At 41.5% G+C, this 55,939-nt stretch carries 70 protein-coding genes, 3 tRNA genes, 2 pseudogenes and 1 riboswitch (1 of these 76 cut by a window edge); of the genes and pseudogenes, 35 read left to right on the forward strand and 40 right to left on the reverse strand.

The window, feature by feature from the left end; all coding sequences use genetic code 11:
* The 18 genes and pseudogenes from lysC to PR833_RS11820 form a co-directional block, all read right to left on the reverse strand.
* Positions 1-183, reverse strand: a 183-nt coding sequence (gene lysC, locus PR833_RS20440) for an Rz1-like lysis system protein LysC (protein ID WP_442959665.1), incomplete at its 3' end; no start/stop codon positions are given.
* Complete coding sequence (locus PR833_RS11745) at positions 98-475, reverse strand: hypothetical protein (RefSeq protein ID WP_272526154.1); 378 nt, start codon at positions 473-475, stop codon at positions 98-100. The genes lysC and PR833_RS11745, both read right to left, overlap by 86 nt.
* 1 nt (position 476) lies before the next feature.
* Positions 477-809 (reverse strand): M15 family metallopeptidase, encoded by a 333-nt coding sequence (locus tag PR833_RS11750; RefSeq protein ID WP_129765351.1) that lies wholly within the window; start codon positions 807-809, stop codon positions 477-479.
* Positions 796-1,089: a phage holin family protein gene (locus PR833_RS11755; RefSeq protein WP_004918415.1), complete on the reverse strand. Its 294-nt coding sequence runs from the start codon at positions 1,087-1,089 to the stop codon at positions 796-798. The genes PR833_RS11750 and PR833_RS11755 overlap by 14 nt, the downstream gene beginning before the upstream one ends.
* Complete coding sequence (locus tag PR833_RS11760) at positions 1,086-1,475, reverse strand: putative holin (protein ID WP_014656499.1); 390 nt, start codon at positions 1,473-1,475, stop codon at positions 1,086-1,088. Before PR833_RS11760 ends, PR833_RS11755 begins: the two co-directional genes overlap by 4 nt.
* A gap of 674 nt (positions 1,476-2,149) precedes the next feature.
* Positions 2,150-2,788, reverse strand: coding sequence for a DUF1133 family protein (locus tag PR833_RS11765; RefSeq protein ID WP_154640066.1), 639 nt, complete (start codon positions 2,786-2,788; stop codon positions 2,150-2,152).
* On the reverse strand, positions 2,785-3,012 hold the full coding sequence (locus tag PR833_RS11770) for a protein ninH (protein WP_272526155.1): 228 nt from the start codon (positions 3,010-3,012) through the stop codon (positions 2,785-2,787). Before PR833_RS11770 ends, PR833_RS11765 begins: the two co-directional genes overlap by 4 nt.
* Positions 3,002-3,604: a recombination protein NinG gene (locus PR833_RS11775; protein WP_004916469.1), complete on the reverse strand. Its 603-nt coding sequence runs from the start codon at positions 3,602-3,604 to the stop codon at positions 3,002-3,004. The genes PR833_RS11770 and PR833_RS11775 overlap by 11 nt, the downstream gene beginning before the upstream one ends.
* Positions 3,605-3,672: 68 nt before the next feature.
* Entirely contained in the window at positions 3,673-3,885 is a 213-nt protein-coding gene (locus tag PR833_RS11780; protein WP_272526156.1) for a DUF7740 domain-containing protein, read from the reverse strand.
* Between the two features lie 214 nt (positions 3,886-4,099).
* Positions 4,100-4,546 carry a recombination protein NinB gene (locus tag PR833_RS11785; protein WP_104873294.1) on the reverse strand — a complete coding sequence of 149 codons (447 nt, stop codon included), beginning with the start codon at positions 4,544-4,546 and terminating at the stop codon, positions 4,100-4,102.
* Position 4,547: 1 nt separating this feature from the next.
* Positions 4,548-4,832, reverse strand: coding sequence for a hypothetical protein (locus tag PR833_RS11790; RefSeq protein ID WP_004916479.1), 285 nt, complete (start codon positions 4,830-4,832; stop codon positions 4,548-4,550).
* The gene (locus tag PR833_RS11795; RefSeq protein WP_154635346.1) at positions 4,829-5,005 is read right to left on the reverse strand and encodes a hypothetical protein; all 177 of its coding nucleotides are present in this window, start codon (positions 5,003-5,005) and stop codon (positions 4,829-4,831) included. The genes PR833_RS11790 and PR833_RS11795 overlap by 4 nt, the downstream gene beginning before the upstream one ends.
* 168 nt (positions 5,006-5,173) lie before the next feature.
* On the reverse strand, positions 5,174-5,320 hold the full coding sequence (locus PR833_RS20445) for a hypothetical protein (RefSeq protein WP_418312482.1): 147 nt from the start codon (positions 5,318-5,320) through the stop codon (positions 5,174-5,176).
* Positions 5,321-5,363: 43 nt separating this feature from the next.
* Positions 5,364-5,630 carry a hypothetical protein gene (locus PR833_RS11800; protein WP_272526157.1) on the reverse strand — a complete coding sequence of 89 codons (267 nt, stop codon included), beginning with the start codon at positions 5,628-5,630 and terminating at the stop codon, positions 5,364-5,366.
* The gene (locus PR833_RS11805; protein ID WP_272526177.1) at positions 5,627-6,994 is read right to left on the reverse strand and encodes a replicative DNA helicase; all 1,368 of its coding nucleotides are present in this window, start codon (positions 6,992-6,994) and stop codon (positions 5,627-5,629) included. The genes PR833_RS11800 and PR833_RS11805 overlap by 4 nt, the downstream gene beginning before the upstream one ends.
* A gap of 701 nt (positions 6,995-7,695) precedes the next feature.
* Positions 7,696-8,169: pseudogene (locus PR833_RS11810) on the reverse strand (replication protein); the annotation flags it as partial.
* A 266-nt stretch (positions 8,170-8,435) separates the two neighbouring features.
* Positions 8,436-8,783, reverse strand: a complete 348-nt coding sequence (locus tag PR833_RS11815) for a hypothetical protein (protein WP_272526158.1) — start codon at positions 8,781-8,783, stop codon at positions 8,436-8,438.
* A gap of 104 nt (positions 8,784-8,887) precedes the next feature.
* Positions 8,888-9,097 (reverse strand): helix-turn-helix transcriptional regulator, encoded by a 210-nt coding sequence (locus PR833_RS11820; protein ID WP_036943298.1) that lies wholly within the window; start codon positions 9,095-9,097, stop codon positions 8,888-8,890.
* Positions 9,098-9,204: 107 nt separating this feature from the next.
* On the opposite strand from PR833_RS11820, the gene PR833_RS11825 reads away from it, so the two are divergent.
* The gene (locus tag PR833_RS11825) at positions 9,205-9,852 is read left to right on the forward strand and encodes a LexA family protein (RefSeq protein ID WP_036943295.1); all 648 of its coding nucleotides are present in this window, start codon (positions 9,205-9,207) and stop codon (positions 9,850-9,852) included.
* Between the two features lie 18 nt (positions 9,853-9,870).
* On the opposite strand, the gene PR833_RS11830 is transcribed toward PR833_RS11825, so the two are convergent.
* Positions 9,871-10,065 (reverse strand): hypothetical protein, encoded by a 195-nt coding sequence (locus PR833_RS11830; RefSeq protein ID WP_191864193.1) that lies wholly within the window; start codon positions 10,063-10,065, stop codon positions 9,871-9,873.
* On the opposite strand from PR833_RS11830, the gene PR833_RS11835 reads away from it, so the two are divergent.
* The 4 genes from PR833_RS11835 (at position 10,064) to PR833_RS11850 (ending at position 12,656) form a co-directional block, all read left to right on the forward strand.
* Entirely contained in the window at positions 10,064-10,351 is a 288-nt protein-coding gene (locus PR833_RS11835) for a DUF3024 domain-containing protein (protein WP_223854688.1), read from the forward strand. The genes PR833_RS11830 and PR833_RS11835 overlap by 2 nt on opposite strands.
* Positions 10,352-10,400: 49 nt before the next feature.
* Positions 10,401-11,144, forward strand: coding sequence for a HipA family kinase (locus PR833_RS11840; protein WP_121874691.1), 744 nt, complete (start codon positions 10,401-10,403; stop codon positions 11,142-11,144).
* Entirely contained in the window at positions 11,141-11,962 is an 822-nt protein-coding gene (locus PR833_RS11845; protein ID WP_121874692.1) for a DUF3037 domain-containing protein, read from the forward strand. The genes PR833_RS11840 and PR833_RS11845 overlap by 4 nt, the downstream gene beginning before the upstream one ends.
* Positions 11,963-12,341: 379 nt before the next feature.
* Positions 12,342-12,656, forward strand: coding sequence for a transcriptional antitermination N peptide (locus PR833_RS11850; protein ID WP_225829589.1), 315 nt, complete (start codon positions 12,342-12,344; stop codon positions 12,654-12,656).
* A 287-nt stretch (positions 12,657-12,943) separates the two neighbouring features.
* On the opposite strand, the gene PR833_RS11855 is transcribed toward PR833_RS11850, so the two are convergent.
* Together PR833_RS11855 and PR833_RS11860 are read right to left on the reverse strand one after the other, a co-directional pair.
* Positions 12,944-13,069, reverse strand: coding sequence for a hypothetical protein (locus tag PR833_RS11855; RefSeq protein ID WP_272526159.1), 126 nt, complete (start codon positions 13,067-13,069; stop codon positions 12,944-12,946).
* Positions 13,062-13,577: a hypothetical protein gene (locus tag PR833_RS11860; protein ID WP_272526160.1), complete on the reverse strand. Its 516-nt coding sequence runs from the start codon at positions 13,575-13,577 to the stop codon at positions 13,062-13,064. Before PR833_RS11860 ends, PR833_RS11855 begins: the two co-directional genes overlap by 8 nt.
* A 168-nt stretch (positions 13,578-13,745) precedes the next feature.
* Here PR833_RS11860 and PR833_RS11865 point away from each other — a divergent pair, with 168 nt between their 5' ends.
* The 22 genes from PR833_RS11865 (at position 13,746) to xni (ending at position 24,145) form a co-directional block, all read left to right on the forward strand.
* Entirely contained in the window at positions 13,746-13,934 is a 189-nt protein-coding gene (locus PR833_RS11865) for a hypothetical protein (RefSeq protein WP_272526161.1), read from the forward strand.
* 17 nt (positions 13,935-13,951) lie between these two features.
* The gene (locus PR833_RS11870) at positions 13,952-14,149 is read left to right on the forward strand and encodes a hypothetical protein (protein WP_272526162.1); all 198 of its coding nucleotides are present in this window, start codon (positions 13,952-13,954) and stop codon (positions 14,147-14,149) included.
* On the forward strand, positions 14,146-14,358 hold the full coding sequence (locus tag PR833_RS11875) for a hypothetical protein (RefSeq protein WP_163762135.1): 213 nt from the start codon (positions 14,146-14,148) through the stop codon (positions 14,356-14,358). The genes PR833_RS11870 and PR833_RS11875 overlap by 4 nt, the downstream gene beginning before the upstream one ends.
* Position 14,359: 1 nt before the next feature.
* The gene (locus tag PR833_RS11880) at positions 14,360-14,653 is read left to right on the forward strand and encodes a hypothetical protein (protein ID WP_226693981.1); all 294 of its coding nucleotides are present in this window, start codon (positions 14,360-14,362) and stop codon (positions 14,651-14,653) included.
* Between the two features lie 98 nt (positions 14,654-14,751).
* Positions 14,752-15,141 carry a hypothetical protein gene (locus PR833_RS11885; RefSeq protein ID WP_272526163.1) on the forward strand — a complete coding sequence of 130 codons (390 nt, stop codon included), beginning with the start codon at positions 14,752-14,754 and terminating at the stop codon, positions 15,139-15,141.
* A gap of 252 nt (positions 15,142-15,393) precedes the next feature.
* Entirely contained in the window at positions 15,394-15,666 is a 273-nt protein-coding gene (locus PR833_RS11890) for a hypothetical protein (protein WP_150376433.1), read from the forward strand.
* A gap of 33 nt (positions 15,667-15,699) precedes the next feature.
* Complete coding sequence (locus tag PR833_RS11895) at positions 15,700-16,116, forward strand: hypothetical protein (protein WP_272526164.1); 417 nt, start codon at positions 15,700-15,702, stop codon at positions 16,114-16,116.
* A gap of 14 nt (positions 16,117-16,130) precedes the next feature.
* A complete protein-coding gene (locus PR833_RS11900) occupies positions 16,131-17,003 on the forward strand; it encodes an ATP-binding protein (protein ID WP_272526165.1) in 873 nt (290 codons plus the stop codon).
* Positions 17,004-17,570: a single-stranded DNA-binding protein gene (ssb, locus tag PR833_RS11905; RefSeq protein WP_272526166.1), complete on the forward strand. Its 567-nt coding sequence runs from the start codon at positions 17,004-17,006 to the stop codon at positions 17,568-17,570.
* A 19-nt stretch (positions 17,571-17,589) separates the two neighbouring features.
* Entirely contained in the window at positions 17,590-18,444 is an 855-nt protein-coding gene (locus tag PR833_RS11910; protein WP_272526167.1) for a hypothetical protein, read from the forward strand.
* Positions 18,445-18,459: 15 nt separating this feature from the next.
* Positions 18,460-18,636 (forward strand): hypothetical protein, encoded by a 177-nt coding sequence (locus PR833_RS11915; protein WP_193450951.1) that lies wholly within the window; start codon positions 18,460-18,462, stop codon positions 18,634-18,636.
* Between the two features lie 39 nt (positions 18,637-18,675).
* Positions 18,676-18,834: a hook protein gene (locus tag PR833_RS11920; protein ID WP_163768728.1), complete on the forward strand. Its 159-nt coding sequence runs from the start codon at positions 18,676-18,678 to the stop codon at positions 18,832-18,834.
* A gap of 167 nt (positions 18,835-19,001) precedes the next feature.
* Positions 19,002-19,199: a DUF7279 family protein gene (locus PR833_RS11925; protein WP_206093013.1), complete on the forward strand. Its 198-nt coding sequence runs from the start codon at positions 19,002-19,004 to the stop codon at positions 19,197-19,199.
* Positions 19,199-19,444: a hypothetical protein gene (locus tag PR833_RS11930; protein WP_206093014.1), complete on the forward strand. Its 246-nt coding sequence runs from the start codon at positions 19,199-19,201 to the stop codon at positions 19,442-19,444. Before PR833_RS11925 ends, PR833_RS11930 begins: the two co-directional genes overlap by 1 nt.
* Entirely contained in the window at positions 19,419-19,685 is a 267-nt protein-coding gene (locus tag PR833_RS11935; RefSeq protein ID WP_206093015.1) for a hypothetical protein, read from the forward strand. The genes PR833_RS11930 and PR833_RS11935 overlap by 26 nt, the downstream gene beginning before the upstream one ends.
* Before the next feature lie 151 nt (positions 19,686-19,836).
* Positions 19,837-20,046, forward strand: coding sequence for a hypothetical protein (locus PR833_RS11940; RefSeq protein WP_061064272.1), 210 nt, complete (start codon positions 19,837-19,839; stop codon positions 20,044-20,046).
* Positions 20,043-20,402 carry a phage protein NinX family protein gene (locus PR833_RS11945; RefSeq protein ID WP_272526168.1) on the forward strand — a complete coding sequence of 120 codons (360 nt, stop codon included), beginning with the start codon at positions 20,043-20,045 and terminating at the stop codon, positions 20,400-20,402. Before PR833_RS11940 ends, PR833_RS11945 begins: the two co-directional genes overlap by 4 nt.
* Positions 20,403-20,443: 41 nt before the next feature.
* Entirely contained in the window at positions 20,444-20,644 is a 201-nt protein-coding gene (locus tag PR833_RS11950; protein ID WP_272526169.1) for a hypothetical protein, read from the forward strand.
* Positions 20,645-20,902 (forward strand): excisionase, encoded by a 258-nt coding sequence (locus PR833_RS11955; RefSeq protein WP_071599637.1) that lies wholly within the window; start codon positions 20,645-20,647, stop codon positions 20,900-20,902.
* Positions 20,859-21,923: a site-specific integrase gene (locus tag PR833_RS11960; protein WP_272526170.1), complete on the forward strand. Its 1,065-nt coding sequence runs from the start codon at positions 20,859-20,861 to the stop codon at positions 21,921-21,923. The genes PR833_RS11955 and PR833_RS11960 overlap by 44 nt, the downstream gene beginning before the upstream one ends.
* A 65-nt stretch (positions 21,924-21,988) precedes the next feature.
* Complete coding sequence (gene ppnN, locus PR833_RS11965) at positions 21,989-23,356, forward strand: nucleotide 5'-monophosphate nucleosidase PpnN (protein ID WP_014657675.1); 1,368 nt, start codon at positions 21,989-21,991, stop codon at positions 23,354-23,356.
* Between the two features lie 30 nt (positions 23,357-23,386).
* The gene (gene xni / locus PR833_RS11970) at positions 23,387-24,145 is read left to right on the forward strand and encodes a flap endonuclease Xni (protein ID WP_036943252.1); all 759 of its coding nucleotides are present in this window, start codon (positions 23,387-23,389) and stop codon (positions 24,143-24,145) included.
* A gap of 88 nt (positions 24,146-24,233) precedes the next feature.
* Here xni and rlmM read toward each other — a convergent pair whose 3' ends face one another.
* The 3 genes from rlmM to PR833_RS11985 form a co-directional block, all read right to left on the reverse strand.
* Positions 24,234-25,331, reverse strand: coding sequence for a 23S rRNA (cytidine(2498)-2'-O)-methyltransferase RlmM (gene rlmM / locus PR833_RS11975; RefSeq protein ID WP_004916579.1), 1,098 nt, complete (start codon positions 25,329-25,331; stop codon positions 24,234-24,236).
* On the reverse strand, positions 25,324-25,719 hold the full coding sequence (locus PR833_RS11980) for a DUF423 domain-containing protein (RefSeq protein WP_014657673.1): 396 nt from the start codon (positions 25,717-25,719) through the stop codon (positions 25,324-25,326). Before PR833_RS11980 ends, rlmM begins: the two co-directional genes overlap by 8 nt.
* A gap of 145 nt (positions 25,720-25,864) precedes the next feature.
* Positions 25,865-26,806, reverse strand: coding sequence for a transcriptional regulator GcvA (locus PR833_RS11985; RefSeq protein ID WP_004916582.1), 942 nt, complete (start codon positions 26,804-26,806; stop codon positions 25,865-25,867).
* A gap of 612 nt (positions 26,807-27,418) precedes the next feature.
* Between PR833_RS11985 and csdA the strand changes: the two genes are divergently transcribed.
* On the forward strand, positions 27,419-28,627 hold the full coding sequence (gene csdA, locus PR833_RS11990; RefSeq protein WP_014657672.1) for a cysteine desulfurase CsdA: 1,209 nt from the start codon (positions 27,419-27,421) through the stop codon (positions 28,625-28,627).
* A gap of 9 nt (positions 28,628-28,636) precedes the next feature.
* Positions 28,637-29,098 carry a cysteine desulfurase sulfur acceptor subunit CsdE gene (gene csdE / locus PR833_RS11995; protein ID WP_004924917.1) on the forward strand — a complete coding sequence of 154 codons (462 nt, stop codon included), beginning with the start codon at positions 28,637-28,639 and terminating at the stop codon, positions 29,096-29,098.
* Positions 29,099-29,123: 25 nt separating this feature from the next.
* Here csdE and tcdA read toward each other — a convergent pair whose 3' ends face one another.
* Both tcdA and mltA read right to left on the reverse strand, forming a co-directional pair.
* On the reverse strand, positions 29,124-29,942 hold the full coding sequence (gene tcdA, locus PR833_RS12000) for a tRNA cyclic N6-threonylcarbamoyladenosine(37) synthase TcdA (RefSeq protein WP_014657670.1): 819 nt from the start codon (positions 29,940-29,942) through the stop codon (positions 29,124-29,126).
* 21 nt (positions 29,943-29,963) lie between these two features.
* Positions 29,964-31,055, reverse strand: coding sequence for a murein transglycosylase A (gene mltA / locus PR833_RS12005; protein ID WP_004924922.1), 1,092 nt, complete (start codon positions 31,053-31,055; stop codon positions 29,964-29,966).
* Positions 31,056-31,393: 338 nt separating this feature from the next.
* Here mltA and PR833_RS12010 point away from each other — a divergent pair.
* The 3 genes from PR833_RS12010 (at position 31,394) to PR833_RS12020 (ending at position 31,684) form a co-directional block, all read left to right on the forward strand.
* Positions 31,394-31,470: transfer RNA gene (locus PR833_RS12010), tRNA-Met, on the forward strand.
* Between the two features lie 31 nt (positions 31,471-31,501).
* Positions 31,502-31,578 (forward strand) — tRNA-Met (locus tag PR833_RS12015).
* A gap of 29 nt (positions 31,579-31,607) precedes the next feature.
* A tRNA-Met gene (locus PR833_RS12020) sits at positions 31,608-31,684 on the forward strand.
* A 96-nt stretch (positions 31,685-31,780) separates the two neighbouring features.
* On the opposite strand, the gene amiC is transcribed toward PR833_RS12020, so the two are convergent.
* Positions 31,781-33,031, reverse strand: coding sequence for an N-acetylmuramoyl-L-alanine amidase AmiC (gene amiC / locus PR833_RS12025; RefSeq protein ID WP_014657669.1), 1,251 nt, complete (start codon positions 33,029-33,031; stop codon positions 31,781-31,783).
* A 246-nt stretch (positions 33,032-33,277) separates the two neighbouring features.
* Here amiC and argA point away from each other — a divergent pair, with 246 nt between their 5' ends.
* Positions 33,278-34,621 (forward strand): amino-acid N-acetyltransferase, encoded by a 1,344-nt coding sequence (gene argA / locus PR833_RS12030; RefSeq protein ID WP_014657668.1) that lies wholly within the window; start codon positions 33,278-33,280, stop codon positions 34,619-34,621.
* Positions 34,622-34,674: 53 nt separating this feature from the next.
* Here the strand turns inward: argA and PR833_RS12035 are convergent, their stop codons facing one another.
* The 13 genes and pseudogenes from PR833_RS12035 to rppH all read right to left on the reverse strand — a co-directional run bounded on the left by PR833_RS12035 (position 34,675) and on the right by rppH (position 53,994).
* Entirely contained in the window at positions 34,675-35,244 is a 570-nt protein-coding gene (locus PR833_RS12035; protein ID WP_053110613.1) for a hypothetical protein, read from the reverse strand.
* Between the two features lie 50 nt (positions 35,245-35,294).
* Positions 35,295-37,151, reverse strand: a complete 1,857-nt coding sequence (recD, locus tag PR833_RS12040; protein WP_180977811.1) for an exodeoxyribonuclease V subunit alpha — start codon at positions 37,149-37,151, stop codon at positions 35,295-35,297.
* Positions 37,151-40,759, reverse strand: coding sequence for an exodeoxyribonuclease V subunit beta (recB, locus tag PR833_RS12045; protein WP_272526171.1), 3,609 nt, complete (start codon positions 40,757-40,759; stop codon positions 37,151-37,153). The genes recD and recB overlap by 1 nt, the downstream gene beginning before the upstream one ends.
* A 5-nt stretch (positions 40,760-40,764) precedes the next feature.
* Positions 40,765-43,662 (reverse strand): pitrilysin, encoded by a 2,898-nt coding sequence (gene ptrA / locus PR833_RS12050; protein WP_272526172.1) that lies wholly within the window; start codon positions 43,660-43,662, stop codon positions 40,765-40,767.
* A gap of 18 nt (positions 43,663-43,680) precedes the next feature.
* On the reverse strand, positions 43,681-47,055 hold the full coding sequence (gene recC / locus PR833_RS12055; RefSeq protein ID WP_272526173.1) for an exodeoxyribonuclease V subunit gamma: 3,375 nt from the start codon (positions 47,053-47,055) through the stop codon (positions 43,681-43,683).
* On the reverse strand, positions 47,033-47,410 hold the full coding sequence (locus tag PR833_RS12060) for a prepilin-type N-terminal cleavage/methylation domain-containing protein (RefSeq protein WP_072502836.1): 378 nt from the start codon (positions 47,408-47,410) through the stop codon (positions 47,033-47,035). The genes recC and PR833_RS12060 overlap by 23 nt, the downstream gene beginning before the upstream one ends.
* The gene (locus PR833_RS12065) at positions 47,407-47,850 is read right to left on the reverse strand and encodes a YgdB family protein (RefSeq protein WP_060561235.1); all 444 of its coding nucleotides are present in this window, start codon (positions 47,848-47,850) and stop codon (positions 47,407-47,409) included. Before PR833_RS12065 ends, PR833_RS12060 begins: the two co-directional genes overlap by 4 nt.
* Entirely contained in the window at positions 47,847-48,434 is a 588-nt protein-coding gene (locus tag PR833_RS12070) for a prepilin peptidase-dependent protein (RefSeq protein ID WP_004924958.1), read from the reverse strand. Before PR833_RS12070 ends, PR833_RS12065 begins: the two co-directional genes overlap by 4 nt.
* A gap of 9 nt (positions 48,435-48,443) precedes the next feature.
* Entirely contained in the window at positions 48,444-48,929 is a 486-nt protein-coding gene (locus PR833_RS12075) for a prepilin-type N-terminal cleavage/methylation domain-containing protein (protein ID WP_121874941.1), read from the reverse strand.
* A gap of 268 nt (positions 48,930-49,197) precedes the next feature.
* Positions 49,198-50,049: a thymidylate synthase gene (locus PR833_RS12080; RefSeq protein WP_004924967.1), complete on the reverse strand. Its 852-nt coding sequence runs from the start codon at positions 50,047-50,049 to the stop codon at positions 49,198-49,200.
* A 183-nt stretch (positions 50,050-50,232) separates the two neighbouring features.
* The gene (lgt, locus tag PR833_RS12085) at positions 50,233-51,135 is read right to left on the reverse strand and encodes a prolipoprotein diacylglyceryl transferase (RefSeq protein ID WP_004924969.1); all 903 of its coding nucleotides are present in this window, start codon (positions 51,133-51,135) and stop codon (positions 50,233-50,235) included.
* 75 nt (positions 51,136-51,210) lie between these two features.
* Positions 51,211-53,456 (reverse strand): annotated as a pseudogene (gene ptsP, locus PR833_RS12090) (phosphoenolpyruvate--protein phosphotransferase).
* 4 nt (positions 53,457-53,460) lie between these two features.
* Positions 53,461-53,994, reverse strand: a complete 534-nt coding sequence (rppH, locus tag PR833_RS12095; RefSeq protein ID WP_004924973.1) for an RNA pyrophosphohydrolase — start codon at positions 53,992-53,994, stop codon at positions 53,461-53,463.
* Between the two features lie 113 nt (positions 53,995-54,107).
* Positions 54,108-54,206, forward strand: a riboswitch (TPP riboswitch).
* 59 nt (positions 54,207-54,265) lie between these two features.
* On the opposite strand from rppH, the gene thiB reads away from it, so the two are divergent.
* On the forward strand, positions 54,266-55,270 hold the full coding sequence (thiB, locus tag PR833_RS12100; RefSeq protein WP_088498656.1) for a thiamine ABC transporter substrate binding subunit: 1,005 nt from the start codon (positions 54,266-54,268) through the stop codon (positions 55,268-55,270).
* Positions 55,246-55,939, forward strand: the beginning of a protein-coding gene (gene thiP, locus PR833_RS12105) for a thiamine/thiamine pyrophosphate ABC transporter permease ThiP (protein WP_004924976.1). 920 nt of this gene lie beyond the right edge of the window; 694 of the gene's 1,614 nt are visible here — the first part of the coding sequence; it begins with the start codon at positions 55,246-55,248; the stop codon falls past the right edge of the window. Before thiB ends, thiP begins: the two co-directional genes overlap by 25 nt.

Genomic DNA, 55,939 nt, shown 5'->3' on the forward strand with positions numbered 1-55,939 from the left:
GTCTGAGTTACATTGCTCAATAACCGATAACAGGGAGATGTTTAACATTAACGATTCACCCCATGTCATTTGTTCTGGTATGTATGGTAATAGACAATCAGCGGTTAGGTGTGCTGGTATCGCTATGTGCTCCACTGGCACGTATTCTTTCTGAATAGTCGTGCATCCTGATAAGAGCGTCACTAGGAATAGCAGTATTGGCGCAATCATTATTGACAAGAACAGTTTTGATAACCGTTTTAACTTTTTCAGAATCCACGGCTGACCTATTCCGCTCTTCGCTATTAAGTGATGAGACATTATTGATAATCCTGAATGTGCGGTTGGCGTTTTCTGTAATGGCTTGCTGGCGAGATAACTGATTGGTTGCTGTGTTGTAATCTTTGCTCAGCTTGTCGTAATCATCTATTACCCACCATAGCCAGAATGCAGATATTGCCAGTAGTCCAGCTAATACCTTAGTTAGCGTGTTCATATCACTTAACGCCATTGTGCTCTAACGAGTAGTGATTACCGTCATTGAATCGACCGCCCCACGTACCGCCGATAGACTCCCAGTATTCACCTAGCAACTTATGGTCTGTTGTCTGGGTTAAATATTTACCATCTTTGAATAGATTGAAGTCCACCGCTAACCGCTGAGTGTGTAGGCTGTTTTTAATGCCTGAACCCGATTTGGCATTCAATGCCGCTTGCTCTGGTGTTCGGTATGCTTCTGAAAACGTCAGCTCATATCCGTTGTCGTAGGCAAAGATAATTAAGTCCGCAATCATGCGGGTGAATTTTCGTTGTTTCTCACCGAGTGTCATTTTTACTAACCCCTCTAAATATTTGCATCACATTCCCACGACTAAGAATTATTAGCGCGCATAGCGTGATATTGATTCCGACTTCAAATGGATCTGCATGCGCGTAGTCATTCGTTAATATGCGTAGTGGGATAGAACCAAGCATAACAATGAGAACCCATGCTATAAGTGACGGAAAGAATTTGTATTTAGCGCCGTTACGCTCATAGTTAACAAGGCGAATAACAGCGAATAAGCATGAGAAAAAATTGACGTAAATCCAAAACATTGAGATGGTCATCTTCCACCTCCTCTGAATTTATCTATCAGGTTGTTAATAACGTTGTTGATACTGTCTGTGAGAGCACCGGGTTTAGATATTGTTACCAATACACCAACCAAACCAGCCGATGAGAACATAGCACCAACAGAGCGATCAACCTCTCTATCTCCGATAATGCCACTCAGTAGTGACGACATGAAATCAGCGCCTAATATCCCAATCGCAAATGCAACTGTGAAATACGCCCATCGTTTTAACAGACGGATATCATGAGCAGACAATACAAATATCACCGCCCCTGCGAACGCACCGATTACAACGCCTGCGTCCATACCTGAATAGAGACCTACAATAGAGACACCCGCTAACGAGGCGGTTGCTGTGCCTGTTAACGGCTCTTGCATATATGTAGTCCTGATTAGTTAATAGAAAGCCGCGCACAGCTCTTTAGTGAGGGTAAAGATTAGAAGCTGAGTCTGTGGCGGCTGTATACGAAAAAGGCCGCACTAGGCGACCTGTTAAATGTGAACTTGTAAGCAATCCTTACAGCTTTAATTGGCGACACCGGAATTCCGGCATCGGAACAATATTAAACGTTATAAATAGACTGTCAGATAAAGTTTGTTTCTTTTTTTAAATTGGTTGGTTAAAATAAAAGACAACCAAGAGTTTTTTTTGGTTTTGCTATAAACATGATTTGCAATCTTTTGCCACCATCCTAAAAAGTTGGTGGCTTTTTTATGCTCACTCGAATTCATCAAGCATATAAACCCTTGCAATGCAAAAAGCCCCACCGAAGTGAGGCTCTATTAATTAAGCATAATCCCTTGCCGGGGATAACGCTCAGATCGGAGATGTCAGGACCCCACGACCGTACTTACTTAACACACAAGTACAATAATGAAAATATGCATTATTTTCAATGTTTATAAACTAAAACCCCACCGAAGTGAGGCTCTAGAATCGGAACTTTTCAGCCCGTAATCAGCAGGTAATCTCTTACCCTCTTTAATCTATATGTCTGCTCTTTGCTTTTACGAGCGAGCATACACTAAATATACATATTCATAACTTATTTTCAAGTGATTTTTGAAATATTTTTATATTCAACTCCAAGTTGTGAGCGCTCTCTCGCTATTTCATCTTGTAGCACCATGTATAACTTCGCATTAAATAATGTAATGCACCATCGAACACGATCAATACATTGTTTAGTGGTAAGCCAAGGCGCTACTTGTTTTTGGATGTAATTTGCGAGTGTTTGCATCGTATTTCTGCCAAGATAGTAATCGGTAGCGACAACATAAACAGGATTGGACTTGTCGAACGCTTTCAATATTGCCTTCTCTACAAAATCAGCTTCATCTACATCGTTGGCGCGCTGAAACATGTTGCTGAGTGATTGTTTAGGAAATAATATTGCTCTGGCTTTTTCTTCAAGTTCCTGTCCTGTATAGCCTTCCTTCTTTAGTTGTTCAAACACCTTAGTGAAGCGTTCTATATTTTCTCCTGACCATCCAGTAACAAATCGCCAGATGCTTCCAGATCCCCAAGACAACCCAAGATAACTATCATCTTTCATTTCCCCAGCCCACATAGATATAATTGCCCTTACCCATCTATCTTGTGACGGGGTTAACCTCCTTGCTTTACCTAAATAAGATTTTCTAGGCAAATTAGCTACGTATCTATAAGCATCAGATTTAAGCCCCTTCATATCACCCCCGCCAATACTTTACTCTTTCCTTTTATCGCTCCGCCGATTCCACCGCGATGTATAACCATAAGCTGCCCATTTACAATGATGTGCTTTTCTGCCTTTACGTCGAATGCGTACTTCCTTACTGTATTTCGCGATGCGCTTATCCAGCCAGCTACCTTGGTTTGATTTCCTCTGGCTTTGATGAGTAATTCTGGAATGGTTGTTATCTCAGCCTGCATCTTTCAGCTCCTTTAACTTCTTCCGATAGTGATCACGTATCCGCTCATAATCCTCGCGCTTCCACTTTGGCAACTCATGAGAACCCATCAGACGATCGAAACGTTCCTGACCGATTTTTTCTATTAGTCGAGGCGTGTAATTTTCGATATTTCCCGATAGATGGTTATTGCATGGGGCGCATTGTTTATGGCAGTTATCTTCATCGAACCTAAGTTCTGGATTAGCGCCGGTTGTTCGATAGTGTCCTGCGTGATACTGACCTGCGTGAAAACGCCCACACGAGATGCAAGGCTCATCCTTGTCTCTTTCTCTGATAAATGCGTTGAATGCGGTCTGTGCTTGTTTGGTGAAATATGAGAGGGGTTTTACTGCTAACTTGCGGGCTTTGAGTTTATCGCGGGCTTTTACTTCTTTTTGTTTCTGCTCTTTCTTGAGTTTAGCTTCTAGTTTTTCTCTCTCCTTACTTCGTCGCTTGATTGCTAATTCAGCTCCATGTTCCGGACAACACCACCAAATATTATCGTACGACGGGTGAAATATTACTTTGCATATTTTACATTTTCGCCGCACCGATTTTCTCGGTTTTTGCATCTACACCTCCACAAGACCTATAACCAAAGTAACAATCGAAAAGAATAGAATGACGTGTCGGGTTCTAATCATCGCTTCAACTCCCACTCCGCAAGTGTAATAACAAGCATCGGATTACTGCTGCTTTCAATTGTTAGCATTGACTTATACGCTAAGTGCTCCTTGAATTTGCACTTTAATAGCCCTGCACACTTCCTGACGGCTTCATTAGACTTATGGATAGCCCAACATAGCTTTAACGTTGTTAATGCGTTCATAAACGCTTCTGCTTCGTTTTTCATCTCCACATCCTATTAATCATTGTTCGCGGTGTTGGCTTGAGCCATTTTTGGGTTGGTAGATTGACTGATACGTCGAAATATTTCGGGTTAATATTGAGCATTTTGACTGGGGAATAGCCTTGCCTTCGATAATGCTCACAAAGCCTTTCTGCTTCTTCGTAAGTGAGAAGTCTGTGTATGTGGGGTTCTGTCATCTCTCTTGCTGCTCCTTGAGTTATTCCCTGTGACCGTAGTAGTTATATTCATAACGAGTTGTACGCAGCTTCACGCCGTTTTCTACCGCCCAAGCTGTCGAGTATTCAATTAAGCTACTCATGCGCTTCTTGCCCATTTGAGACGTACTCTCTCGTATGTTTAATAGCTCACCTTCAATTCCCCTAATTAACGGTGACTCTTTCGCTCCTGTAGTAACCATCCAGTGGCCAGACACAAAGACATTCTTCCACTGCCATAATTTCAGTGGCTCATTGTTGAGTGTCATTTGCTTTGACACATCACCACATAGCGCATGGAACATGTCGTTCTGCGGTAGTGTTCGGCTGGATTCTGAGATTTTTACTTCTAGGGGGAATTCTTCGTTGAGGGGTAGAGCATTTATTGTGGCTATTAGGTTTTCACGTATTCGTTTATTTCTTAGAAGAAACTTTGTGGCTTTCTCCAAGTTAGCCTCCTAGTTTTCCTTTGCTGTAAAGTGGCAACCAAACATACCGATAAACAAACGGGATAAAAGCTGTAAAGAACTCATTAAATTGATGCTCTCTAAATCCTGTCGCTTCGTCGACCATTGCAATTAGTGGTGAGGTTGGCTTTCTTGGCAAATCAACGCCATAGATACGGCTAAAATTACTAACTAACTCGCTTTCATCTAAACAGCGTTCTACCACTTCGATAAACATTGGCTCAGTGGCTAGCGTTTTTAAAATTTCATCTGGTAGCTTATCGCTCACTGTTGGCTCTCCTGTTCCCCAATTAGCGTTAACTTAACAATCTCAATAACCCCTATTGCTTCAGCTAAGCTTATTTCACCGTCATATTCGTGGATTAATTCCAGCATGCGTTTAGATAACTCACCATTAGCTTGGAATTTTTTATCGATGGGTAATTTGGTGATGTTCATCATTCACCCTCTGGCATTGGTGGGATTAACTCCGTTAACGTTGTTCCTTTCATCACTCAACACCTCGCTTAATTGACTGATTTAGCTCTTTAATTCGATTAGCGCACTCTTCCATTTTGTCGAGTAATTCAAATACAAGTTTGAAGTCGATATTGTTCATCCTAAAAATCCTCATTCTGAAAAATAAACTTTGCATTCACACTTAGGGCAACACTTGTCTTTGGTGTGAGTAAGTCGCTTATTTTTGATTAATTTTGCATCTAGTAAATTGTAGATGTGTAGACATCGGTAACACATAACTCGCTTGTCTATGTTCATCTAGAAGTCCTTATGATTTGGTGTGTTCCTCCGCAGGACCACGCTAATTAATATTTATGTTTGATTGCTTGCTAGCAACTCGAATGAAATGGCGCAATAGCTCAATGTTCATCCAGCTTTTTTCTGTTAAATGGAAAATCCATGTCACTAGTTTTTCAGCGGTATCGCAGGAGGAAATTAGGATCTCGTATTCGTCTAGGTCTGTATCACCATGCTTAAAAACAAAGTGTGTTTTATCAACTTTTAAAGTGGCATTTAAGGCATTTAGTTTATCTATATAATTATCAGAATTTAGCTTTTCTAAACTCATACATCTGCTCCTTGAAATCGTCTTTGTTGAGGTTTCGAACTTTGCAGGCAAGCATTAGCAGCTTCCATCTGGTCAACATCCATAAAGTGACCATTTTTGAATCGCTGATATACCGTTCCTGTTTTTCCAAACCTATTTTTAGTAACTATTATTTCTGCGTAAGGTGCTGCGGAGGAATTTTCATTATACACAGCATCACGATAGAGCATGATGATGGAGTCAGCATCCTGCTCAATGCTTCCCGAGTCGCGCAAGTCACCATTAACGGGCCGTTTGTTTGGTCGCTTCTCAACATCTCGTGAAAGCTGGCTAAGTGAGATAACTGGGGTTAGTAATTCTTTAGCCATCCCCTTGAGATTTGATGAGATATAACCAATTGCAAGGTCGTTACGCTCTGCTTTTGGTTTTTCTATCAAGCCCAAGTAATCGACTAGAATTAATGCCAATGATGGATATTGCTGCTTGTGGCGTTTTGCTATGGCCCTGATTTGGTCCACATCGAGTTTACTTGCATCGACAATCCACACATCCAAATCTTGGACACGACCGATACCATCGGAAACTCTTGCCCATCCTTCATCATCCATTTTTGCAGGGTTTCTCAGTGATGAAACTGATAGGCCCGATGCCCCAGCAATTTGACGCTCCATGATTTGACGTGAACTCATTTCCATTGAGAAAATCAGAACGCCTTTCTTGTGCCCTGTTTTTTTATCGACTTGTGAAGCTACGCCCTCGGTTACTCGCAATGCAAACTCGGTTTTCCCCATTGCGGGACGGGCCGCGACGATAACGAGATCCACAGCGTTGATACCGCCAGTAATTTCATCAAGTTCAGGAATGCCAGTTTTCAACGTGTCTGACTCATCGCCATTAGTTAGCCGTTGTTCTAACACTTCCGTAAAATCTGCTATCAGGTCCTTGGTGTGAACTGGTTTAATTTCATCGTTAGCGGCCCGTAGTTCGCTGGCTTTTTTAACAAACTGATCCATTGCCCGGGAGGCGGCGTCAATCGTGCCAGACTCGATAACGTGCCGATATTGATCCATCAGTTTAATCATTTCGCGTCTATTGTGATTATCAGTCACCATCTTAGCATAGCCTTTCAAGTTTGCTGCGCTTGGGCAGTCTTTAGCGGCTTGCATGATATCTGCGAAATGCTTGTCACCCATTGCCTCGGCAACCATCATTAAATCAATCATGCCGCGAGTTTTGGCTTGTTTCTGAATGACTTTGTAAGTTTCTCTGTAAAAGTGAGATCCGAATGCTTCGGGTTTTAAAGTGGCGAGCACATCTGATGCATTAAGTGTTAATCCTTCTTTCAGCAAGCCACCAATCACACTTGCTTCGATTTGCTGATTAATCATTGATAAACTCCTGTTAAACTTGGCTTTCCTTCCTTGACTGCTGTCAGTGTTTTTTCTTTCAGCAGGTGATCAATATCGGCTACCCATCCCGAGTCATTGTCGCCAAAGTAAAACGGCTTGGCCATTCTCACAAAGGCGCGAACATAGGCCCGCCAGCCATCTACGTTAGGTGTGGCGAGCTTTTCAATCAGTTTTTTGAAATTACGCTTACGCTCCGAGTTAACAACTCTTGCGTGTGGCAAGCGGTCGCCCACTTCCTCGTTGTACGCATCAAGGTATTCTTGGTAGTACCCAGCAGGTTTTTTATCAATCTCCCCCTCGTTCGCGTTAACAACCGAAATGCCGCCAACCTCGTAAACCTCGTTGATGGAGGTTTCCCTGAGCATCACAATGCCAGCAGGGAGCTGCTGAAGTTTGAAAATAGATTTTTCTCTAGGGGATTTCTGGTCTAGCTCAATACCACAACTCGCGCCATGAGCATTGGTGACATACAGGTCAACCTTGCCCTTACGTCCATCACCGCGATCGGCAACCGTGTATTCCCGCTGACACAGGCACCCTGATTTTAAAATCTCTGCTTCCACAGCGTTGTGAAGCTCTTTGGCTGTCGAGCAATTGAATTTACCCTGCAGGAGTTTAATGAGCTCATCACGAAAAATTAAATTATCCGCCTCGCCCCCCTGAAGGGTATGGGTAGTATTGTCTTTCTTTTCTTTTGTAATAGTTTCTTTTGTGTGTCCCTGTTTTGGTGACAGCGCTGTCACGCTTTTGGTGACACTTTTTGTCACTGTTTTGGTGACAATGACACCGTTTTGGTGACAATCAGGAATATCCCACTCAGTTAGGTTTTTATTAGGCCCTATCGCCATACCAACTTTCACTATAACTTTCATAGCGATAAGCTCATTTTTTGCCTTGTTAACTTTCTGCCTTGGTAGTCTAGTTAACTCTGCCAACTGACTGTCTGATATGCGGTCTGTTTTCTTATTAAACCCATAAGTTTTCCTGCAAATAGCATGAGCAACTTTTGCCTGATTCTTTGTTAGGTTTGCGCCAATTAATTCTTCGTAAAGTTCGTTAGCTAATTTTGTATAGCCATTATCAAGATCTGCCACGTTAGGCCTCTCTTGCCGTCGTTGATTACCAAAATCTGCATATGCAACGTTACTCATGCGGTTCCCCTCCCAATAGTTCTTTCCTGTGAGCATTCCTTAGTTTTGCATCTTCAAAAGCTTCTCTAAGTCGCTTTATCCCTAGTGGGGTAACTTTCCTGAGCTCCCTATCTCGCATGATGTTTTTATGCACAGCATGATAATTAAAGTCATGATTTCGTTTATTTTTCATGGTATAATTCTCTTATTCCAAAGCTGTATCAGACAAGAGAAACCTAAATTCCCCTTGTCACCATTACTGGTTGTTGATACAGTTGTTTTGATAGTTAAATATCTAAGTTTATTTGAGCCTCATCATTCGCCGTGGTTGGGGCTTTTCTTTTAACCTTTCCCTTCCCTTCAAGAGCCTGAATAACCCTTTCTGCATAATCACCTTCAATCACAACCTTTGTTGGTTTATCACTGATATTTACAGAGTCAGGGGGTAATCCGAACTTACTCACCAACTGGCAAGCTAAATCGAATATTCTGGCTTTATCTCGACTGGATTTTGATGGGTGTATTCCTAGCGCCTTAGCGAGTCCGTTATTACCGACTGAATACATTTGTTGAATGTAAAACGTCATCAATTCGTTTGATGAGCACTCTACTTTGATATTTTTTGCATTTTCCATTTGTTAAATTCCTTTTGACGTAGTTAGTCCGTTGATCACGATCCTGTGAGTGTGTATTGATGTGCGCTTTTTCAGCGCTGAGATGTTAAAGAGCGATTTGGTGCTTATGCTGCTTTTGGTGGGAAAATGTCATCTAGTGAGCATTTCGCACCAAGTTTCTGTAATGCCTCAACGATTACTCGACAATCATTAAGGCTAGGCGTTCTAATACCTAGCTCGTAGTTTGCAATACGAGATTGACCCCATCCGATTGATGAGGCCAAAACAGCCTGAGAAATTCCTAATTTTTTTCGCTGTTCTGCGATGTTATTCATTGTGTGTATCCTCCATGTCTACAACCCCTATTACACACAATATGTGATTAACTGTCAATCACGAATCGTTTAAATACTTACATCACGTTTTGTGTTAAAAGATAAGCATGAAAAAAATAAATGAAATTATCGGCGAAAGACTGAAGTCTATTCGTGAATCTAGAGGATTAAGCCAAGCGCAACTTGCAAAGCTGTGCGGATATTCCGCGGCTTCTAGAATTGGAAATTATGAACTTGGGGAAAGAAAGATAAGTGCTGATGATGCTTTAGTTATCAGCGAGGCTTTAGGTGTTTCACCTGCGGAATTGATGTTTGGTGATAGAAGCGATCAGGTTGTTAGTAACTATGAGTACCCTCTATTCACGAAGGTACAGGCTGGCGCATTTACAGGTAATAGCAACACTTACACCGAAAAAGATGCGATTGCATGGATACCAACAGCTAGAAAAGCAAGTGATGACGCATTCTGGCTTGAAGTTGAGGGGCATTCAATGACCGCACCTCAAGGTGGGCGTCCTAGTTTCCCAGAAGGGATGCTAATACTTGTAGACCCAGAAGAACCTGTAGATATAGGTGATTTCTGCATAGCTAGGCTGCATGGTGATGAATTTACGTTTAAACGATTAATTCGTGAGTCTGGTCAGTGTTATCTTGAGCCATTAAATCCACGATTCGAGATGATACCGATTAATGGCAACTGCACAATCATAGGCAAGGTAATCAAGTCACAATGGCCTGACGACACGTTCATATGAAAAAATTATGGGGTTGTATCAAGCAGCACAAGGTAGAAATAACCGCAGCACTATCCGTGATTGCAATGCTGGTATGGTTTGATTTTGATGATGATGCCATATTCCAACTCTACGAGATGATTTTTGGACGGCCTGACGACACGTTTTAGGAGAATGCATGGCATTTAACGACATTGAGATAGCTAACATTAAGCGGTGTATGGAGTTTTTCATGGAAAAGCGCCGACCTGCTGAACACCTAAGGGATGAGCTGGATTTAAGCTATAGCATTGAAGATGACTCCGTTGTCATATTTGAAGTAAGACGCCTTACTTGGAGTGACGGGCAAGCCCAAGAGCCGATAGCAAAAATTACACATGACAAATCTAACAGCTCTTGGTCTCTGTTTTGGATGGATAAAGACAGCAACTGGCACAACTACGATGAGATAATGCTAGGCAGTTTTTCTGACGCCATTAGGCTCGTTGAAGATGATGCCCGTGGCTGCTTCTTTGGATGACGACACGTTTTAGGGTGTGGTTGACAATATACCAGAGATATTCTTTATTATGAGCAATGACCGTCAATTAGAAGTTACTGAGGTTATCAGAATAATGGAAGCTGGTTCAACAGAACCAGTATTATGTAAGTGTGATGACAATGCCCTTTATGTCATTAAAACCACAGCCTCAGTACCAAGGAAGCAGTTAATACACGAACTGGTAGCCTCAAGCTTAGCTAGGTGTATTGGCTTACCAATACCAGAGTTTGCCGTTGTGTACATTTCTGAGGAACTGATTGATTATCTCCCTCCGGATATCAAAGGTAAGCTTAGTTCTGGATATGCATTTGCATCTTTATTTATACCTGATTCAACACCTATATCATTCACTGATGCACATAAAGCCATAGATTTGTTTAAACAGAAAATGATATATTTATTCGATCGAGTTACTAACAACTCAGATCGGTCTCTATCTGAAATAGATGGAAATGTAAATATTATTTATGATGTTAAAAAACAAAACTACTATTTAATAGACCACAACCTAGCATTTGATGCATCATGTACTCTTGAGCAGTTCGAATACCACGTATATTCACCTAGGCATAGAACGTGGTCATACGATATGATTGATGTTATTTGGATTGAGGATATCATCAAAACTCTCAATGATAATTGCAATGAATTTTTGTTGTCACTACCCAGTGAATGGATAGATGAATTACCAGATAAAGATCATGTTATACAAAACATTATAGACATATTAGCTAGAGGAAAAAACACTCTTTTTAGGAGTTCAATAACATGAATATCCCCCTGCTTTACAGCATAATAAGATATACACCTTACGCAGAAACTGAAGAGTTCGCGAATGTAGGGGTGGTTATTTGTTCACCAAAAACAGGTGAGTTAGCTTTTAGCATTACCAGACATAATGACGCCCGAATCAGACACTTTTTTAAAGATGATTCTATCTTTAATGTTGTTAAGCCTGTAATTGAAGATGAGCTTATGACCGCATCAAAAATAGTTGCTAGCTTAAGCACGCCCGAAAAAATACGCGATTTCTTCTTTAATATTACAGAGCCTAGAGAGTCTGTTTTTCGCTATAGCCCTAGTCGAGTTCTGATGGCAAAAAGTATAAATACAGAATTAGAAAGACTGTTCGCTCAGTTCGTCAAGCAGTCAGGGCATACAAAAGAAAAGCGCGAGGAAGTTTTAGCTAGTGAATTAAGATGCAGATTTCAGCGCCATGAGGAGCTTAAAAATTCCTTTAAAAAGCTTGAACTTGGTGGAGAACTAACCAGGTTCAACATGCCATTAGTTGCCTCTGCTGATGGTGATATTTTATGCGCAATCAAGCCGTTATTGTTTGCTCAAAATGATCCCAGCAAAATGCTTGAGCACTGTGACAAATGGGTAGCCAGAATTAGAAGAGCTGCCAGTGAAAATATATTAAAATTTAGTAATGTATTACTTACTATTGAACATAGTAAAAAATTAAAAACTCATGAGGCTAAAGCCATAGATGAAATCAAGTTTACACTTGATAAGCACAAAATAACTCACTTTGACTTTCGCGATAAAGATTCAATAGTTGATTTTGCAAAATTGAAACTAGGATAAAATAATCTGTATATATTCACTCCAGCCCTCCCCGCGAGGGCTTTTTTGTGTCCGCAATTCCCCGATAGTGTGATCTCTGACACAAATCGTGTCTATAAATAAAAAATTTTCCATTTCAAATCATCACGTTAATTCAATTACAAGCAAATAAACACATTTTGTGGTTGACATCAAAATCACAATTTGTGAATATACTATCCATCAAAGGCAAGGAGCCATAGATAAACAGGATGTTCGCTCTTTAACAGATAGCGCTGAAAAAGCGCAAACCAAAGACAGTATGTTTTGGGATTGGCTAGCTCTGTCGCTATGAGGATAGCGAGAATTGTGGATAGTTGCATCACAGCCAATCACCAAAGCAAACTGTAAGGGGAGAACTATGTGTAACTTTCACGGCTACAACAACGCCAGATTACGCAGAATGGAACGCAGAAAGGCATTGCATGAATCTTACGAGCTAACTAAAAGCTTAAAAGCTGCAATCCATGGCGAACAAGTAGAAGAAACAAAACGCCCTACCTTATCACTAACACGCAAACCAATTAGCCGAGTTGAAAAAGCAATTTCAATTCGCAGCACTAAAGTTTATGACTCAGTAGATAATACCTGCTTACCAAATACTAGCATTTACTCAGTTAAATATAGAAAATCTGGTACGCTGTTGGAATCTGGAGAAGTAACTGCGAGAGCTTAATATAGTGGAAACTCCAATGAGAATTGAATGCCCTGTATGCAAAAGGCTTTTCAACCCAATGAATCCTAAATATCACATTGATAAGTACCACGCGAATGCAAGTGATAATGAGTTGGTTAAAATTAGAGACGCCAAGCGTAAGGTTCTAGGTAGCGAAAAGCCAGTAAAGAACAAGCATTACCTGCTAAAAAGCATAAATAAACACAACGGTTCGCCACCAATGCAAGGCGGATTACCCTCACTAGGGAAGAAAAGATAAACCTCGCAACTGCGGGGTTTTTTATTCCCTAAATTAACACACCTGATAACTGTTGCTTACCTAATGTAGCAATATTTTCAGGCGTTAAAACAAAACAGCCGAGCAGTGAGTTCGGGGTGACGGCGAGATAGAGCCCAAGGATGGGCTTAGTCATGAAATCCAAGTTTTGTTTTGGTAGCTTCAAGGAATAACTTGGTAGCAATGCTCGCATTAGCAAATGCATAATCAACCATTCTGCTAACAACAGCTTCAGCGCCCTTTTCCCTTACCATATCGAGAAGCGTTTTTTTATCTTCATCAGGTAGGTTAACGGCTCTGATCATTGCTTCTAAATTGTTAATGGTGCTTTCGTGAATTTTTATGTTAACAACGTTTAATTTGTTACCAAGAGTATCGGCATTAGCGCAGTCAACACCATCAGCGGTTAACCCCATTTTGTGAATATTAAAAGAATAGGGTTCATCATCGACAACGCCGATTCTCACAGCACCGTCTTGTACTAACCCTCTTTTTTGCAAATAGTCCAACTCTCTTGCTAGTTGGTCTTCTCCGAATTCTTCCAGTAACTCGTTAAATTTATCCTGAGTTATTGGTTTCATTAAGAATTCTCTGTTATTTAATGCTTGAATAATCATTTCTTGCCTCTCAGATAGAACGTGCATGTTGTTTTCCTTTTTCATTGGTGGGGTGAACACATTGTAACCAATTTCTTTGGTGGGGACTAGAGAAACCACTGACGCCCTAAGTGGATAAATAAACGGGCACAGTTAACTAATTACAGTCCATTCTGTGGGCTGTGGTGAGTTGATTAATAGATAGGAGATAGAGATATGTTCGATTACATAAATGAGACTTACGGCTTAAACATCAAAAAAGGCGACCGTGTTCGGTATACATACGGTGATGGCTCAAAAGAAGGAACAATAGTTGGAGTTCATGCGGCTAGCCTAAAAATAAAAATGGATGGCGATGATTATTCAGATATTTATCACCCTACTTGGGAGCTTGAGTATCTCTAGTTAATAACGGAGGGAGTATGACAGATAAAACAGTAGTTAAAGAATTGATGTTGGCTGATATCTCTTTTAGAGATTATTTAGCGGCTGAAGCTATGCAGGGGATTTTAGCCAATCCTGCTCAGCTTGATAACGTCAATGATGAAGCGGCTAAATGGGTAGCAAGGGATGCATATCGCATGGCAGATGCAATGTTAAAGGCTAGGAGTAATAAATGATTTCTATATCTGACTTAATTAATGAAATCGGAAGTGAAAATATATCGTTACAGCTTTTATCAAAGTCTATAGTTTCTATAAAAGAAAGCACTGATAACACGACAGTCTCTTTTGTTACTGATGCTGATTTAGATGAAGAAGCTTTGGTTTTGTGGGTAGATAAAGATGTTTTTAATGAAGCATATGCAATATTAAAGGCTAGGGGGTGATATGGAATTTAAAGGAACGCCTGCGCCGTGGTTAACGGATAGAAATAATTGCCATAGCGGACATATTGCTACGGTTCATGGTTGTGAAAATAACGACTGGGTTGAAATCTGGTCTACTGATTGGCCTGAAAGTGAATCTGTACAAGAAGCAAACGCCCATCTAATTGCAGCAGCACCAGAGTTATTAAGTGAGCTCATTCGACTACGAAACATAGTTGCAAGCTACAAACAGGACAGTGGCGACAATTTAGATATCACTGACGCTGTTATCGCAAAAGCCCTCGGTCAGCAGTAACCCACCGCAACACATTTCATATCGCTATTAATAGTGAGGAATACGCACATAAGGAATTAATTATGAGTAACTTCGGATATTGCGAAGGAGACACCTGTTTGCGTAATGGGTGCCAAGGAACCATAGAACGACATCCAGTGAATAATTGTTCTTGCCATTTAAGCGCTCCTTGCAGTGCATGTACAGCACCTAGCGGATATTGCGATGAGTGCGGATGGGAAGAATCAGAAGATGAAATCATTAATGACTATGTTGTCAGTACAGACAAAGCTACTGGAGCTTATCGCTCATGGGAGCCTAGAAAATTAGACCCGACAAAATTGGATTACTACAGCAAGCCACACTCAGGCTGCTCAATGATTAAAGAAGGTGTTTATCCAGAAGGAATGGATAAAGAAGAAGTTAGGAAAGAAGTCATTGGCACGTTTGGCGGTAGGTTCGAGCACTTTGGTAATGGAAAATTTAAATTTATAGCCTACACGGATTAAGTAATACCTACTGCACCAACACCAGAACCTAAATAACTATGTGAGGCATCACATGGGCGATAACTATTACTACGCAGCATTAATCATTATGACTGCAATCCTATTACCTCTACTGACGAGATAAATCATGCAAATCGATAAACATTTTCTACGTCTGGCTCAGGCACAGGCGCGAATTGCTATAAGCCAACGTTGTGATGATGTTTGGTGGTTAGCAATGGAATTTCTCAAAGCAAGCTATGGGAGGTCTAAGTGAATAAATGCATACAGCTTTTATTGTCAACTTTTGGATGCGACCACTCCTCATCAGGAACAATTATTACTTGTGTCAACGGAAATGACATCAAGCGCATAGACGGTGATTACGGAACAATTATAAGCAAACTACAGTTCACGGAAAAAGAACGCTACGAAAACATTAAGGAAAATGGGCAGCTTGCTGGGTTTATTGATGAAGCAATCGCGGCTGGTGATGGGCAATGGATTGTCGATTACATCAGGAGCAAAGGTAAGGTGGCAGCATGAGAATTTCAGAGTATGAACTCAAGCAAAGGCAGGATGCCGAGAAGCGACGCAGGGAATGCGAGGAAGAAGCTGAATACTATCGCATGGAAAGCTTGGGTGTTCAGCAGCAATCAACACCTACACGATGGATGCGGGGTGATTATGGGTGAGTATCTAGTTAGGTGCTTTCCATCACATAAAAGCTTTGATGCTGCGCTTCAATTTGCAATAAAAGATATGGGATTATCTAGGCAAGGAATGCCACAAGGTATTAACAGCTCAGGAGAGCAACGTGAAGCAAAAAAAGTTTGGCTGTCAAATTTAACTATGGCCAAGTACTACCCTCCTCTGCCACCTCACATAGAACAGCAACGGATCACTGAAAAACAACTTCAATACGCAAAATATTTAGCTAAAGGAATTAGCTCAGGTGGGTATGGGTATGGTGAAGGTAGAAATATGGGAGACTAATTTCGGAGGTAATTATGAAATTTGTAAAAGCATTGCGAAAAAAGGCAAAGCTAAGGCTTGCATTAACGGGTCCTAGTGGTTCAGGGAAAACCTATGGAGCACTGGAAATAGCCAAAGGACTTGGCGGAAAAACAGCAGTAATAGACACGGAGAAAGGAAGTGCCTCACTCTACTCTGACCGATTTGATTTCGACGTACTTGAGTTAGATCCACCATTCAAGCCAGAACGATTTATTGAAGCTATCGGAGCTGCGCAGGAAGCTGGTTACGACAATTTAATAATCGACAGCATTACTCACGAATGGAGCGGTTCAGGAGGCTGTCTTGAATTGCTGGACGAGCTAGCAAAAGCGAAGTATCGAGGTAATACGTGGTCAGCATGGAGTGAAATCACACCACGTCACAATGCATTTCTCGACGCAATTCTACGATCTGACCTGCACATTATCGCAACAATGAGAAGTAAAACGGAAACTGCTCAAGTTGATAAAGGTAACGGTAAGAAAGGCGTAGACAAGCTAGGTATGAAATCAGAGCAACGAGACGGTGTTGAGTATGAATTTACTACTGTTCTAGACTTGAATCATGAAACGCACACAGCAATGGCAAGCAAGGATAGAACAGGATTATTCAGCAACGCCGAAGTCACCCAGTTAAATGAATCAACGGGCAAAAAGCTAATGGATTGGCTTAATGATGGGCGCACCAAAGCTGAGGTGGATTTATCACACTTCACTGATATTGCAATGGAAGCACAAGACATGGATGTACTTAAAAATGCGTTTGGTGAGGCATATAAAGCGCTCAGGGATACACCGGAACAAGCGGAAGCTCAGAAGATATATGAGCTAAGAAAAGAAGAGCTAACTAAACAAGAGGCGACGTAAATGGCTGAAAGAGGCGTCAATAAATCCATCATTCTAGGAAGTTTAGGCGATGATCCGATCGTGAGGTATTCACCAAACGGAACCGCATTTGCTAATTTTTCGGTTGCTACAAGCGAAACGTGGAAAGATAAAAACACAGGCGAGAAACGAGAGCGCACTGATTGGCACAACATTGTCATACAAGGAAAGCTGGCAGAGGTGGCAGGCCAATACCTGAAAAAAGGCAGCCAGGTATACATTGAAGGAAAAATGCGCACTCGTAAGTATCAAGGTAATGACGGGCAAGATAAATACATTACGGAAGTTATCGTTGGCATTGATGGGAAAATGCAAATGTTAGGTGGTCGTGGTGGCGAATCATCAGGCCAAAGCCAAGGTGGTCAAAGCGGTTGGGGTCAACCTCAACAGCCGCAAGCTGCACAACAATTCAGTGGTGGCGGTGCTGCACCTGCACGCTCACAAGCGCCAGCACCACAAAATAATGAGCCGCCCATTGATTTTGATGATGACATCCCCTTTGCCCCTATCGGACTCCCCTACCCACGCCACGCTATTTATGTGATTTAACCAACGCTAAGGTGACAAAATGGTTTTGTTTGATAAGAGGCCATCCTTTGAAAAGGCATGGTTCGCTACCTCATTCCGTGTCGTAATGGCTGGAATGGGCGATGATACAGCAATGCTTATTGCTGAGATGTACAAACGCGGCTATGAGCCTGACGAGATTGTATTTTGTGATACTGGCTCGGAGTTCGAGCACACCTATCACTTCATTGGCTGGCTAAGAAGTTGGTGTAATGAGAAAAAGTGGTCAAAAGTAGTCGTTCTGCGTAAGTGGGATAAAGATGGAAACCCGCTAAGCGTCATAGAGGCTGCTGAGAAAAAAAACACGCTACCTCCCGCCGCATTTGGCAGCAAATCATGCTCACTGCGATTTAAAGTTGAGACCGCTGACAAGTATTTCAACAATCATCCTGAGTGTTTAAAAGCATGGGGAGCTGATAAAAAAGGCGCTCCTCTGGATTCTCACACCGGAAGCATTCTGCGTATCATTGGCATTAACGCCGATGAGCCACAACGTGCCGAACGATGGAAGCCTGAACATAAATGGGTGCAGGTGTTCCCGCTGGTTGACTGGAATATCGGAGAGAAAGAATCATCAGCGGTTGAGGAAGTCGGCCTGTATTACCCCGGTAAATCTTCATGCATTTGCTGTCCTCACCTCACTGGCTCTGAACTAGTTATGTTACGTGATAGATATCCAGAAGATTTCGGACGCATCATCGCGATGGAAAATAATTATATCCAGCACGAACTCCGACCCGATTCAACGACAAAGGGAATGTGCAGAAGAAAAACAATAAATCAGAAAATAGATGAATACGAGCGTGACCAACTGGACATTGCCGAGGGCTGGTGTCAGCTCTGTTTATTACAGTAACCAAAGGATATAACCATGAATCTAACAATACGAGATTCAAATACAAACGAAGAAGTTATTTTAACAGTAGCTATTTCAGAAGAAGACTTTGACAAACTATCCAAGCAAGAGCAGGACGATTTAATAGAAAGCGTTACCTTTGATTATTACGAAAATAAAGCAGCCGAAGAAATAGAGCGTCAATTTAAATAACTCATGGAATATTTGCAAGGATGCAAACAGGAGATAGATATGACTATTGAACAGTTACAAGAAGAAAATGCGAAGTTGAAACAGGCGATTATCAGCATTTACAAAAACACGGAAGAAATCACACTCAATGGCGAAGATGGCTATTACGCAGTAAAGCAAAGTGTTATTGATGATGTTATTGACTTAACGGAAGATTAATTTAACTCGCAGGGATGCAATGAATAAAAAAATGCCGACACAGGGAGGTCGGCGAAAGTTGCACAGCTTGTAACTGCTCTTTCGGATTAAGTGTAGAAGGTAAATAGGTATTTGCCATGAAACGTTTTAATCCTAGCGATTAAATAGATGCAATAAGAGGGATGAATATGATTGAGAAGCCGATTTATTATATGTCAGCAGAAAGACCAACTATTAAAGAAAGTCACTTCTCACTTTGCATTGTTAAAGTTTCTTCTGATGGTTGTGAGCTTTTATCTGAAAAGAAGTTTGCAGTAAAGCCCACAAAACGACAAATACGAAAAGTAACTAAATTTGTAATGAATCACATTAAAAAGGTGGAGTAATGGATAAATCAAGGCAGCAGTTTGAAGAGTGGCGCAGTAAGAATAAATCATCAACGATAAATCTATTTGATGTATGGCAAGCATCACGAGAGAGTTTGGAGGTTGAATTGCCAGCTAAAGAACCTAACCCATCACAAAATAATAGTTATGCTTTTGGGTATAACAGAGCTATCACAGAAGCAACTGAATTGTTAAATAGACAGAGAGTGAGAATAAAAAATGAGAATACTTTCTTTAAACGATGAAGAATATTCTTTATTGCAGAATATATTAAACAACTTTGTATTACACGGAGTAGAAAGCATTCCAAATGACGATAGTTGCAATGTACTTAAAATGAATGACAGGATTAATAATCTAAAAGATGTAGAGCCTGTTGGTTATATAATGGAAAGCAGTTTTGATAATATCAGAGAATATGGATATACACATCTTAATGAAGAAAGAACTGAAAAAATAAATATCCCACTATATCGATTGGATTAAATAATAATGAAGCTATTTGTACTGTTATTAATTTGGCAGGGATATGTTACGCCTGTAACCGATACATTGTACACACAGCAAGAATGCGAGAGCCGTGCTATGCAGATAATGCAGGTGCGGGATGTTGAGGTAGTTTGTGGGGAGGTGATTCGTGGAAAGTGAACTAATTCAAGTTCCAAGGGATTTGCTAGAGGAGTTAGCATCCGAATATCAATCTAAAATATTAGAATACATGCAGGGGTATAAAGGCTATTACGACACAGTGGGCACACGTTGGAATAGAGATTACAACGATTACGTTGATAACTTTAATGCCGCCGCTGATTTATTAGGTTGGGATAAGATGGAGAAAATAGAATGAATAAATATACCGAACTATCTGACTTCGAGATTAATAAAAAAGTTGCTAGTCATGTTTTGAATGGATACTACATTGCTTCAGAAGAAAAGCAAGAAGTGTATTTAGCAACAATGGATGGCGGAGATTTTCTTCCCATAGCCTACTTTGACCCTTGCAACAGTCCAGCCAACGCAATGACAATTATTAAAGATAATTTCATATCTATAACTCATGATGGAATAGCATGGGATGTTAGTTGTGCTAAATATCCAGAGTTAAGCGTGTGGAATGGGTTGGAAAACTACAACGATAATTTTTATCGCAAGGCTATGGAATTATTTCTATTAATCAAGGATGCGGAGAATGAAAAAGTATGACCTACAATTTAATAATATATCGAAAATAGCATAGGTGAATTATGGATATTATCGACTCAGCAAACGAACTCAATGAATTACACATTCAAGCGGCATTATCAAATCGCCAGCCGATAGTTAAATCAATAAACGGAATGTGCATCTGGTGCGAAGAAATGCCAGCAAAACCAAATAGCGCATATTGCAGTAAAGATTGCGGGGATGATTATGAGAAATATAAAAGGAAGAACGGAGGCGCATAAATGCAAACAGTCAGAGAATTCGCAAAAAAGCACAGAAGAAGTGATGAAACGATAAGGCGGTGGATAAGCGCTGGGAAAATATATCCAGCACCAACATTTGATGGGTATCAATATTTAATACACCCATCCGCACAAAAAATAACAAACTACGAAAATCTTAACCCAAGCATTCTATTAAATAAAAACTGCAAACTGTTAAAAAGGATTGAGACAGATGGCAAGAAACAGAAGTCCCAAAAACGCTCACCTACCACCTAACCTATATTGTAGAAAAGGATATTACAGCTACCGAAACCCTGAAACCGGCATTGAATACGGTATAGGAAGAAATAAAGCCGAGGCGGTAAATGAAGCCATCTCGGCTAACTTGTTTATTTATGGAAAAAAAGAATCATTAATAAACAGAATGGCAAGTAATGATGCAATAAAATTTCATGATTGGATAGACAGATTTGGTGAGATTATACTCCTCCGTGATTTAAAGAAAAAGACCCTAGATGACTACCAAGGACGGTTAAAAAGGATAAAAAATAGCTTCAATAATGTTCCTTTAAATGAAATAAAAACTAAAGATATTGCTGATTATATAAATAATATTGTTTCGGATGGGAATATAACTACCGCAAGATTGATGCGGAGTATTCTAAAAGATATGTTTAACGAAGCGATGTCGGATGGTGTTGTTGATTTTAACCCCGTAATAGCAACCAGAGTTCCAAGGAATAAAATAGCCAGAACTAGGATGTCAGAAAGCGATTATATTCAGATATACAACACCGCTGTAGAACACTGTCAGCCTTGGGTTAGCATGAGTATGGATTTGGCTATATTAACAGGACAGCGCTCTGGTGATATTAGAAAATTAAAATGGAATGACATTTATGATGGTTACTTATGGATAGAGCAAGAGAAAACAGGAACTAAAATAGCAATACCGCTTACCATTTCAAATAATATAGCTAATAAAACTTTGCAATCAGTGCTAGATAGATGCAAGCATGAATTGAACGGAAAGGAATTCGTGCTGGTTTCACAGAAGGGTGATATGCTAGCAGATAAAACCATTGGTAAGGCTTTTTCACTAGCCAGAAGCAAAAGTGGTTTGTCATGGGAGGGTTCTCCGCCGACGTTCCACGAAATCCGAAGCCTAGCATCCAGAGTGTATGGGAATGAAAAATCAAATGAGTTCGCTAACCAGCTTTTAGGACACAAATCAATGGATATGACCAGAATGTATCAGGATGATAGGGGTCTTAGTTGGAAAAAAATCGAAATTTGATATTGGATTTATTTCGAATTATTTCGGAGAGCAATCCGTAATAAAATGATTTAAAAGGGAAAAAAATGATTACTCATATCAGTCCATTAGGATCCATGGATCTCTTATCTCAACTTGAAGTTGATATGTTAAAGCGTACCGCAAGCAGTCATTTGTATCGCTTGTTCAGAAACTGCTCATTAGCGGTTTTAAATTCAGGGAGCTTAACAGACAACAGTAAAGATTTATTGGATAAGCATACTGACTTCGATATCAACGTATTACGACGTGAGCGCGGTGTCAAACTTGAGCTAATTAACCCACCTCAAGATGCTTTTGTCGATGGTAAAATCATCCGTTCTATACAAGCAAACCTGTTTGCGGTACTGCGTGATATCCTCTTTGTTCATGCTCAAATCATCAATGCAGAGCAAAAAATGCATTTAGATCTGGGAAATGGCACTCACCTAACTAACGTCATTTTCTCTATATTACGTAACGCGCGTACACTGCATCTTGATGAAGATCCAAGCATGATTGTTTGCTGGGGTGGTCACTCAATCAACGAAACCGAGTACCTATATGGCCGTAAAGTCGGTAATGAGCTTGGTTTAAGAGAGCTAAATATCTGCACAGGTTGTGGCCCTGGAGCCATGGAAGCCCCAATGAAAGGGGCGGCTGTTGGCCATGCTCAACAACGCTATAAAAATAGCCGTTTTATCGGCCTAACAGAGCCATCTATCATTGCTGCTGAGCCACCTAACCCTTTAGTCAATGAGCTTATCATCATGCCTGATATCGAAAAGCGCCTTGAAGCATTCGTTCGCTTAGCGCATGGGATCATTATTTTCCCTGGGGGCGTCGGTACAGCAGAAGAGCTTCTCTATTTGCTAGGCATTTTGATGGATCCTGAAAATAGCGAACAAGTATTGCCATTGGTTTTAACGGGGCCAAAAGAAAGTGCCGAGTACTTCTCTGTGTTAGATGATTTTATTCGTCATACACTTGGTGAAGAAGCCAGCAAACACTATCAAATCATCATTGATGATCCCCAAGAAGTCGCTCGTGTAATGAAAAAACACATGCCATTGGTGAAAGACAACCGTCGTAGCACAGGCGATGCTTATAGCTTTAACTGGTCAATTAAGATCAACCCTGAATTACAGCATCCTTTCGAGCCGACTCATGAAAATATGGCGTCACTGAATCTGTATCCAGGTCAATCACCAGAAAAACTGGCCTCTGATCTTAGAAGAGCCTTCTCTGGTATCGTTGCGGGTAACGTGAAAGAAGTCGGTATGAAGGCTATTGAACAGTATGGCCCGTTTAAAATTCATGGTGATAAAGAAATTATGCAACGCATGGATATTCTACTGCGCGGTTTTGTCGACCAACATCGAATGAAACTGCCGGGTGGAACAGCCTATGAGCCTTGCTACGAAATAGTGAAATAATATAATGAGGCCAAGGATGGCGTAAATTTTATGATCCACTTACTGATAATTGATGCACTTAATTTAATTCGCCGCATACATGCCGTACAAGGCAGTCCTTGCGGCGATGCCTGCTTATCTGCGGTAGCACAGCTTATCTCTCACACCTCACCGACCCATATTGTTGCAGTATTCGATGAGGAAGGTAGGCACAATAGCTGGCGGCATGAAAAACTGCCTGACTATAAAGCAGGCCGTCAGCCCATGCCTGAAAATTTATATGCTGAGCTACCTTCATTAGTCAAACAATTCGAAGCAAAAGGCGTCCACTGCTGGCAATCAAGTGGTGACGAAGCGGATGATTTAGCGGCAACTTTAGCCAAGAAAATCGCCGATGCAGGGCAAACTGTCACTATCGTTTCTACTGATAAAGGCTATTGCCAACTACTGTCGCCTTCAATTCGTATTCGCGACTATTTTCAAAAACGCTGGTTAGATGTGCCTTTTATCGAAAAAGAATTTGGCGTAAAACCTTGCCAATTACCTGATTACTGGGGGTTAGCGGGGATCAGCAGCAGTAAAGTGCCTGGTGTCGCGGGAATTGGTGCTAAAAGTGCCACACAACTGCTACAACAATACCACTCCATTGAGAACTTATTTGCTCATTTAGATAGCGTTGATGAAAAATGGAGAAAAAAGCTTATTGGTCAGTTTGATATAGCAAAAGTTTGCCGCGATATTGCAACCTTAAGAACAGATATTCAGTTGCAAGGGAACCTGAACCAATTGCGCTATCACCCCAAACCATAAGCAATAAAAAACTGCCTCTTCATTCACTGTTAACCAGCGTTTAGGAAGCAGTTTTTGCTATATGATATGTTCTTACTAAATATCAGATTTAGTCGCGTATTGGTGCATAAGCAGACCAAATACGTTGTACATGAACGGTAATTTCTTCGCGGTCATGGTACAGCTGTTTCGCTTGGATCCGCACATTGATGCCATTTTCTGCCAATTGTGTACGCATCTTTTCAAGGATATGAGACACTTCCTCATAGCGCTTTTTCATCGGTAGCTTTAAGTTGAAAATGGTTTCACGGCACCACCCATGCAATAGCCACTCCGTGATTAACGCAGCGACTTTCGCCGGTTTTTCAACCATATCACACACTAACCAAGTAATATTTTTCGTATTTGGCTCGAATTTAAAACCATCGACTTGATGGTGCCTAACTTGCCCCGTGTCCATCAAGCTTTGCGCCATCGGACCATTATCCACGGCATGAACCATCATACTGCGCTTAACTAATTGGTAGGTCCATCCCCCCGGACATGCACCAAGATCCACCGCATTCATACCGCTTGCTAGCCGCTCATCCCACTCATCGTAAGGGATAAATATGTGAAATGCCTCTTCTAATTTCAATGTTGAGCGACTAGGTGCATCCGATGGAAACTTAAGCCGAGGGATCCCCATATAAAATGGCGAGCTATTCGAACTGTAAGAATATCCGGTATAACAACAGCCTGAAGCAATAAAGAAAACATGGATAACCGGACGTTTGAAATTCTCTTTAGCCAGTAAAACTTTTTCTTGTCGTAAAGCATTACGCAAAGGCACCGTAAATTTACGGCAAAATTTCATCAACTCTTTGCTTTCATTAGTATCAGCAACTTCAACGCGAAGATCGCCTGCCCGTTCAACCTGCTGGCTCAGCGCATTCACAATGGGGGTAACACGATCTTCTGGAGGTAAATCTTTAAGCAGTTCCCCAACCACAAACATTTGACGAGCAAAAATCAGCTCACGAAAAGGTAGCTCGCGGGCAAGTTTATCGGCATCTTCAGCTTGATAGCATTCAAAAATAACATAACCGCTATTTTCTTTGACGCGCGCAAAACCATAAACCTCTTTTTGCCCAGCTTTATCTGTAATTTCGGCCGCACACTCTTTTTCAAAGCCTGGACGGCAATATAATGCAATTTTATTACTCATGGCGTAACGCCGGTTTCCTTAGACGCATAGCGCCGATAACGACCAACAGCCAGCCAATAAGAAAACAAACTCCCCCTATTGGCGTAAAATAGGAAAAGTATTTTACCTGTAACAAGGCCATACAATAAAGGCTACCACTGAAAAGAAGTATGCCTACGGCGAAAAAAACGCCACACCAGTAAAACCATAGAACCACTTTACGCAATAAAATCGCCCCTAGCACCATTAAAGCTACTGTATGTAGCATCTGATACCGCAAACCGATTTCAATCCATTCCATCTGATGAGCACTCATAATCGACGAAAGCGCATGAGAGCCAATGGCACCAAAAGCCACAGTAAAAAAGCCACTAATCCCAGCAAAAATTAACATCAAACGACTATTCACAGTAACACCTTTTATTAACCATACCCTAAATAATCCCAGTTGCATCAATGGGTTAATTTAAAATCCCGATAAACACGATAAACTGAGTGCCGTTTTACCTATCTATGCAACCAACTGCAACTTGAAAAATAACGGGTATATATGATTACTGAATAAGCGCCATATCTTGGTCACCCGTAATAAACCCCAGTTTTTCTTGCTCGCTTGCTGCTTGAGTCAAGATCCATTGACGAAATGCAGCTATTTTTCCCAAATCAGCTTGGTTTTCCTGACAAACAAGGTAAAACGCGTTTTTACTCACCAATACCTCGTTGAATGGGCAAACCAAACGACCTGCATCAATTTCATTTTTTGCCATAACATTATTTGTTAAAGCGACACCCTGACCATGTACTGCGGCTTGAATGACCATAGCACTATGACTAAAAATAGGGCCTTGTTGTACATTGATAATATTGTGCAATTCTAATTGGCGAATATAAGCTTGCCAATCCCGACGAGAAGAATCATGTAATAACGTATGATTGACTAAGTCTTCAGGCTGCTTTAATTGATGCGCCCCCGTTAATAATAACGGAGAACAAACTGGCATTAAATATTCAGCATACAGCCTATCCGTCCTTAGACCAGACCAATTTCCTCGCCCATAGAAAATAGCCACATCAACATCATCCGCTAATTTATCTTCTTCCCTATCAACGGCCTGAATACGAACATCAATCCCCGGATAAGCTTGGTTAAAGCTAGAAAGACGCGGGACAAGCCACTGTATTGCAAAACTAGGGGATAAACTAACCGTTAATGCTCCCTTAGCACTTCGCGCCTGTAATTTCCTTGTCGCCTCATTAATAGAAGAAAATATCTCTTTAATATCAAGATAATAACTTTGGCCTTCTTCTGTTAACAGCAAAGAACGATTGCGCCGGCGAAATAACTTTAACCCGAGGAAATCTTCCAAACTTTTCATTTGGTGACTCACAGCGGCTTGGGTCACAAACAACTCTTCCGCCGCTTTAGTAAAACTTAAATGACGAGCGGCGGCATCAAACACTCTTAACGCATTAAGTGGCGGTAATCTTTTAGACATAATCACTTCTACTTGATAGGGTTATACGCATTAGTTTTTCTCATCCGAAGCATTATAAATTGTCCATTGAGGATACGCCAGTAAATACCTATAGTATGCACACTTCCTAAGCCGGAACGAAAAGTTACAGAGTTTAGTTACTTTGAAACTTTTGGCTTTGTGGTTGTGATGTTGTGTTTGCAAGTTGTCTGGGAATGCCAGACTTTGTAGCTTTAGCTACTGTTTTTTTTCACTTCCTGTACATTTACCCTGTCTGTCCATAGTGATTTTATGATGCACCGCTTTAATTGCGGTGCTTTTTTTTGCCTAACAATTGCAAATAACATTTTCAAGACAGGTTTTAACCAGTTTACAAAAAATATTATCAGTTAAATATTTAAGATAATTCTTGAATTTTCCCCATCCAAAGATGAGATCACCGAAAAGACAAAAGAAAAATGATTGCAATATGCAGTAAAAGGCATAATCATTTCCCTAATTTTTTCTAAAGCTCTAATAAAAACCAGCGGTAAAATTAAATGTAACAAAAGATTTCGATGAATAAATCGAGAATATCATCAATAATTATGATTACAAACCAAACGCCAAATATTTAGATAAAGAACACATATAATGTACCATTTTTCTGCAACACAATTTCGAAAACAATTTCCAGCTATCAATTCTCAAACGATTCATCTTGATAGTGCAGCAACAGCCTTAAAACCAAACTCAATGATTGAAGCCGCAGATAACTATTACCGTCACTCTGGCAGTTCAGTTTATCGAGGTCAATCTCCAGAGTCGTTACGAATTACTGAAAATTATGAACAAGGCAGGAAACGTGTCGCGAAATTGATTAATGCAGAGAGTGAAAATACCATTATTTGGACCCGAGGAACCACCGAGTCCATTAACCTTATTGCCCAAAGTTATTTTAGAAATCATTTAACAGCAAATGATGAAATTATTGTTAGCGAATTAGAACACCACTCTAATTTATTACCTTGGCTGATTCTTGCACAGCAAACTGGTGCAAAAATTGTCAAATGGCCTGTCACTCAACACTACACCCTCGATATTGAAAGCCTTAAGCCGCTACTTAATCCACGTAGCAAAGTGATCGCTATCACCCAGATGTCAAACGTAACTGGCTATCAACCAAATTTAGCAGCAGTAACGTCACTAGCTCATGCGGCTGGGGCGCTCGTTGTCGTTGATGGCGCACAAGGTGTGGTACATGCCCCAATTGATGTCACCGCTTTGAATATCGATTTTTATGCTTTCTCCGCCCATAAATTATATGGCCCAACTGGGCTTGGCGTTTGCTATGGCAAACCACAATTGTTGGCTGCGATGTCACCATGGCATGGTGGCGGTAAAATGTTATCAGAAGTTAATTTTGAGGGCTTTACTCCCGCTCCTGTTCCTTATTGTTTTGAAGCTGGCACACCAAATATCGCTGGCGTCATTGCCTTTTCAGCCACTCTTGATTGGTTATCTCACATCGATTTACACCAATCTGAGGCCTATTGTTGTTCACTCATCCACTACGCATACGAAGAACTCAGCAAATTAGAGGGGTTTATCTGCTATAGCCAGCCTAATACTCCGCTACTTTCCTTTAATTTCGCAGGCATACATCATAGCGATTTGGGCCTATTGTTGACTGAACAAAAAATTGCATTACGCTATGGGCAACATTGTACGCAACCATTAATGGATGCAATTGCTATTACAGGCTGCTTACGCATCTCTGTCATGCCTTACAATGATCAGCAAGATATTGATAAATTTATTAACGCAGTAAAATTTGCACTCTCAATACTGAATGATGAATAAGGAAGCCGAATGACTTCAATAATATCGACATTTGTTCCACACCCTTTCGGTACGACGCTGAAAATTGAAGAGATTATTGAACAATTTTCAGCACAAAAAGCGTGGGAAGATAAATATCGCTTGCTTATCCAACTCGCTCGTCAACTACCGACTCTGACTGATGAGCAAAAGCAGCAGACTCAGGAAGTGAAAGGTTGCGAAAACAGAGTGTGGATTGGTGCAAGACTCAACGATGACCAAACATTTCATTTTTATGGCGATAGTGAAGGACGCGTTGTTAAAGGGCTATTTGCGATTTTATTAGCCGCAGTGGAACAAAAAAATAGCCAAGCGATCCTCGCTGTCGATTTTGAGGATATTTTGAATAGAACTGGGTTATCTGGCCAACTCAGTGAATCTCGACAAAATGGAATAGCCGCATTAATAACGACTATTCGCAACTTTGCCAGCGAAATGACACCTGCCGAATAATGTACTAGAGGCTATGAAAATAGCCTCAGCTTTTGAGCGAATTTTCCCGCTCTAATTTTGCGACCATCTTCTTCAGAGCATGTGATACTGCAATAAAACCAAAACTTGCTGTCACCATCGTTGCCGCCCCAAAGCCTGAAGCGCAATCCATTCTTTTAGAGCCGTCAGCGGTACTTTTAGCCGCACAGACGGAGCCATCACTTTGCGGATAAACTAATTGCTCTGTTGAAAATACGCAGTCTATGCCTAATTTACCTTTGCTATTTTTAACAACATTAAAATCGGATTTCAGGCGCTCACGTAATTTTGCGGCAAGGGGATCTTGGATCGTTTTCGCTAAGTCTGTTACTTGGATCTGAGTTGGGTCGATTTGCCCTCCTGCTCCCCCTGTCGTTACAACGGGGATTTTATAACGCCGACAGTAGGCCAACAGAGCCGCCTTCGGCCTGACACTATCGATGGCATCAATAACATAATCAAACCCCGTAGAGAGCAGCTCAGCCACATTATCTACGCTCACAAAATCATCCACGATATTCACAACGCATTCAGGATTTATTTCTAAAATCCGTGCTTTCATGACTTCAACTTTTGGCTGACCCACTGTGGATTTAAGTGCATGTAACTGACGATTGGTATTAGTGATACAGATATCATCCATATCAATCAGGGTAATCTGCCCTATTCCCGTCCGTGCGAGTGCTTCCGCAGCCCAAACGCCGACGCCCCCAATCCCAATAACACAAATATGAGAACGAGCAAAAAGTGATAGCGCTTGCTGTCCATAAAGACGTCCGATCCCAGCAAAACGCTGCATCCAAGCATCTGAAAGCTTAGTTTGCATAGTAAATAGTAACCTTAATAACTACATATGACCGAAAAGTGGCTGGCTCTTTTTCAACACCCACACTCTTCCGTAATGATTATAAAAACCGGCCATTCTACCTGCTTCATGACCTGTTCCATGATAGATATCGAAATGATGTCCTTTAATTGCACCACCAACATCTAGGGCAATCATCATACGCATTTCATAGCGTCCCGTAAATTTCCCTGCATTATCAAGTACAGGTATTTCTGCTAATAGCGCTGTGCCTGGCGGAATAAGTGTTTTATCCGATGCGACTGATGCTTTAGCAATTAACGGTACTGCACTAGCGCCTCTGACAGGAACAAATGATTGTGGTTTGAAGAAAACAAAGGAAGCATTTTGTTCGAGTAATTCGCGTACTTCTTGTTCGCTATGGCTATTCGCCCAATCGTGGATCGCTTGCAGTGACATTTTCTCTAACGGCACTTCACCACGATCGACAAGCACTTTACCTATGCTCTTATAAGCATGCCCATTTTTCCCCGCATAACCAAAGAAATTCAGCGGGCTACCATCACCAAAATCCACATAGCCGCTACCTTGAACTTCCATCATAAAGTTATCCATGGCGGAGTTACTGTAGGCTAGAATGAGTTTATCGCTTAAAGCACCATTGTATATCGCGGCTCGGCTGGGGAGGCGTTTTTTCCCTTTAGGTGGCATTGCATAAAGTGGGTGCTGAAATTCCCCCTGTTTGGTACGGCGAGCTTGGATAACCGGCGTGTAATACCCAGTAAATTGTACGTTACCATAATTATCCACCCCTTCCATTTGAAAGGCGGTTAAGTTGAAACTCGCCAGTTTTTTAGGATCTCCCCCTGCAACTAGCCAGTTTTCAATCGCATGATAGGTATCATTGTTACCTTGAAACAAACGCGGTGACGCATTCTTGATTTCATTAACTTGCCGATAAAAATCTTGTGAATTGATTGGGCGCCCTTGAACATTTACTTGGCTTACTTGCTGAAGATCTTGCTTTAAACGTCCATCTTTATACTGCTGCCCTTGATCTGTCGGGTGAGATTGACAGCCAACAAGTAAAGATACAAACGCACCTGCTACACACCATTTTTGCCATAATTTCATGTTATATCGCCCACTCCAATCCAATATGAAGCGCACAATAGCAAACCCACATAAAGAATGAAACGGCTAAAAATACTTACTCTCCTATCGCCGTACAAATTGTGGACTTATTACTGGTTATTATTTTTCCCCGCAATGGATAATTCACATTTATTTTTTATCATCGACTCTAAAAAAAGATTTAGCCTATTGCCTGTTAATCAATCTCACCGCCCCATTAAAATGATTAATATTTGACCACTAAGTGTATATTTTGTTCTATCTATGCGGAAATTTGAAAAAAATACACAAAAAAACTTGCATCAGATCTCATCCCGAGTATAGTGCCCGCTATCGGACGCGGGGTGGAGCAGCTTGGTAGCTCGTCGGGCTCATAACCCGAAGGTCGTCGGTTCAAATCCGGCCCCCGCAACCAATCTTCAAATTAGTATCAAAAATATTTCAGGCGCGGGATGGAGCAGCCTGGTAGCTCGTCGGGCTCATAACCCGAAGGTCGTCGGTTCAAATCCGGCTCCCGCAACCAATATCCCCTGTTATATTTACCTCTTCAGTCGCGGGGTGGAGCAGCTTGGTAGCTCGTCGGGCTCATAACCCGAAGGTCGTTGGTTCAAATCCGGCCCCCGCAACCAATTCTTATTTTTCCTATTAAATCAATGCAATAATAAAAAAGGCAACTCACTTTTCAGCCAGTCACCTTTTCTAATTTATCGATTTTATTCTAGCGGCTAATTTCTAATCGCTAATTCGCCGCCATTACGAAAATAGGCTTTAATCCCTTGGAAGATAGATTCCGCCATCTGCTGCTGGAACTTAGCGGTTTTCAATTTACGCTCTTCTTCTAAGTTACTGATAAAGGCTGTTTCAACCAAGATTGAAGGGATCTCCGGCGCCTTCAATACCGCAAAGCCTGCCTGATCAACTTTATTTTTATGTAGCCGATTGACTTTGCCCATGCGCTTTAAAACCTCATCACCAAATTTGAGGCTGTCATTAATGGTTGCTGTTTGCACTAAATCAAGCATGGTATGGTCAAGGTAAACATCACCACTTTTGCTCACCCCACCAATTAAGTCAGCCTCGTTCTGTGTCTGAGCGAGGTAACGAGCGGTATTACTGGTGGCACCTTTAGTCGATAAGGCAAACACAGATGAACCGTGAGCTGAGCGATTGGTAAAGGCATCAGCGTGAATCGAAACAAACAAGTCTGCCTGCATTTTTCGAGCCTTAGCGACCCTAACCTTCAATGGAATAAATACATCCTCGTTACGAGTCATATAGGCACGCATTTTGGGATCTTTATCGATTAACGCTTTCAAACGGCGAGCGATTTGTAAAACCACATCTTTTTCTCGCGTTTTGTATTTCCCCATTGCGCCGGGATCTTCCCCCCCATGCCCTGGGTCAATCATAATAATAATGGGGCGATCTCGACCTGCTTTACCCGGTTTCTTCGCCTGAGCAGGCATTTTCTCTTCTAAATCGCCTTTATTATAATCTTCCAATAAGGCAAGCAATGGATCGTCCGATGTTTCTACCCCTTTACCCGGATAGAAATCTAACACCAAACGGTTTTTAAATTCAGCAACGGGCGCGATAGTAAAAATCTGTGGGCTGACTTTATTTTTGACTTCAAAAACAAGACGCACTGTTTTTGGATCAAACTGCCCGACCCGTACTAATTTTAAATGCGGGTCGCGAGATTGGATTTGAGTTCCCATCTGCTTCAGAATGTTGTTCAGCTGTACCCCTTCCAAATCGATAACGATGCGTTCAGGGTTATGCAGTACCAACTGGCGATATTTTAATGGAGCACTCGATTCTAGCGTCACGCGCGTATAACTTGATGCAGGCCAGATACGTACTGCGATCACATTTGTATTCGCAGCAAAGCCAAATGGGCTGACACTAAGCAACATAACCGCTGCCGCTCCTTGTAAAAGGCGGCGTTTAGATGGACAGTGATCTGGGTGACTCATCAATAATTCCGAACCTAAAACTGAATATCAGGTGATTTTAGAACAAAAGCCAAATAGAGGCCAGAAACATAAACTCTAGCGAATCATTCGCATACTGTCATCAAGAATACACATTTAAATATAGAGATATGTAAACCCAAATAATAAAAATGTTACAAGTCTTATCCTATATTTTGCTTGATATTTATCGCTAAAAAGAATAAAAATACATTAATAGCGAATAAAAATTCAGTTAAGAGGGTGGTTATGAAAGAGCGCAGCACCGAATTGGTAGATGAGTTTCGCCATTCGGTTCCTTATATCAATGCCCACCGCGGCAAAACATTTATTATTATGCTTGGTGGAGAAGCAATTGCGCATGAGAATTTTCCGAGTATTGTCAATGATATAGGATTATTACATAGTCTTGGTATCCGCATTATCGTAGTTTACGGCGCTCGCCCTCAAATCGAAGATATTTTAGCCGAGCATAATTATGAGGCTGTTTATCATAAACATACCCGCGTAACGGATGCGAATACACTTGAATACGTTAAGCAAGCCTCTGGTGCCTTATTACTTGATATTACGGCTCGTTTATCGATGAGTCTGAGTAACACACCTTTACAAGGCGCTCATATTAGTGTTGTCAGCGGTAACTTTGTGATCGCGCAACCACTCGGTGTGGATGATGGCGTTGATTACTGCCATAGCGGGCGTATCCGCCGCATTGATGAAGATGCTATCAATAAACAACTGGATAATGGCTCTATCGTACTTATTGGTCCGGTTGCCGTGTCTGTTACTGGTGAAAGTTTTAATCTCACTTCTGAGGAAATAGCCACTCAACTCGCAGTGAAAATGAAGGCTGAAAAGTTAATCGGCTTTTGTTCTTCACAAGGAGTCGCTGATAAAGATGGCAATATTTTATCAGAATTATTCCCCGATGAAGCCGAAGATAGGATCCAAGAGCTGGAATCCGAAGGGGATTATTATTCAGGTACTGTGCGCTTTTTACGTGGCGCGGCGAAAGCTTGCCGCCGCGGTGTTCGTCGCAGCCATTTATTAAGTTATCAAGAAGATGGCTCGCTAATCCAAGAGCTCTTTTCGCGCGATGGCATTGGTACGCAAATTGTCATGGAAAGCGCCGAACAAATCCGTCGTGCTAATATTAATGATATCGGCGGTATTCTTGAGTTAATTCGCCCTCTTGAGCAGCAAGGCATCCTTGTAAGACGTTCACGGGAGCAACTTGAGATGGAAATCGATAAATTTACGATCATTGAACGAGATAACTTAGTGATTGCTTGTGCGGCTCTCTACCCTTACCCCGAAGAAAAACTGGGGGAAATGGCTTGTGTCGCCGTGCATCCTGACTACCGTAGCTCTTCGCGGGGAGAAGAACTTTTACATCGTGTTTCCCTACAGGCTAAGCAATTAGGGTTAGCAAAGCTATTTGTTTTAACCACACGTAGTATTCATTGGTTCCAAGAAAGGGGCTTTATTCCCGCAGAGATTGAGATGTTGCCATTGAAAAAACAGGCGCTATATAACTACCAACGCCGTTCTAAAATTTTGATGCTAGATTTACATGCAAAAGCCGATAAATAGGCTTTAGCTCGACTAACCTGACAATTTACTTACTGTCAGGTTAGTCAATCAACCTAGGCGATTTGTACCACTCTTGATTTTTGGCATAGCGGTATGCTATCGATTAAAGGTTGTAGCAGTGATGACATTTCGGCAAATGATGCGCCATAGAAATAGAATGCTGTTTCTGTAGGGCCTTCCCACACACCATGGATCGCACCAATATCTTCTACAGCCTCATCTAATTTATCGAAAATATCGTTAATATCGCTATTTTCATAAACTTCGTCGGGCAAATCAGTACCATTTAAATAAAGGGCTAACCCTTCTTCATCACCAAATTCAATCACAGTGTCTTCACCATGAATAACTAAACGTGATCCTTTCGGCGCCAACATGGATGAAAACAATTGAATAATTAAGCTGATATTTTCATCATTCGCCTCTGCAACAGATAACTCAATATCACACTCATCAATTTCACCATTGTCTGAAAGTAACGTGCCACCACCTGTCACATGAATATCTTTTTCCATACTTTGCATAACATGCATAAAGGCATCTTCTAAGTCTGCACGTCTTTCTGGCTGAATTCTCGCTTTAAGTGTGACTGTTATTGCCGTCGTTGTTGGCTGGGTATCCATATTATTACCTTTTGCATTTAAGTCTAATTATGTAGCCAAGGCTACTACGTTTATTTTACATTCATGAGCTGTATTGCTAAGCCACTACGTCGTTTCGTCGGTGTCTCAATGGCACGGCGTAAAATCTTAATCGTGCAATACAAAGAAAGTTCTTTTTTGGCGCGAGTTATTGCAGTATACACAAGCTCTCGAGTGACGACTGGTGAATATACCTTCGGTAGTACTAAGGCGGTATGAGCAAACTCTGAACCTTGTGATTTATGTACAGTCATTGCATATGCTGTTTCATGTAAAGGCAACCGATTAGGTTGGATCCCCTTAATTGAGCCATCGGGATACTGAAAATAAGCTCTAAGTGCCCCTTCTTCATCAGGCAGGATTATCCCTATATCGCCATTAAATAGCCCTAATGGACTATCATTTCGGCTGATCATAATTGGCCTACCTGCATAATGTTTATTTATTTGGTTTAATGGCCGATGAATAAGCCCCTGCCGATGAAGCAGTTTTTCTAATTTTTCGTTTATCCCTGTTACACCATAGGGGCCATCTCTCAAAGCTGTCAACAAACGAAATTGATTAAATTTAAATAAAATCTCAGCCGGATCCTGTCTAGCTTTTACTGATAGAAGATAATCTCGATAGAAATTAGATGCCGCTATCAACATCTGTGCATAATCATCCTCACTTTCTTGTAAATAAGTATGCACGTCATTTAATGTGCTGTTTAATAACTTTTCAGCACGCTTGGTATCTCCATCATTAACCGCAAAAGCAAGCTGCCCGATACCCGAAGAAGCCGAAAAACGGTAACTTTTACGCAGTAGGCAGAGGCTATCTCTGATCAAAGGGCCTGTATTTGATGTAAAGTGATCGAGTGCGTATCCTGTCAGTTGAGCCAATTCTTGGGCACGTTGAGGGCTATATCCTTGATCCGCAAATTGGCAAATATCTCCAAGTACAGCCCCCGCTTCGACGGATGCTAATTGATCTTTATCCCCTAAAAAGATCAATTTGGCATTTACTGGCAAGGCTTCGATTAATTTACCCATCATGGGTAAATCCACCATGGAAGCCTCGTCAACAATCAAAATATCCAGTGTTAATAAATTATCACGGTGATAGCGGAATTGCTGGCTTTCAGGTTGTGCCCCTAATAGCCTATGCAGTGTTTTTGCCTGATTAGGCAACATATGTCGCTCTTCATCGGTCAATGACAAGCCATCGAGTGCTGCCCCCAACGACTCTGTTAAACGTGCCGCAGCTTTACCTGTCGGCGCTGCTAATTCAATTTGAATACGTTGTTTATTCTCTACAGCCAATTTAACCAATGCCGCTAAAATTCGAGCAACTGTGGTTGTTTTCCCCGTGCCAGGCCCCCCTGAAATCACGGAAACTCGGCTAGTGACAGCCACTGCGGCAGCTATTTTTTGCCAGTCAATTTCATCACTTTGCGGGAAAAGAGCGTCTAATATTCCTTTAATGCGCTGAGCATCATATTGAGGTAGTCCGGTGTGTGAAAAGTAGTCTGAAACACTTTGCTCATATTGCCATAGCCGCTGAAAATATAAAAACTCCCCCGATAACACCAAGGGGGATAATTCACTTTCCCCCGCTAGGCAGACAAAAGGGGCATTTTTAACTAGGTGATAAATGGTTTCTGGATCAGGTGTACCTATTGCGTGCCAAAATTCGTCTGCAAGTTCAGGATGGCGCCCTGCAAACAGTTTTTCCTGACTGAAATCAGATAATGACAAGCAGACATGCCCTGCCATCGTCTCAGCACTCAATAATGCGGTAAGCAGTAATAATGTTGGGTTTTGCTCTTGTGTAATGTTATAAGCAAACTGGATATCAAGGGGAGTGAATAATCGCGCTTCGAGCGCTTTATTAAACAGCGCTTTCATCATGGCTCACTTCCCTCTTGTGCGTTACGAAATAGTTGGTCCAGTTCGTCGATAAATGCCTTTTCTGGTCGATAATAAAAAATACCATTTTTTGACTCTGCCCGATCAATGCCACGAAGAAAGAGGTAATAGACGCCACCAAAATGAACATCATACTGATAGTTAGGTAACCGCTGTTTAAGGTAACGATGCAGCGCTAATGAATATAATTGATATTGAAGATCATAACGGTGGTCAATCATCGCTTCAGCCATCGCAGATTGCGTATAGCTAGCCGCATCATCACCGAGGTAATTTGATTTATAATCAAGGAGATAAAATTTCCCTTTCCATAAAAACGTTAAATCGATAAACCCTTTTAAAATACCTTGTACTTTTTCAAAATTAAGCGGAGGGCAAGCCGCAGATAGCGGATCATATCGATGAGTAATGCGATCAACATCTTCAGCTTGAAGCAAGTTATCAATAGGAAGATAAAACTGTAGTTCATCTAACATATCTTGAGGCGCTAATGCAGACAAGCATAAACCATCATCTGCCAGTGGCGCATCCACTATAGCCGCCAGCCATGCCTGTAACATGTCAGCCCATTTGGTATCAAACCCTGCTCCTTGCAATTTCTCAACTAACCATTCAAGGGGGATCTCTTGTGAAAAGTCCATTTCTTCCATAAGTTCATGAAGAAAAGTTCCCGGTGCAGTTCCGCGGGGAAACAGATGTGGTGTCAACGTAAATTCATCGATTTCTGGTAAAGTAGCATCTAAGCTAGCTTCCACATCTATTTTAGGTGCCAGTGAGGTCGCAAGCTGCTCAGCACTTATCGCTTGCTCATTACCACTGCCACTATGACCACTGCTATAGCTCAACCCTGAATAACTGGTTACTCTCCAATAGTAGTCAAAGAAGCGAGTAATATCCCTAGCTGACAATGACTCATTATCATCTTGATCAAAAGACATTGAGATAGATTCTGTATACTCAATGCGCTCCACACTAATCGCAGTACCGGCGAGCTCTGCTAATCCTTTATTGAGTAAGCTAAAATCCCCTGCTTCTCCCTTTTGAATTAAATACCCCAAAGCAGATAAGTGTAGGTCGGTTTCACCACTTTTCTTGCGGTTACCTTTAATTATTGGCGCAATACCAACACTACAATGATAGATTGCACGTGTTAAGGCAACATAGAGTAGCCGTAAGTCTTCCGCCAAACGCTCTTCATCCGCAAGCGCAACGTTCTCTTCACTATCATCTAAGTCTAAATGAGTGCCGTAATTCTCCCTGTCATGGTACAGCGCCTTTGATTGTGGTAAAAAATTACTCGCAAATGGCAGCCAAACAATCTTGTATTCAAGGCCTTTTGATTTGTGGATGGTACTGATTTGAACTAGGTGTTTATCACTTTCTAAACGCATTTGCTGTGCGTTCGATTGATGATCAGGATGAGCAATTTGCTGTGTTAACCAACGCACTAATGTGTGCTCACCTTCTAATTGAAGAGACATCTCTTGAAGCAGTTCACCAATATGCATCAAATCCATTAAACGACGTTCACCTTCCACGGCAGAAAGCAATGATTCTGCAATATGGCGCTCCGCCATCAGAACCCGAAGCATCGGCAGAACCCCGCGCTTACGCCAAATTAGCGCGTATTGAGAAAACTCATCCACCAGCGCTTCCCATGCCTTTTCATCGTAATTTAGCGCATCAATCTCTTTGGCGTTTAGCCCTAAAGTTCCCGTTGCTAGTGCACTACGTAAAATACGCTCTTTTTCTGGCGACAGTACCGCTTGTAAGATCCATAAAAGGTCACGCGCTTCTTGGGTCGCAAAAACACTTTCTCTATTCGATAGGAAGACAGATGGGATACCCAACTGATTGAGTGCATCACGGATCAGTGTTGCTTCACGTCGGCTTCTCACCAAGACTGTAATATCAGCCGCAGAAACCGGATGTTGTTTTCCATCACTATGCTGAAATAAGCTTGTTCCCTCAGCTCCCCCTTGTAACCATTGACTGATCTGTGCGGCGCATTGTGATGCCATTGTTTGCTCATAATCAGCAATAGAAACCGCTTCTGCATCAATTTGCCAAAATGTTAGCGCTTTTACTGCTTGACCATGATGCTTTAATATCTTGCCCGCATTTTTGGCTGCAAAGTTGACAGGGTTAAATGGGATCTGCTCAAAAATAAAAGGTTTTTCGCAATGGCTAAAAATACGGTTAACAGCTTCAACCATTTGCTCGGAGGAGCGATGGTTAGTTTCTAGTGTATAGTGAGCACTAACCTGCTTTTTCGCTGCAATGTAAGTAAAAATATCAGCGCCGCGAAACGCATAAATAGCTTGTTTAGGGTCACCAATAAATAACAATGCACTATTTTCAACCTCATGATAAATCCGCTGAAAAATACGATATTGTTGAGGGTCGGTATCCTGAAACTCATCAATCATCGCAACAGGGAAACGCTGGCTAATGGCTTTAGCTAAGTAATCTCCGCCCTGCTTTTTTAATGCGTTATCTAAGCGAGTGAGCAAATCATCAAACCCCATTTCGCCTCTACTGTGTTTTTCTCGGGCAATGTTTTGCCTAACTTCTGTTATGGCAACGGGAATAATCAGATCTTTAATAGTTAGGGATTGCGAAAGAAGTTCATCAATGAGCGCGAATACCTCGTGCTCAGGGCCTGAGCCACTTTTCGATTTATCATGTAAGGCAGCTTGCGAAAACCGAATAATTTCTTTTGGCAGTTGGTAATCTTGTGTCTCTTCCTCTGCCCAGCGTGCCATTTTATCTAACCAGCTCGGTAAAAAGCGCGAGCTATAACTACGTTTATCAACATCCGAGCTAACAATCCGTTTTTCAATCTCAGAGCACCCTGCTAGCCATAAAGACTTCACTTGAGTAATGAGTTCGATTAAACGCTGGTGACGCTCTTCAAAGGTTTCTTTATTTGGCGTTTCATTAACTATGTATGGCATATCACCTTGTAAAAAAGGCTTAATATCCGCCAGTAGTGCTTCCGGACTATTCCATTGTGACAAAACAACTTTTGCCATTGAATAATCGAGTGGATAGAAATGACGCCGCCAAAAATCAGCACAAGCTTGCTTTTGAATCGGAAGTTCATCTTGGATCATCGTCTGTTCAAATAAAACGCCTGATTCAAAAGCATTGTGAACTAACATTCTCTGACAAAAGCCATGAATGGTATAAATCGCAGCTTCATCCATTTGACGCTCAGCGGTAAGTAACCAATTTATGGCAAACTCACGTTGCTCTGGTGTTGGAATTTGCGAGAGTAGCTCTAAATATTCCGGCTCTTTTTCGAAACCGACCCCATCACGGATACAAGCAAGGCGCATTTTATGAATTCGCTCACGTATACGCCCTCGTAATTCATTAGTTGCGGCTTCTGTAAATGTCACTACGAGAATTTCTTCAACTGTAAGAGGTCGGGGGAAAGCATTCTCCCCCCCTAACCCTAATAGTAAACGCAGATAGAGTATCCCTATCGTATAGGTTTTGCCTGTACCCGCAGAGGCTTCAATTAACCGTTGGCCTTGTAATGGTAACGAAAAAGCATCTAACAATTGGGAACTTATCTGCATTTTACTCACTTCGCATCTTCCTTAACTGGCAAGATTTTTTGAAATTCTGACGCATTCGGATAGAACACCCAGCCTTTTAGTGGTGCATATCCTGTTTTTTCATTGACATCTTGACCAATAACTTGAGATGCCAACGCTAACCCTTGACGTTTCATCACCGCTTTTTGGTAGTACTCAATCACTTGCTGCTGAGTCACTTTCTCAAATAACGCGAGTACTTTCTCTCGGGTATCGAACGTAAAAATATTGCGGTTAAAGTCTGAAGAATAACGTCCAACCTCTTCATAGAAAGTTTGTGGAGGTTGTTTCATTTCAGTAATAATCGATTGTTTATACTGTTCAAACTCTTGGGCTGGTAGTTTGTTCAGCTTATCGAGCGCAACTTGATAAAACTCTTGGTAACGAGAGTTCAAGTAGTCCGGTGTTTTTGCGTTACTTTGCAATAAGAAACCAATTCCCCACTGGTCACCTAACCCAACTTTGAAAGCAAAAACCGCATACCCAAGTTGCTCATTTGTTCTTAGTTGATCGTAAAACCAAGGCTGAATGATATTAGACAGAAGGCCAGACAATACCGCCCCTTCAATACGGCTATAACCTTCAGGGATAAATATCTCTGCCAAAGCGTTATCTGTACTTTGAGCTTGGTGATGGAAATCCGCTAAATATGGTTTATCAACAACGACGATATCACCACGCCACCAATTTGTTCCTTTGCTCTTAAGTAACTTTTGGGCATCTTGGATCACTTTCACGCTTTGTTTATCGGTTAAATTACCAATAACCATCGCCTGTAGCGCTGCACTATCCACAACTTTGCTACGATAATCTGTAATATCTTTTAGCGAAATGCTATCAAGCACTGATAACCGTTCTTCTTGCTCAAAATAAGGTACGGTATCGATACGACGCAGTGGTTGCATCGCTAATTCATAAGCTTTGGCATTATTAGCAACTTTAATTTGCTCCTGATACCAAGATTTCGCCTGAGCCAGTTCCCTTTCGGTAGGTTCAAAGCTGACATAAAGCTTGGTCATTGATAAAAACAACTCAGGTAAATGCTGTGTATAACCACTCGCATTAAACTGTAAGCCAAGTCCTTGGGAAACAGAAACAGACATCCCAGCAACGGATGCTTGGTATTGCAATTCATCCATTTTTAAAGAAGCGATATATTGCAGTAACGCGCCTGTCACTTGCGATTTAGCATCCTGTATCCCCTCTTTCGTTCTAAGAGATAAATTAATTGTTGCCTTCGGTTCGTCCGCGAAATATTGGCTAGGCATATAGAGCACTCGAGTGTTATCTGTTTGATAGATAAGCTCTGGGTGCTTATATGTCTTATCAACCTTAATTAATGACAAGTTATCAGGAATGTATGGGTTTAATTCAGGCAATCTAAATTTCATTTTAGATTCCAATTTATCCCATTGTGCTAACTGCTTTTCTGTAATTTTATCAACCTGATAAGGTGCATTCACAAAGTAAGCTTTTTTGTTATGAGGCTCATCCGGGCTAATAAACCAAATCCTCGCATCTTTTGCCGTTAATTCAGATAGACGAGCCTTAATGGCAGCAGGATCATACTTGTCAGCAATATAATCTGAGTCCAGTACATGCTTCACTGGTACATTGATCATTTGGTCTGATAACCACTCAATGTAATTCATATCTCTGACAATGGAGCCATAACGAAAAGAGAGATTCAGTACATTGGCAATTTCTTCAAAATAATTTTTATTAATACCGTCTTTTTTCAGTAAATCGATATAAGAGAAAACAGCCGCAATAATCTGATCGCGCTCTGCTAACCCTTTATCGGTTAACGTAATATAAATTGAGAAAACACCATCATTGCGATCTGCATTTGGTGTTGATGACGCACTGATCCCTTCGGCAAGCCCTTGAGATATTAACCAATCAGCAAGCGTACCTGGGCTGCGATTCCCAATTAGGTAACCAATATACTCATCACTTTTACTACGAAAGTCAGCCATATTGTTTTTTATGCTAAACTCAAGCTGAATTGCTTTTTGTGGCTGAGCGGGAACATAGTGAATGATGATCCCCTTTTCGTTATCTGTAACGGCTGGCACATCTGTCGATGGTGCAGTGACTTGACGATCTGGGATGCGTCCAAAGGTTTCTGCTGCTATTTTTGCCAATGACTCTATAGACTGGTCGCCATAAAGCACACCATTCATCAAATTTGCAGAGTAGTATTGCTTATAAAAACCCACCAGCTCTGCTTGTAATTTACTGTTCGGTTTATCTTGTAGCGTCTCTAAGTTCCCACCGGAAAAACGTGAGTTCGGATGCTGAGGATTTAACGTTTCCGAACGAACCTGCCATAACCGCATGCCATCACGGGAGCGCGCCATCGTCAGTTCAGCATTGACCGCATTACGCTCTCTGTCTGCATTAGTTGGGTCGAGCAATGGATCTGCCAATGCATCAGCCAATCGATCGGTTGCTTGTTGAAGTGCACTATTTTCAACTTCCAAATAATAAGCAGTACGATGAGCGGCAGTACTTGCATTATGACTACCACCGTGTTTTTGCAAAAACTCAGACAAACTGCTTGGTTCTGGATATTTTTTAGATCCCATCAACACCATGTGTTCTAAATAGTGCGCTAACCCCAATTGACTATCTGGATTTTCTAGACTTCCAACAGGAATGGATACCGCCGCTAATGACTTTGTCGCTTTAGGATCGGACACCAATAGAACAACCATGCCATTATTTAACTTGATGGCTTGATAAGTTCTTGGGTCATTTTCACTCTTATTGATAGTCTCAGGTAAAACTTGCCAAAGGGGTTGTGCGGCTACCGCTCCCCCCCAAGCCACTAAGGCCAACAACAAGAAAAATTGAGCGATACTTTTGGATAAACGTAGCATCCTTTAATGCTCCCCTTTTTATTTTAAATGTTCTGCCATTGGCAGAAGGTAACGCTGAGTATTTTCCAACAGCGCCTGAATTAAGTTCTGATCGATGTTTCTACAAACTCGTAAAACATAATCGTCTTCCATTTCACCTCTTTTCATTGAAGAACCTTGAAGACTTTGCATTAATGCGGACAGTGCTTTTTGCTGAATCTCCTCAGAAACAAAGTCATACTGTTTGCTCTTTTTATCAAAGCAAGCGGACAACCAGTTCCAACCGCTTTGATTTAACAATAATAGTGGTGAATTTAGCCCATCACAGTAACCTGTGATTAATTGCTCTAAGTATTTTTTCGCATCGTCTTGTTTTACACTAGAAAAGTGCCAAATGCTATTCTCTCTACCAAACGCGATACTCTCACCTTCAGCGATAGCAAAATTAAATAATAAGTGTTCAACCCACAGCTGAACGCCATCATTTGCGGTTAAATAGGCAGGCCGATAGCGCAACACCCCTTTTTCATGAATATTCTTTAATACCCCATTAATTTTGATGCCATTAATTTGAATATCAATAACGTGATCAAATAGTTGTGCATTCTGCTCTTTAATCTTCTCCGCAAGTGGCGCAATATCCTTAACTTGCTGCTCCCAAAAAAGCTGACCAAATTGTTTTGCAGGTAGCTGCCCCGCCGCCCTTAATGCCTGATATAAAGGTGCCGGATTCTCATCTTTAATGAGTAAGGCTAAAAGTCGCTCATTCACTTTATAGCGCTGTAACCTATCCAGAATAAAAGGTTCATCTTCTGGTAGCTCTGTTTCTTCAATCGTAAAATGAATTTTTAAGCGCTGCTGGAAAAAAGCCCTAATTGGGTGCCGATAGAAGCGTAACAGTTGTTCAATCGAAATATCGGTCACTGGCTCTCGTTCATCCAAGGTAGAGATAAATGATTTGTTCCCTTGAAAAGTTGTTTTGGCCGCTGGTAACCACTCACTCGCAAAGCTTTGATAGGGTGAATTAGCTATAAAGTTTTCTTTCGCAAATGGCACTCTATTGTGTTGGAACACCAAATGCTCTTTTAATTTTATCGCGCTGTCATCAATATTAAGGGCTTCATCGCCTTCCAGACAGAAACTCTGGCAAATATAATCTAACAACTCGGTAACCAATACCGATGGGTTACACACCTGATTATCCTGGATAGATAAGCCGATATAACTGATATAGAGCTGTTGTGCAGCTGAATTCAATGCTTCCAAAAACAGATAACGGTCATCATCCCTACGCTTCCTATCCCCTCTAGCTGGTTTTTCTGCCATTAAATCGAACCCTAATGGCGGAATTGTTCGAGGATAGATACCATCATTCATGCCTAGCAAGCAGACCACCTTAAAGGGCACTGAACGCATAGGCATTAGTGTACAAAAATTGATAGCTCCCGCTAAAAAGCGTTGGCTGATCTTCTCTTCATCGAAACAGACTGCCAATTCATCCCGAATTAAGCGTAAAGGCACCTGTTCATCATAGCCAGAGCCCTGCGCATTTTGGATAATTTTATGCCACTGCTCTGTAACAAGAGTAAGTACTAACTCAGCATCTCCGTCAACGTGAAAGAAGCTATCAATTAGCTGCTGGCAAACCTCTTTCCACTCATCAAGAGTTCTTTCAACGTCTAGTAAGGTTCGCCATTCTTTTAGTGTATTCACTAATAAAGCGAGTTTACCTGCTAATTGAGCAGCTAAACCACTACTCTCATCATACGGTAGAACATCATGCCAAGGGCCATATCGACTGTCCATCGCATAACCTAACAGCATGCGACTTAAACCAAACTCCCAGGTATTTTGCCCTATCACTGGAAGCGATAAAGCGCGAACGTTATCATCATCCAATCCCCAGCGGATACCTGACTCATTAACCCACCTGCGTAACAAGCCTAATTCCCTTTCATCAATATCAAAGCGTGCAGCAAAAGCAGAGACCTCAAGTAATGTGAGTACTTGCTCCGTTGAAAAACGGCTTTGAGGCAGGTCGAGTAACAGTATAAATGCCTGTAAGATTGGGTGTGCTTGTAAGGCTTTTCTATCTGAAATAGAAAACGGGATATATCGCTTAGACGCGGTATTACCAAAGACGGCTTGGATAAATGGAGTATAACTATCAATATCCGAAACCATCACAATGATATCCCTCGGGGTCAATGAAGGGTCTTGTTCAAACAGCGCCAATAATTTGTCTTGTAAAACTTCCACTTCCCTTTGAGCACTGTGGCAAGAATGAAATGTGACGGATTGATCAGATAAGGTTAATACCCGCTTATTTTGACTTGTATTGTAATCCGTTAATGTGGTTCCTAGCTGAGCATGGTTTTCGAGATCTAAAATATCTTGCTGCAAATGCTCTAGTAAACAACTACGATCGGTATCCACAAATGCTGAAATTTCATTTGCACCATCGATTTGTGAAATAAAATAGAGGTTATCTCTCCCCAATTTTCCCCATGATGCCAGCAGTGGGTTCGCTAACTCTTGCTCTCCCTCTGCATTAAATAACCCTTGAGCATGCTCATCTATTTTAAAACGTGATATTTCATGCTTATCAATATAATGATGCAGTTTTCTTTTTTGAAGTTTTGCGAGAAAAGCGTGGCTATGGATATCCCCCCAATAGTAGCGGCAAGGGTTAGTAAACATTAAATGGATATCTGTGTGTTCTGCAATGGCATTCAATGCTTGCAGGTAAACAGGTGGTAATGAAGAGATACCGCAAATAAAAATGCGTTTTGGTAGAGCATCTCGTACGCCCTGAGTGGTGGACAATTTATCGATAAAGCTCTGATAAAGATTCGCTCGGTGCCATGGGGATTGCCCAAGTGAGTCAGTATAAGCAACTAACCGTAGCCATAACCGTTTCTGCCATAGCTGATTGGTTCCTAAACCATCAATAAGCTCATTTTGTTGCCATTTTTCAATCCACTGAGGCCGATATACTAAATATTGGTCAAATAGATCCGCGACACGCCCAGCAAGTTGATGTAGCTTACGTTTATCTAAGTCATTATGAAGGTAATGGCGTAGTGGCTCAAATTCATCTTCATCGATCACTTCAGGTAAGATTTTCATCAACTTCCATGTCATCGCCTGCTTAGTGTAAGCGCTCTCTTTTGGTATATCCGGTAATACCCGTCGAAACATATCCCAAATAAAGGTTGCCGGTAATGGATAATAAATATTCGCTGCTATTCCGAAGCGTTTTGCTAATTCTATCTGTAACCATTGAGACATACCGGGGCTTTGTACCAAGATTATCTCTTGTTCGAACGGGTGAGAAAGAGGCTCATTCTCCATTAAGTGAGCTATCAGTTTCTTTAACAGCTCTAACTGATTAGAATGATAAACCTGAAACATTGTTATCTCCTGTTCTACAAAACCAGCGGTTTAGAGAAAGTGCTTGCCTAGTCGTTGATAGGGTTACTTTGATATCACGACAACCATCTAATACGGTGAATGTCTGTGAGCTTAGCTGCCAATCGGGGTACATACCCCCTGAATTTTCAAGGATGGGCACCACACCCACCGTTGTGCGTTCCAAATTGCTCTGTAACTCTCTTAATGCTATTGAATTATGAAATATCCAATTGAAATTCAAGGTAATATATTGGCTGTAGTTTAACAGAGCAATTAACAAAATAGCAAAAACAACGAGGGCGATCATTGATTCTATTAATGCGAAACCTTCCTGTTGACTGGTGGGCGACCTCATGAACAAAATCCTTTTTGATTAACAGGGCAATAATCCAACCAACCTTTTATACGTGGCCTGACTTTTTGAGTTTTAGAGATAGGCGCGACCCAACGATAAACCGTCACATAGTGCCGCCCTTTATATAGACCTTTGCCCGATAAAACAAACTGCCCACTCTTATAATGTTTAATACAGCTCACCCACGTTTGAGTTGGTGGTCGTTGGCATTGCCAATTTGCCCCTCTGTACGTCGTTAACCGCCAAGATTGCTTTAACCCCCACGCTAGCGCTGATTCTGCTTGGTTAAAAGCTTCGATATAGTTTTTTTCACGAAAAAACTCATCACGGGCATTATCTTGATAAAAATGTAAGGTTTTTAATAATAATAACCCCATAGTCATCAACACAATGACCATGACTAACGCAATGTTTCCTCTTTGCTCCCTAACTCGCCTCATCGTAAGTTTCTCAGCAAAACAGCGGTACGATAATGCAGCACTTTGTGAGGCAAATGAGGGCTTTCAATATCAAGGCTCATTTCAAGTATTGATTGTGATTGATCCCAAGTAAATCTCATTGAATTCACTTTAATCATTAAGGGGTCAAACAAGGATAACCACCGATTGCCATCACAATCCATCACATTACGGTTTGACTCTAATTTTCTATCATTGAGCCGGTAACCAAAAAAATCAGACTCCTTATTTCTGCCTCTGACAGGTCTCCATGTACCTGATAAATTTTGGTCGTAAGCGAAAATAATGCAGGAATTAGGGTGACGACCTAAAAATTTAGCACCGATCTTGATAGGCTCTCCTTGGCAAGAGAAACTACTACAATAGCCAATACGCCTAAAATCCTTTTCCATATTAATAAGCACCTGCCTAACCTCCCTATCTACCTGATACTGAATATAAGATTGGTGAGTCTGTTTAAACAAATTCGGGAGAACAGCAATGGCAGCAAGACAAACTAAGCTACTGATAGCCATTGCTATCAATGTTTCAACTAAGGAAAAACCGTGTTGTTCATTGATTTTCATAAGAGAAACTCAACAACGCGGAATTCCAGTCAGTTTATCATTGCTACACACCCTGATCCGCCCCATCGCTGACATGAATACCGTGATCTGCCCAAAATCATTTTTCAATTCAAGACGAAAAGAGTGGCTAGTCCCTTGCTTCCCATAAAAATCAACAGATAAACGAGAAGCCGTTTTAATTTCAATGCCTTCAAATTGGGTCGATGCTAATGCTGCAATGGATTTTCTAGTTCCGGCCTCTTTGATGCTTAACGTCCATTCTCCTTGAGAGAGTGCTATCGATAAAATGCGATGTCGATTTAAATAAACACTCTCCATCAAATGACGGTAAATAAATACGGTAACCTGCCGTGCAGCATCAATTAAGCGTAACTTTTGCTGTTGTTGCTGCCAGTTATATAACGCGGGCAACAAAGCTAAAGAACAAATAAATAACACCACTAAAAGCTCAATGAGCGTGAAGCCTTTCTCTCCTTTCACTATTCGAATTTCCATATATCGCCGCCATTATCTTCGCAAAATGTGCACTTAATATTGTCGAGGATGGCAAATAAAAACAGCGTGATTAGTTCACTCTACATAGCCTTTCGCAAACTATTATGAAATTCATAATAGCTGTTTCGTTATTTTAGGAAGCGCTTCGCAAAAAATGATGAGGGCGAAAAAAAGAGGTAACAAACTGAATTCGGAAAAGGTAAAAAAAACCAAGGCGCGGTTCAAAATGACCATACGCCTTGGTTTATCAACGTATCTCTAGGTTGCGTTATACCGTAAATGGATACTTGATAGCTTCGTGGCACTGATACCCCTCTAGGGTGAAGTCATCAGTGCTAACCCAAGTTTCAATATCTTCCAACGTTTTAATTTGAGGGTTTATCGATAATGAAGGCAAAGGGAAAGGTTCACGCTTCAACTGTACATCACGCATCAATGGCAATTGGTTTTCATAAATATGCGCATTCACAATTTTATGGTACGCCTTACCTGCTTTATGACCCGTAATTCGTGCCATTAATGCCAATAATACAAAGCACTGCACTTGGTTAAAGTTTAAACCTAGTGGTACATCACAACTACGTTGATAAGAGGTCAAATGGAGGGTATCACCTAATAATGAAAATGTATGGGTGTGCATGCAAGGACGCAGACACCCCATTTCAAATTCACCGGGGTTATAAAAAGTAATGATTTCAGCGCGGTCATCAATACCATTTTTTAGGTTATTAACTACCTTTTTAAGCTGATCAAGGTGTGAACCATCAGGACGTTGCCAAGAGCGACCTTGGACACCGTATACACGTCCCATATCATCTTCACCTTTTCGATGGGGGTTATTTAGCCATGCTTGGTTTTCATTGGCATTAGCATTCCATGTATTACAGCCAATTTCACGAAACTGAGCTGCGCTATCATAGCCACGTAGGTAGCCTAATAGCTCGGCAATAGCTGCCTTATAAAAGCTTTTTCGGGTCGTGATTAATGGAAACTGGTTATTCGCAACATCATATTCCAGATCAGCATTAATCACTGTTAAACAACGTACCCCTGTACGTTTATTTTCAACCCACTGGCCTTCATCAATGATGCGCTGACATAACTCAAGATACTGCTTCATAATCACTCTCTTACTCAATAGGCTACAAAATTGCCGATAACTGTAACCTTATAATATTAATAGATTTTAACTAACGCGAAGTACCGCTTGGCGGCAAATAAATCAACCATTCAGGTTGTGGCTAAATGTGAGGAAACTTAGCCGACAACCTAACTACTTGGAGTATGACAACCCTATATTGATTTATTTACTTGGCTGCTGCTCTTTATTATCAGGCTTATGTGCGGGAACATTTTTACCATACTTATATGCCCAAATGATCATCAACACACCAATAATAATCATCGGTATTGATAAAATTTGGCCCATACTGATCCCACTGAATAAGCCTAGCTGAGCATCAGGCTGCCTAAAGAACTCAACGATAATGCGGAATGCACCATAACCAATTAAGAATAAACCTGAAACACTGCCCATTGGGCGAGGTTTACGGACAAATAAGTTAAGGATAAGGAATAACACAACGCCTTCTAAAAACATCTCATAAAGTTGAGATGGGTGGCGAGGAAGCACGCCATACTGCTCTAGAATAGGGATTAATGAAGGGTCTTGTGCCGCAAGTTGAATATCTTCACTACGGGAATTAGGGAATAAAAATGCCCATGGGGTATCAAGTGTTACACGCCCCCACAACTCACCATTAATAAAGTTACCTATCCGCCCCATGCCAAGACCAAATGGGATCAGTGGAGCGACAAAATCTGAAACTTGCAAAAAACGACGGCGTGTACGATGCGCAAACCACATCATTGCACAAATAACACCAATTAAACCGCCATGGAACGACATACCGCCATCCCAAACCTTAAATAAATAAAGGGGGTCATCTAAAAATACAGGAAGGTTGTAGAAGAAAACATAGCCGAGTCTTCCACCGACAAAGACACCTACAAAGCCAATATAGAGTAAGTTCTCAACCTCATTTTTTGTCCAACCGCTATTTGGTTTGCTTGCACGGCGACTAGCAAGCCACAATGCGAAAACAAACCCTACAAGATACATAAAACCATACCAGTGTAGTGATACTGGCCCAATTGAGAACATTACGGGATCAATTTCCGGAAATGCTAAGTAGCTGTTACTCATCGTTCCCCACTTTATTTGTTAATCTAAAATCATAGCGCATCATAGCATAGCTCATACGCAGGTGAATAAGGCAGATTAGATCCCGCCTCGAGCAAAGCCACCAAGCCCATTTTTCTCCATAAATAGACTTATTATTTGCCTAATACTGTCGCTTGTTTCCGCAGTTAAAAGCTCAGGCACTAGCTGCTCAACTTTTTCAGGCTGCAGCCCTCGAATAAGATACTTCACTCTTGGTACGCTTCTTCCACTCATACTTAAGGAACGATAGCCTAATGCAATTAACGCCATCACCCCAAGGGGTTGCCCCGCCATTTCACCGCAAACACTGACTGATATCCCAACCCGTTGACACTCTTCATGAACTTTTGCTAAAAAACGGATCATTGAAGGATGGAGGTTGTCATAAATGGTGGCAACATGCGTATTGTTGCGGTCAACTGCAAGTAAATATTGCGTCAGATCATTCGTTCCAATTGAGATAAAATCTATCCGTTTTTTTAACTCAGGAAGAAGAAACAGTAAAGACGGAACTTCAAGCATTACCCCAATTTCCGGCATAGGAACGGTTTGCCCCGTTGCTAAACTTACTTCTTCTTTTGCCCGCTTAATCAATGTGATCGCTTCATCCACCTCATTGATACTCGTGATCATCGGCAGTAATATGCGCAAGTTTTGTGTTGCAACATTTGCATGTAGCATAGCTCTAAGCTGGATTAAGAAAATTTCTGGCTGATCTAGCATCACGCGAATGCCTCGCCAACCTAAGCATGGGTTTTCTTCATTGATTGGCATATAAGGTAATTGCTTATCTGCACCAATGTCTAATGTCCTCAATACCACAGGCTTATCGGCAAATAACTGCAAAATCTCTTGGTATAACTGCTTCTGCTCATCCTCTGACGGGAAGCCATTATGGAGCATAAAAGGGAGTTCTGTGCGGTATAACCCAACACCATCAACAGCGACATTGATCTGCTGTTCATAACGGGGCTTAAACCTGCATTCAGATGGATATGTACGCGCTCGCCATTTTTTAACTCTGATTCCTGCTCAAGTGCACCTTCAGCGAGCCGACTCAGTACATCTTCCTCTGCAATAATTTGTTTATATTCCTGAGCAACAATATTTTCAGGCTCTATGAAAATTTCACCACGATAACCATCAAGGATCAAAAAGCGGTTGTGAAGCAATGAAGGGTCAATATCCGCCCCCATTATCGCGGGGATCCCCATTGCCCGTATCAAAATAGCCGAATGAGAGTGTGTCGCGCCATCTCGCACGATAACGCCTGCAAGTTGCTCTAATGGCATTTCAGCTAACAAACTCGCGCTCAATTCGTCCGCCACTAAAATAAAACGTTCAGGCCACTGATCCATTGAAGTCAAGCTGTCATCCAGATGAAATAGCAAACGCTGTCCTAACGCGCGTAGATCGGCTCCTCTTTCGCGAAGGTAGAGATCACGTAAGCGTGAAAACTGCTCAACATAGTCTTCAATAACGATTTTAACCGCCCACTCCGCCATTGAGCCTTGTTCGATTGCGGAAAATAAGCGTTTTTTTAGTTGAGGGTCATGGAGTAGATGATTGTAGAGGTCGAAAATCGCAGCACTCTCTTTTTGGGAGTTTGCAATAAAACGTTTGCTGATACGGCGGCATTCTGAGGCGGCATTTTCTATCGCAGTTATTAAACGCTGTTTTTCCGCATTTTGGTCTAAGGCACACGCCTCACAAATACTGTCGAATGATGGTTGTGAGCTATCTTGCCAGCCATATGCCATGACAATTCCCTGAGAAACTGAAATGGCTTTAATACGGCTTTGCCTATATTGACCAAACACCCCTTTGGTTTGCGCTTGCGACAATATTACGGCTAATTGCATGGATAGCGTCACCATAAAAGATTCTTCGGTTTCGCTAAAGAAACGTCGCTCACGTTGTTGAACGACTAACACCCCAAGTAATTGACGACGATATACGATAGGGACACCTAAAAAGGCTTTCAATCGCTCTTCTTTTAATTGGGGAAGGTATTTAAATTCGGGATGTTCACGGATATCTGCAAGATTCAACATCTCAGACTGGCGTCCAACCGCACCAACGACTCCCTCATCAAAACCAAGGCGAATAGCAACACCGCTAGGCTTTTTTAACCCGCGGGTTGCCATTAGGTAATAGCATTGACGTGAGTGGTCTGCCAAATAAATTGAACAAACGTCAGTCTGCATGGCATGACAAGTTTCATTGACCAAAACTTCTAGCGCTCCGGTTAAACTTGTCGCCATGGCAACTTTTTCAACAATCTCACGTAGACGCGTCAACATGATATTATCTCGCTCCACGCCTACGATGAGTGAATGCAGGTCTTTGTACTGGCTTTTGTTCCTGTAATGACATGACAACAGGTGCAAATTCTTTCATAACACGGCGATACACTTCCCGTTTGAAAGAGACCACTTGCCTCACAGGATACCAATAACTGACCCATCGCCAGCCATCAAATTCTGGCGATTTACTGCGCTGAACGTTTATATCTGCTTCATTGCATTGAAGTTGTAGTAAAAACCAACGCTGTTTCTGCCCGATACAAACAGGTTTTGTGTCCCAACGCACCAAACGCTTGGGTAATTTGTAACGCAACCAATTGCGAGTTGAAGCTAACAACCTAACATCTTTACGTTGTAGGCCAACCTCTTCGAACAATTCACGGTACATAGCCTGTTCTGGCGATTCCCCTGGGTTGATTCCTCCCTGAGGAAATTGCCATGAATGTTGACCATAGCGGCGGGCCCATAAAACCTGCCCTTGCCGATTACAAATTACAATTCCTACATTCGGGCGGTAGCCATCATCATCGATCACCAGACTACCTCAATAACCAAATTTGAAAGATAACTAATTGTTTCACACATACCCTAACTGGTAAACCTATATCAATAGAGTTTGCAGATATGAGTAAAGACACTACAATAGCGTCTATCTCAACGGGGTGCCAAACATTATTTAGGCTGAGAATTAACCCGTAGAACCTGATCCGGGCAATGCCGGCGTAGGGATTTGAGCTACCATCAACATAATTTGTTATGGTGCCCTCTCAAATCCTGTGTGCTTTCTCTCTAACGCAGGAAAAAACATGTTTAAAAAATCGCTCCTTCAGTCACTCTTTGCACTTACTGCTCTCGGTATTACCCATATAGCATGGGCAGAAAAGCCGACTTTAACCGTTTACACCTATGACTCATTTGCTGCCGAATGGGGACCTGGGCCACAAATTAAAAAAAATTTCGAAAAACAATGTCATTGTGAACTTAAGCTCGTTTCGTTAGGAGATGGTGTCGCTCTTCTCAATCGTTTACGTATGGAAGGGAAAAAAAGTAAAGCGGACATCGTGTTAGGGCTAGATAATAACTTGATAGATTCTGCCGAGAACACAGGGTTATTTGCGCCAGCAGAGATCAATACTGACGCAATGAAATTACCTATTGAGTGGAATAATTCAACTTTTATCCCATATGACTATGGCTATTTTGCGTTTATCTATGACACAGATAAAATCAAAAACCCACCCAAAAGCATGAATGAGCTACTCAATAGTGAGCAGCCATGGAAAATTATTTACCAAGACCCTCGAACCAGCACACCCGGCTTAGGCTTAATGCTGTGGATTGAAAAACTCTATGGCGATAAATCTGCCGATGCGTGGCAAAAAATAGCGAATAAAACCCTAACAGTGACAAAAGGTTGGAGTGAGTCCTATGGCTTATTCCTCAAGGGAGAAGGTGACTTTGTACTTAGCTACACTTCATCGCCGGGTTATCAAATACTCAATGATAATAAAGATAATTATGCGGCTGCCTTATTTGAAGAAGGGCACTATATGCAAGTGGAAGTTGCAGCAAGATTGAAAAATAGCTCGCAACCTGAGCTGGCAAAGCAGTTTTTACAATTTATGTTAACGCCTGAATTCCAAAATACACTCCCTACGACTAATTGGATGTATCCTGTCATTGATACACCACTCCCTGAAGTTTATAACGTCCTTCCTGTGCCTAAAAAATCACTGCAATTTAGTGCACAAGAAGTTGCCAAAGAACGTCAGTCATGGGTCCGTTTATGGCAATCCGCCGTCAGTCGTTAATTAATTTATCACTTATACCGGGGGCTTTGGCCTCTGGTTTATTAGTGTCTGTTGCACTATTGGCTTTTGGTGCACTGTGGCTTTTTTCGCCTGAAACTTCATGGAGTGAGATTTTTAGCGACCGCTACTTATGGCATGTGATCGGCTTTACTTTTTGGCAAGCCTTTTTATCAGCGCTGTTCTCTGTACTGCCTGCCATTCTCCTTGCCAGAGCGCTCTATCGACGCCGCTTCCCCGGTAGAACGTTATTTTTACGCCTCTGTGCAATGACGCTTGTTTTACCCGTCCTTGTCGCTGTTTTTGGTATTTTATCTGTTTATGGAAAAACAGGCTGGCTCTCATCACTCTTTCAGTTGGTCGGTATCGAATACCAATTCACCCCTTATGGCCTAAAGGGGATCTTACTTGCCCACATTTTCTTTAATATGCCACTTGCTACTCGTATGTTGCTGCAATCGCTCGAAAGTATATCAATAGAGCAGCGGCAAATTGCAGCACAACTCGGGCTTAATGAGTGGCAACAATTTCGTATTTTAGAGTGGCCATATTTGCGTAGACAGATGCTACCTACCGCAGCGTTAATTTTCATGCTCTGTTTTGCCAGCTTTGCAACGGTTCTTGCTCTTGGTGGTGGCCCCGCAGCAACGACGATTGAACTGGCTATTTATC

This window comes from Providencia sp. PROV189, assembly GCF_028480065.1.
GTDB classification, from domain to species: domain Bacteria; phylum Pseudomonadota; class Gammaproteobacteria; order Enterobacterales; family Enterobacteriaceae; genus Providencia; species Providencia stuartii.

Bases quoted from the DNA above. Each gene is read 5' to 3' on its own strand.
- PR833_RS11915 (WP_193450951.1), top strand. From the start codon at position 18,460: ATGAATCTAACAATACGAGATTCAAATACAAACGAAGAAGTTATTTTA.
- PR833_RS12080 (WP_004924967.1), bottom strand. From the start codon at position 50,049: ATGAAGCAGTATCTTGAGTTATGTCAGCGCATCATTGATGAAGGCCAG.
- PR833_RS11950 (WP_272526169.1), top strand. From the start codon at position 20,444: ATGGATATTATCGACTCAGCAAACGAACTCAATGAATTACACATTCAA.
- csdE (WP_004924917.1), top strand. From the start codon at position 28,637: ATGACTTCAATAATATCGACATTTGTTCCACACCCTTTCGGTACGACG.
- PR833_RS11860 (WP_272526160.1), bottom strand. From the start codon at position 13,577: ATGCACGTTCTATCTGAGAGGCAAGAAATGATTATTCAAGCATTAAAT.
- PR833_RS11855 (WP_272526159.1), bottom strand. From the start codon at position 13,069: ATGACTAAGCCCATCCTTGGGCTCTATCTCGCCGTCACCCCGAACTCA.
- PR833_RS11835 (WP_223854688.1), top strand. From the start codon at position 10,064: ATGGAAAAGCGCCGACCTGCTGAACACCTAAGGGATGAGCTGGATTTA.
- argA (WP_014657668.1), top strand. From the start codon at position 33,278: ATGAAAGAGCGCAGCACCGAATTGGTAGATGAGTTTCGCCATTCGGTT.
- lgt (WP_004924969.1), bottom strand. From the start codon at position 51,135: ATGAGTAACAGCTACTTAGCATTTCCGGAAATTGATCCCGTAATGTTC.
- mltA (WP_004924922.1), bottom strand. From the start codon at position 31,055: ATGAAATTATGGCAAAAATGGTGTGTAGCAGGTGCGTTTGTATCTTTA.
- PR833_RS12035 (WP_053110613.1), bottom strand. From the start codon at position 35,244: ATGGATACCCAGCCAACAACGACGGCAATAACAGTCACACTTAAAGCG.
- PR833_RS11935 (WP_206093015.1), top strand. From the start codon at position 19,419: ATGAGAATACTTTCTTTAAACGATGAAGAATATTCTTTATTGCAGAAT.
- PR833_RS11765 (WP_154640066.1), bottom strand. From the start codon at position 2,788: ATGAAGGGGCTTAAATCTGATGCTTATAGATACGTAGCTAATTTGCCT.
- ptrA (WP_272526172.1), bottom strand. From the start codon at position 43,662: ATGCTACGTTTATCCAAAAGTATCGCTCAATTTTTCTTGTTGTTGGCC.
- PR833_RS11985 (WP_004916582.1), bottom strand. From the start codon at position 26,806: ATGTCTAAAAGATTACCGCCACTTAATGCGTTAAGAGTGTTTGATGCC.
- rlmM (WP_004916579.1), bottom strand. From the start codon at position 25,331: ATGAGTAATAAAATTGCATTATATTGCCGTCCAGGCTTTGAAAAAGAG.
- PR833_RS11770 (WP_272526155.1), bottom strand. From the start codon at position 3,012: ATGCAGGCTGAGATAACAACCATTCCAGAATTACTCATCAAAGCCAGA.
- PR833_RS11830 (WP_191864193.1), bottom strand. From the start codon at position 10,065: ATGAAAAACTCCATACACCGCTTAATGTTAGCTATCTCAATGTCGTTA.
- PR833_RS11920 (WP_163768728.1), top strand. From the start codon at position 18,676: ATGACTATTGAACAGTTACAAGAAGAAAATGCGAAGTTGAAACAGGCG.
- PR833_RS12070 (WP_004924958.1), bottom strand. From the start codon at position 48,434: ATGAAAATCAATGAACAACACGGTTTTTCCTTAGTTGAAACATTGATA.
- PR833_RS11840 (WP_121874691.1), top strand. From the start codon at position 10,401: ATGAGCAATGACCGTCAATTAGAAGTTACTGAGGTTATCAGAATAATG.
- PR833_RS11845 (WP_121874692.1), top strand. From the start codon at position 11,141: ATGAATATCCCCCTGCTTTACAGCATAATAAGATATACACCTTACGCA.
- PR833_RS11955 (WP_071599637.1), top strand. From the start codon at position 20,645: ATGCAAACAGTCAGAGAATTCGCAAAAAAGCACAGAAGAAGTGATGAA.
- PR833_RS20445 (WP_418312482.1), bottom strand. From the start codon at position 5,320: ATGAACATAGACAAGCGAGTTATGTGTTACCGATGTCTACACATCTAC.
- recC (WP_272526173.1), bottom strand. From the start codon at position 47,055: ATGTTTCAGGTTTATCATTCTAATCAGTTAGAGCTGTTAAAGAAACTG.
- recD (WP_180977811.1), bottom strand. From the start codon at position 37,151: ATGAAAGCGCTGTTTAATAAAGCGCTCGAAGCGCGATTATTCACTCCC.
- PR833_RS11930 (WP_206093014.1), top strand. From the start codon at position 19,199: ATGGATAAATCAAGGCAGCAGTTTGAAGAGTGGCGCAGTAAGAATAAA.
- PR833_RS11750 (WP_129765351.1), bottom strand. From the start codon at position 809: ATGACACTCGGTGAGAAACAACGAAAATTCACCCGCATGATTGCGGAC.
- PR833_RS11870 (WP_272526162.1), top strand. From the start codon at position 13,952: ATGACAGATAAAACAGTAGTTAAAGAATTGATGTTGGCTGATATCTCT.
- PR833_RS11820 (WP_036943298.1), bottom strand. From the start codon at position 9,097: ATGAATAACATCGCAGAACAGCGAAAAAAATTAGGAATTTCTCAGGCT.
- PR833_RS11850 (WP_225829589.1), top strand. From the start codon at position 12,342: ATGTGTAACTTTCACGGCTACAACAACGCCAGATTACGCAGAATGGAA.
- PR833_RS12060 (WP_072502836.1), bottom strand. From the start codon at position 47,410: ATGAGGTCGCCCACCAGTCAACAGGAAGGTTTCGCATTAATAGAATCA.
- PR833_RS11960 (WP_272526170.1), top strand. From the start codon at position 20,859: ATGGCAAGAAACAGAAGTCCCAAAAACGCTCACCTACCACCTAACCTA.
- PR833_RS11900 (WP_272526165.1), top strand. From the start codon at position 16,131: ATGAAATTTGTAAAAGCATTGCGAAAAAAGGCAAAGCTAAGGCTTGCA.
- PR833_RS12075 (WP_121874941.1), bottom strand. From the start codon at position 48,929: ATGGAAATTCGAATAGTGAAAGGAGAGAAAGGCTTCACGCTCATTGAG.
- PR833_RS11825 (WP_036943295.1), top strand. From the start codon at position 9,205: ATGAAAAAAATAAATGAAATTATCGGCGAAAGACTGAAGTCTATTCGT.
- xni (WP_036943252.1), top strand. From the start codon at position 23,387: ATGATCCACTTACTGATAATTGATGCACTTAATTTAATTCGCCGCATA.
- ppnN (WP_014657675.1), top strand. From the start codon at position 21,989: ATGATTACTCATATCAGTCCATTAGGATCCATGGATCTCTTATCTCAA.
- tcdA (WP_014657670.1), bottom strand. From the start codon at position 29,942: ATGCAAACTAAGCTTTCAGATGCTTGGATGCAGCGTTTTGCTGGGATC.
- csdA (WP_014657672.1), top strand. From the start codon at position 27,419: ATGTACCATTTTTCTGCAACACAATTTCGAAAACAATTTCCAGCTATC.
- PR833_RS11865 (WP_272526161.1), top strand. From the start codon at position 13,746: ATGTTCGATTACATAAATGAGACTTACGGCTTAAACATCAAAAAAGGC.
- PR833_RS11780 (WP_272526156.1), bottom strand. From the start codon at position 3,885: ATGAAAAACGAAGCAGAAGCGTTTATGAACGCATTAACAACGTTAAAG.
- PR833_RS11910 (WP_272526167.1), top strand. From the start codon at position 17,590: ATGGTTTTGTTTGATAAGAGGCCATCCTTTGAAAAGGCATGGTTCGCT.
- PR833_RS11800 (WP_272526157.1), bottom strand. From the start codon at position 5,630: ATGAGTTTAGAAAAGCTAAATTCTGATAATTATATAGATAAACTAAAT.
- PR833_RS11815 (WP_272526158.1), bottom strand. From the start codon at position 8,783: ATGGAAAATGCAAAAAATATCAAAGTAGAGTGCTCATCAAACGAATTG.
- PR833_RS11880 (WP_226693981.1), top strand. From the start codon at position 14,360: ATGGAATTTAAAGGAACGCCTGCGCCGTGGTTAACGGATAGAAATAAT.
- PR833_RS11945 (WP_272526168.1), top strand. From the start codon at position 20,043: ATGAATAAATATACCGAACTATCTGACTTCGAGATTAATAAAAAAGTT.
- PR833_RS11760 (WP_014656499.1), bottom strand. From the start codon at position 1,475: ATGCAAGAGCCGTTAACAGGCACAGCAACCGCCTCGTTAGCGGGTGTC.
- recB (WP_272526171.1), bottom strand. From the start codon at position 40,759: ATGCAGATAAGTTCCCAATTGTTAGATGCTTTTTCGTTACCATTACAA.
- PR833_RS11875 (WP_163762135.1), top strand. From the start codon at position 14,146: ATGATTTCTATATCTGACTTAATTAATGAAATCGGAAGTGAAAATATA.
- PR833_RS11925 (WP_206093013.1), top strand. From the start codon at position 19,002: ATGATTGAGAAGCCGATTTATTATATGTCAGCAGAAAGACCAACTATT.
- PR833_RS11755 (WP_004918415.1), bottom strand. From the start codon at position 1,089: ATGACCATCTCAATGTTTTGGATTTACGTCAATTTTTTCTCATGCTTA.
- PR833_RS11775 (WP_004916469.1), bottom strand. From the start codon at position 3,604: ATGCAAAAACCGAGAAAATCGGTGCGGCGAAAATGTAAAATATGCAAA.
- PR833_RS11895 (WP_272526164.1), top strand. From the start codon at position 15,700: ATGCCGAGAAGCGACGCAGGGAATGCGAGGAAGAAGCTGAATACTATC.
- amiC (WP_014657669.1), bottom strand. From the start codon at position 33,031: ATGAGTCACCCAGATCACTGTCCATCTAAACGCCGCCTTTTACAAGGA.
- thiB (WP_088498656.1), top strand. From the start codon at position 54,266: ATGTTTAAAAAATCGCTCCTTCAGTCACTCTTTGCACTTACTGCTCTC.
- PR833_RS11795 (WP_154635346.1), bottom strand. From the start codon at position 5,005: ATGATGAACATCACCAAATTACCCATCGATAAAAAATTCCAAGCTAAT.
- PR833_RS11745 (WP_272526154.1), bottom strand. From the start codon at position 475: ATGAACACGCTAACTAAGGTATTAGCTGGACTACTGGCAATATCTGCA.
- PR833_RS12065 (WP_060561235.1), bottom strand. From the start codon at position 47,850: ATGAGGCGAGTTAGGGAGCAAAGAGGAAACATTGCGTTAGTCATGGTC.
- ssb (WP_272526166.1), top strand. From the start codon at position 17,004: ATGGCTGAAAGAGGCGTCAATAAATCCATCATTCTAGGAAGTTTAGGC.